This window comes from Janthinobacterium sp. YR213, from assembly GCF_900099875.1.
Lineage (GTDB): Bacteria > Pseudomonadota > Gammaproteobacteria > Burkholderiales > Burkholderiaceae_D > Janthinobacterium > Janthinobacterium lividum.
The window spans coordinates 57,672-114,662 of the sequence record NZ_FNDA01000008.1 but is presented as its reverse complement, the minus strand read 5'-3'; the positions used below and the strand labels follow the sequence as shown (position 1 = coordinate 114,662).

The window sequence follows — 56,991 nt, the reverse complement described above, 5'->3', positions numbered from 1 at the left end:
CTGTCGCCGAGGAACACCTCGCCCGCGTCGGCGCGGTCGGCGCCAAAGATCAGGCGCAGCAATTCCGTGCGGCCCGAGCCGATCAGGCCGGCGATGCCGAGGATTTCGCCGGCGCGCAAGTCAAACGAGGTCGGGTTGACGACCTTGCCGCGCGCCAGGCCGCGTACGCGCAGCAGCGGCGCGCCGATGGTGCGCCCGCTCAGGTCGACGGCATCGTCGGCCGAGCGGCCCACCATCAGGCTGACCAGGTCGGCGGCGGAGTGGCCCGCGATATCGTCGTCGCACACGAGCTGGCCGTCGCGCAGCACGGCGATGCGGTCGGCCACGCGCTTGAGTTCTTCCAGGCGGTGGGAAATATAGATGATGCACACGCCTTCGGCTTTCAGGCGTTCGATTTGCAGGAACAGCAATTCCACTTCGCGGTGCGTCAGCATGGCCGTCGGCTCGTCGAGCACCAGCAGGCGGCAGGCGCCGATCAGATTGCGCGCGATCTCGATCATCTGCTGGTGGCCGATGCCCAGTTCGCCGACCAAAGTCCACGGGTCGAGGCCGCCCAGGCCCACTTTCTCCATCTGTTCGCGCGCGTCGCGCTCCAGGCGCGTACGGTCGATGAAACCGAAACGCTGCGGCAGGTTTTTCAGGTACAGGTTTTCCGCGATCGACAGGGTGGGAATCAGATTGAGTTCCTGCATCACCATGCGGATGCCCAGCGCTTCGGCGGCGCCGCGCGAGGCGGGCTGGTAAGGCTTGCCGTCAAGCAGCATCGTGCCCGTGGTGGCTTGCTCCAGGCCGCAGATGATCTTCGACAGCGTGCTCTTGCCCGCGCCGTTCTCTCCCGTCAGCGCCAGCACCTGGCCAGGGGCGAAGCGCAGGCCCACGCCACCGAGGACGGGGCCGACATAGGACTTGCCAATGTTGTCGAGCGTTAACAAGGGGATGGCGGCTGGCGCCGGTGAAATGTCGGTGGGCATGATAAAACTCCGCGGTAGTGGCGGCGGGGCCGGCGCCGCCTACTCGGTGAGTACGCAGGCGCCGGCCCCGGCGGGATCAAACGATCAGGACTTGGCGCCCTTGGCGACCAGTTCGACCTTGGTTTCGATGACGCCACCAAGCTCGGCCTGTTTCTTCTTCTGCGCCAGGGCTTTCAGCACGGTCTCGATGCCGAACACGGCTTGCTGCGAACCGAACTGGTCGGCGGTAGCCAGCACGCGGCCATCGGCCAGCATCGGCTTGATGGCGTTGATGTTGTCGTAGCCGACGACGAGCACTTTGCCCGTCTTGCCGGCCGCCTTGATGGCGGAAATGGCGCCGATGGCCATGTTGTCGTTACCGCACAGCAAAGCCTTGATATTCGGATTGGCGTTCAGCATGGCGGCCGCCACCGTGTTGGCCGGGGCAATTTCCCACTGGCCCGACTGCACGCTGACGACCTTGGCGCCTGCCGCGTTCATGGCGTCCTGGAAGCCCAGGGTACGCTGCTGCGCGTTGTAGGTGGTGGACACGCCTTCGATGATGCCGACGGGGTCGCCCTTCTTGATCTGCTGGGCCAGGTAATCGCCGACCACCTTGGCGCCCTTGCGGTTGTCCGGGCCGACGAATGGCACGGAAATGCCCTTCTCTTTCAGGGCGCCCGCGTCGAGCTTGTTGTCGATATTGACGACGATGATGCCCGCGTCGATGGCTTTTTTCAGCACCGGCACCAGCGCCTTCGAGTCGGCCGGCGCGATCACCAGCGCATTGACGCGCGAAACGATCATTTGCTCGACCAGCTTGATCTGGCTCGACGTATCCGTTTCATCCTTGATGCCGTTCGACAGCAAGTCGTACTTGGCGGCATTGGCCTTCTGATGCGCCTTGGCGCCATTTTCCATGGTCAGGAAAAATTCATTGGCGAGCGACTTCATCACCAATGCCACCTTTGGTTTGGCTGGCGTCTGCGCCATCGCCGGCACGGCGGGCAAGGCACACACGAGGACAGCGGCGGCAATCATTTTCAGGCGAATACGGGATGTCATGAGCGTCTCCAGAGTTGTTGGTCAAGCACGTGTACTGCATGCTTTTTAGGAAATTCGTTGCGCGCAAACGTTTGCGCGAAGCGAATAGTGCCTCAATGCCCCATACCAGTGCAAGCAAAACTGTATGTGCGGTGCAGCAAAAAGGCAGCGCCCAGAGGGAAAGGGGCAGGCTGATGCGATCAGCCTGCCGAGGGGAAATGCGCGGATGTCAGGACTTTATTGCGGGACGGGCGCTGGCCCATTGCACGGCCAGCACGCTGGCCAGTACCAGCAGCAAGCCCAGCATCGACCAGCCCGTCATCGCCTGCCCCAGCACGGCCCAGCCCAGCACGACGGCCATCAGGGGACTGAGCAGTCCCAACGAGGAGACGGCCACGGGCGACAGGCGGGCGATGCCGCGGAACCACAGCGCATACGCCAGCAGGGCGCCGGCCAGGCACAGGTAAGCGTAGGCCAATACTTGCTGCAGCGACAAGGCCGGCAGCGGTGCGTCGGCCAGCCAGGCGACGGGCGCCAGCATCAGGCCGCCGAGCAGCAATTGCCAGCCCGTCAGCGCCAGCACGGGCAAGGCCGGCTTCCAGCGCCGCGTCAGATAGGTGCCGGCCGCCATGCACGCCGTGCCGCCCAGCGCGGCGGCGATGCCGACGGGTTCCCATACCGTGCGCGGCGACAACAATAAAACGCCCATGCCGGCCACGCCCAGCACGCTGGCAAGCAAGGCCAGGCGGGCCGGACGGCGCCCTTCCACACCCCAGGCCAGGCCCATCACCAGCAGCGGCTGGATGGCCCCCACCACGGCCGCCAGGCCGCCAGGCAAGCGGTAGGCGGCCACGAACAGCAGGGCCTGGAACACGCCGATATTCAGCGCGGACAGGAGCAGTACGCGGATCCAGTCGCGCCGCGCGGGCAGGCGCCGCATGACCAGCAGCAACAGCAAGCCGGCCGGCAGCACGCGGATCAGGGCCGCCGTGAAGGGCCGGTCCGGCGGCAGCAGTTCGGACGTGACGATGTACGTGGAACCCCAGATCAGGGGCGCCAGCGCCGTGAGCAGAATGTCGCCCCAGGCGGGACGGACGGAGGAAGAGGCCATACAACTATCTCGACATTAAGATAAAGCGAGTGTGGGCGCGAACTATCTTGATGTCAAGATAAATCATTCGCTGCGCCGCCGGATGACAAGCGTAAAAAAGCCCGGCATGGCCGGGCTCCGCGAAGGATACAAGGCGGCAAGCTGCACCGCCTGGATCAGGACTTAATCGCGCATGCGCCGCAGGGTCGTCACCCGCATGCCGCCCATGCTGATCTGCGCCGTGCTGCCATCGTCGCTGACGATGATGTCCATGGCCGCCTCGCCCCCGCCTTCCGGCGCGATCGTCACGGTATTGCCCTTGGTGGTGAAGGTGGCCTTGGTCGACGTTCCGTTATTGATCACGCTGTCACTTGTAAATTCCAGGACATTGCCCATCGTCGCCTGCCATTTCCCCACCGCCGGGTGGCCGCCAAAGCGGAACGCGCTCTTCAGCTTGTCCAGCATGCCCGCTCCCTGCCCGGCCGGTGCTGTGCCTATCACACCAGTCATGGCCGCCTGGCTCATCTGCGCTTCGTCGATGACTTGCCACTGCTTGTCGACCAGCGCCAGCGGCAACCGCACTTCCAGGTCGCCATCCGGCAAGCGTTGCAGGATCAGCGCGCGGTCCGCCGACTTGGCGAACCATGCCGCCTCATCGGTCAATGCCAGGGTGGCCTTGGCCATCGCCACTTGCTGTGCGCCCAGGTCGCGCACCTGATCGTAGCCGCTGACCTTGGCCACTTTCACGCCCTTGGCCACGCACAGCTTGTCGCCGCGCAAGGCCGCCTTGCCCGGTGCAGCCAGCGCGTAGACAAATTGCGATTGCGCAACCCAGCCACCGCTGCTTTGCTCCACGGGAGCGCTGTACAGTCCGCTACGCACGAGAATATCGAGCCATTGCCGGGTAGAAGTGTCGTACGAGGCCACGCGGATCTCTTCCTTCTGGTACGGCAAGTTGGTGAGGCACAGCAGCTTGTCGCGCACCGCCTCGTCGGCCGCCAGGTGGGTATCGATGGCGCGGCTGAAACTGCTGGCCGAGGCCGCCTCTGGCGCCAGCAGCCACGCCAGGGCGCCACCGGCCACGATGACCACCGCCAGCGCACCGCCGGCAAGGATGAGGTGGCGCCGCTGCACACCAGCCGGCCTGGCCGGCGTGGCGGGCGCCGGAGCGGCTGCTGCGGCGGCGTTCACGGCCTTGCCGCATTCATCGCAGAAGCGCGCGCCGGGGACATAGGCGGTGCCGCATTTGGTGCAGAAGTGAGCCATGGTATGCCTTACTTGAGTTTATGCGCGCATTCGCCGCAGAACACGTCATCGGACGCGACCGGTGCCTTGCAGCTTGGGCATTGCAGGCTATCAACAGGTGCGGCAGCCGGCGTGGCAGGTGCGGCTGGGGCAGTCGCCTGCTCGGCCAGGGCGCGCGCGCGTTCACGCGCTTCCTCGGCTTTTTTCTTGACCGTCGCCAGACCGTCGTTCAGGCTTGCTTCCGAGGCGCTGAAATCGACATTACGCGTGGCGTTCAGGTAAATGATGCACACGCCCTTGGTAAAGATCAGGCCAGGCACTACGGCCGCGGCCGCCAGCAGCAAGCCGCCGCCCAGGCCGGCTGCGATGATGTAGCCGGAACCGCCACTCAGACCCGAAGCCAGGGAATACATGTTCATCTGGCCGCCCAGGCCCAGGATGCCTGCGGACATGCCGCTGGTCAGCGACACGCCGGTACCGAGCACGCCAAAGATCAGCAGGGCCACAAACGAGGTGATCAGGAACAGCAGCACTTCCAGCAAGATCACGGACACCAGCTTGGTGCGCACGATCAGGTTCAGACGGGCAATGATCTGGAACACGCTGGCACCCGACCAGGCGGCAGGACCGGCCAGCGGCAACATCACGTAGAACAGCGCAAACACCAGCACGCCCAGCACGATGGCCGACAGCGGGAAGACAACCGTGTACAGCACGGGGCCGAGCACGGGGATCTTGCAGACAAACAAGATGATGGCGATGGCGATCATGGCCGCCAGCACGATCAGGAATTCAAGGAAGACGACCGCGATCAGGCGGTGGCTCGTGTACAGCGAAACGAGCACGGCATCCACCAGGCTCATGCCCGGCTGGCCTTGCGCATCGCGCATCAGCAGGATGCCCACGGCGTTGGAACCGTAGAACATCACGAGGAAGGCCATCAAGCCGCCGAAAAAGGCCAGCAGCGGACTGCTCATGCCGCCGGCAAGCGTCGCCAGCACGCCACCGACGAGCACGGCGCCGATGAAGGTCAGGGCCAGCAGGGCAATCGCGCGGAAGTTCTTGATGGCATCGGTCGCTTCGATCAGCGAGCCTACGGCGGAAGAAAAGGGAAGAGGTTGATGTGCTTCGGTGGAAGTGGTCATGTAAAGCCTAGTGGAAATGAATCGGGAATGGAGCGGCCTGCCGGGCCGCCCCGTGGTACCAAGGTGTTAGTAGGCGAGCGCCAGTTGCAGCTCGCTCGCGGGCGCCTGGCGCTGGACGATCTGCAGCTTGACGTCCTGGCCGCCGACGCGCTTGCTATTCAGGTACAGCGCCGTGCGCACCGGGTAAATGCCCTGCGGCACGCCTTCCGGCATGGGAATCGAGAAGCCGCCCTTGTAGGCGCCGCTGCCGTTATTGCTGCTGACGACCTTGCGCACAGTCTTGATCAGCTCGCCATTTGGCTTGTACAGGCTCAATTCCTCTTCCACCAGCGGGTTCGGATCGCGCGTGCCGGCCGCCACTTCGATATACGAATTGGTCTGCGCCTTCTGGCCCGGACGCACGGAAGATGGCGTAAAGCCCGTCTCGTATTTCACCAGGGTCGACTGCTCGGGCAGCTTGCCCTTGTTGGCCACCTTGTAGTCGGTCTGCACCTGCTGCGCCGTCTTGACTTGCTGGCTTTGATAATTCAAGGCCACGCAGGCAAGCGCGCCCAGGCTGGCGCCCAGCGCCGCGCCGCGCACGGTATTGTTGCCGCCGCCCAGCAAGCCGCCCACGACGGCGCCGATGCCGGCCAGCATGGCCGTATTGCATTCGCCGCTGGCCGCTTCCGTGCCTGCGTTGGTGGTATTGCCGGTGGCGCCAGGGCCGCCCGGCGCGGCGCAGCCGGCCAGCATCGAGGACACGACCAGCATCGCCACCATGGGCTTGGCCATTTGTTTCAAGTTTTTCACGTCATTCTCCAGGAGGATCAAAATAGTGGGGAGGCAAGCAGCGGCTTACTCGATCTGAATTTGCGACAGCGCCTTGTCCTGCGCTTCTTTCGCCTTGCGCTTGATATCGAGCGCGTAGCGGTTGCCCGTGTCCATGCGCAACACGGCATTCGCGTTGGCAATGGCACAGTCGTATTTACGCTGGCTCATGCAATGGCTCGCTTCCGACAGGCTCTCCGTGATGACGCTTTCCAGGCCGGTCGTCTGTTTGACAGGCGCCGGTGGCGGGGTCACCTTGACGGGCTTGGCTGGTTTTTCCACGACGGGTGCCGGTGCCGGCGCTGGCGCCGGAGCAGGTGCGGGAGCTGCCGCTGGCTCAGGCTCCGCAGCAGGTGTCGCGGCAAAATCGGCCGTCGTGGCGCCATCGAGCGCAGGGTCGCTGATGGCCAGCGGCTGCTCGGCGGCAGGCGCAGGGTCCTCCAGCGCGGGCAAGGCTGGAACGGGTTCGGATGCCGGTGCAGCCGGCTTGCCGGACAAGAAATAGTAAGCGCCCGCACCGCCCAGCAGCACCACCGCGGCGACGGCTGCGGCGACCAGTTTCATGCGGTTGCCGCCCGGTTGGCTGTCAACCGGCGTGTCGGGAACGCTGTCTGCCACGGGTGCGGGCGTGGCTTCTGGTTCCGGTGCAGGCACGGGATCGGCACGGCGCTTTTCCAGCACGGGCGGTGGCGGTGGCGGCGGCGCGACTGGCGCCGGGATGGAAACGGGAATCGGTTCCGGGACAGCTTCCGCGACCGCTTCTGCCACCGGCACGGGCTCAGGAACGAACACACGCACCGGTTCAGGAATCGGCTCAGGAATAACCTCAGGAATGGGCTCAATAATCGGCTCAAGAACCGGTGCCGGCGACGCCACTGGCGCCACGGCAAAGCTGAATGCGCACTTGGGGCAGAACTTGGCATCGGGCTTGCAGTCATGGCCGCATTGGCCACAGGCTTTGCCCGGCAGCGGGGCGGCGGCAGGAGCGGCGGCAAACGTCGTGCCGCAGGAAGAGCAGAATTTTGCGCCCGGCTTATTCTCGGCCTGGCAGGAAAGGCATTTCAATTGGCATCTCTTTTCATCTAAACACTGGGTGGCGCGTACGCTGGCGCTTGCCAGAATGGCAGCTTTGTTGCCGTACGGCTAAATATCCAACGAGTATATTTTCAAACACCGAGTTGCCACAAGGGAAAATTGCCTTTTGCTCTATTCATTTTTTAAATATTGGTAAAAATCCTGCTGCCAAGGCTTGCCGCCAAGCCATCCCGGGGCGCAGATAGCAAAAAACCCGGCAACGCAGTACGCGTTGCCGGGTTTTCAGTTGATGCCCGAGGGCACGAGGTCGTTTACTTGCGTCCGCCCCGTGCCGGCGCAGCATGGCCGCCCTTGGCTGGCGGCTTGCTGCCACGGCCCATCGGCACGGCGGCCGGCTTGGCCTTGGTCTTGATGGTCGACAAGATCGATGGACGCACTTTCGATTCGACGGCGCTCGCCTTCGGTGCGGCGGCCGTGCCGCCCAGGGCGATGCGGTTCTTGCCTGGCGTAACCTTGAACTTGTCCGGCGTGCCGGCGCCATGCGTCTGGCGGCTGCGTTCGCCTGCGGCCAGGCCGCCCGATTCCGACGACGTCCAGGCTGGGATCAAATGCTTGTCGCCATTGCCGATCAAGTCGCCACGGCCCATGTTGACCAGTGCTTCGCGCAGGATAGGCCAGTTGGCCGGGTCCTGGTAGCGCAGGAAGGCTTTATGCGTGCGGCGGATCTTGCCGCTGCGGGCCGTTTCCACCACTTCCGAGTCTGCCGTCACCTTGCGCAAAGGATTCTTGCGCGTGTGATACATGGTCGTCGCCATGGCCATCGGCGTGGGCATGAAGGTTTGCACCTGGTCCAGCTTGAAATTGTTTTTCTTCAGCCACAGGGCCAGGTTCAGCATGTCCGTGTCCGTCGTGCCCGGATGGGCGGCGATAAAGTAAGGGATCAAATACTGCTTCTTGCCCGCTTCCAGGGAGAAACGGTCGAACATTTCCTTGAACTCGTCATACGCGCCGATGCCGGGCTTCATCATCTTCGACAAGGTGCCCTCTTCCGTGTGCTCAGGGGCAATCTTCAGCAAACCGCCGACGTGGTGCGTCACCAGTTCCTTGACGTACTCGGGGGAACGCACGGCCAGGTCATAACGCAAGCCCGAGCTGATCAAGACTTTCTTGATGCCGGGAATGGCACGCGCCTTGCGGTACAGGGAAATGAGCTTGCTGTGGTCCGTGCCCAGGTTCACGCAGATGGACGGGTACACGCAGGACAGGCGGCGGCACGAAACTTCGATCTCTTTTTCCTTGCACGCCAGGCGATACATATTCGCCGTCGGACCGCCCATATCGGAAATGGTGCCCGTAAACCCTTTGGTTTTATCGCGGATATGCTCGATTTCGCGCAGGATCGACGGTTCCGAACGGCTCTGGATGATGCGGCCTTCATGTTCCGTGATCGAGCAGAAAGTACAGCCGCCGAAGCAACCGCGCATGATGTTGACGGAAAAGCGGATCATTTCCCAGGCGGGGATATGCGCCTTGCCATAGCTCGGGTGCGGCGCGCGCGCATAATTCATGTCGTACACGCCATCCATCTCGTCCATGGCCAGCGGCAGCGGCGGCGGGTTGAGCCACACGTCGCGTTCGCCGTGCGCCTGCACCATGGCGCGCGCATTGCCGGGATTCGATTCCAGGTGGAACACGCGCGACGCGTGCGCATACATGACGGGATCGTCCTTGACGACGTCGTAGGCAGGCAGGCGCACCACCGTCTTGTCATGCTTTTCCTTGGCCATGGCCAGGCGCTCTTCGCGGCTCATGATGCGGATCGGCTTGATGACTTCGGCCGATTTCGACGCATTTTCCGTGGCGCAGGCGGTCTTGTCTTCCTGCACCATCTCGTACGGGCTGTAGTGCGGATCGACCTTGCCGGGCACGTCGACGCGGGTGGAATTGTGCACGCCCCAGTCGTCGCCGGGCAGCCAGCCGGACGGCACCATGAAGGCCGTGCCGCGCAAGTCACGGATATCCTTGATCGATTCGCCGGCGGCCAGGCGGTGGGTCAGGTCGACCAGCGCCCGTTCGGCATTGCCGAAGATCAACAAATCAGCCTTGGAATCAGGCAAGACGGAACGGCGGACCTTGTCCGACCAGTAATCGTAATGGGCGATGCGGCGCAGCGATGCCTCGATGCTGCCGATGACCACGGGCACGTCGGGATACGCTTCGCGCGCGCGCTGGGCGTACACGGTGACGGCGCGGTCCGGGCGCTTGTTCGGTTCGGCATTCGCCGTGTAGGCGTCGTCGGAGCGGATCTTGCGGTCGGCCGTGTACTGGTTGACCATGGAATCCATGTTGCCGGCGGTAATGCCGTAGTACAGGCGCGGCTTGCCGAGGATGCGGAACGCGTCGGCCGACAGCCAGTCCGGCTGGCTGATGATGCCGACGCGGTAACCCTGCGCTTCGAGCAGACGGCCGACCAGGGCCATGCCGAAACTCGGATGGTCGATGTAGGCGTCGCCCGTGACGAGGATGACGTCGCACTGGTCCCAGCCCAGCGCGTCCATCTCGGCACGCGACATCGGCAGGAAAGGCGCCACGGCAGCGCGGGCAGACCGCTTGGGAACGGTCGCAAATAAATTGGTAGGGGAGCTCATAGGGTACGGATTGTACCGGAATTGGCCATTTCCAACCTGACGGCCTGCTTTTTACTGTTGGATTTCAGTACAAAAAACGTTTATTTTTCAATCACTTGGGAAATTCCCATCGAGAAATTGTGACTGAGGAGCAGTTTTTATCATGGCATCAACATCGTCTCGGCGCCTCTCAAAACCGTAGCGAGCAAGCTCAATGCCGGGTTGAGTAGCGGAGCCGTACGAAGGTACGGTGAGCAACGGATGCCCGGCAGTGGGCTGCGCAGTAGGTTTTCAGAGGTGCATCAGATACCCATATTGGCGAGAATCTCACCAAGTTCCCGCAGCGCCGGCTCCAGTTTCGGATGCTTGACGGCAAACTTGGCCGACAATTCCTGGCTGCGCTCGGCCAGTCCATAGGTGGTCGATTCTTCTTCCTGTTCCTGCGCGGCGCGCTTTTCCATCAGCAACTTGATGTCGACATCGAGTTTTTGCAGCAAACCATGCAGTTCTTCATCGACGGGGCCGCTGGTTTCCAGTGTCGAATGCAGTTGTTGCAGCGATTCCTTGAGTTTGCTATCCATGTTTTTTCCTGTCAGTCAGTAAATTGCGTGTCCAGGTACAGCTGTTCCACCTTGCTCCTGGCCCACGGGGTCTTGCGCAAAAACTTCAGGCTCGACTTGATGCTGGGATCGCTGATGAAGCAATTGATATCGATGTGCTTGGCCAAGCCATCCCAACCGTAGTGGGCCTGCAGACGCGTCACGATACCTTCCAGGGTAATGCCATTCAAATCTTGCTGACTCATATACTCTTTCGACTGCCTTCTTATTTACATCTTACTCAATTCTACGCCGCCGGCACGGAAAGCTTGCGTGCGCCATGTCAACGCAACGCAAGCTTCTGATGGGGACGCCTTACTTCGCGTTCAAGCCGCGGCGTTCCAGCAATGGTTCCACGGTGGCATCGCGGCCGCGGAAGTCGCGGAACAGTTGCAGCGCATCGACGCTGCCGCCGCGCGACAGCAATTTGCTGCGGAACCAGTCGCCATTCTTGCGCGTCAGGCCGCCGTTTTCCTTGAACCAGTTAACCGATTCCGCGTCCAGCTTTTCCGACCACAGGTAGGCGTAATACGCTGCCGAGTAGCCGCCCGAGAAGCTGTGCGAGAAGTAGCTGGTGCGGTAGCGCGGCGGCACGGGCGCGTAATCGACGCCTGCATCCTTCAGCGATGCCGCCTCAAAAGCCAGCACATCGGTCGGGATCTGGCTCGGCGCGAGCTGGTGCCAGCGCTGGTCCAGCAGGGCGGCCGACAGATATTCCGTGGTCATGAAACCCTGGTTGAATTTCTTCGCGGCCGTGACCTTGTCGAGCAATTCCTGCGGCATCGCCGCGCCGCTCTGGTAGTGCTTGGCATAGTTTTGCAGCACTTCCGGCCAGACGGCCCACATTTCATTGACTTGCGATGGATACTCGACGAAGTCGCTCGGCACGCTGGTGCCGGCAAAGCGCGGGTATTTCACGTTCGAAAACATGCCGTGCAGCGCATGGCCGAATTCGTGGAACATGGTCGTCACTTCATCGAACGTCAGCAAGGTCGGCTGGCCGGCGGGCGGTTTCGGAATGTTCAATTGGTTGGCCACCACCGGATGCGTGCCCATCAACGACGATTGCGACACGTATTCATTCATCCACGCGCCGCCATGCTTGTTGCCGCGCGCATAGAAGTCGGCGATGAACAGGGCCAGCGGCTTGCCGTTGGCGTCGAGCACGTCGTAGACGCGCACGTCCGGGTTGTACACCGGTAGATCAGTGCGCTGCTTGAAGCTGATGCCGTAGAGTTTATTGGCGGCAAAGAAGACGCCATTGTTCAGCACGCTGTTCAATTCCAGGTACGGTTTCAGCTCGTTTTCATCGAAATTGAAACGTTGCTTGCGCAGCTTGTCCGTGTAGATGGCCCAATCGGCGGCCGCCACCTGGAAGCCGCCCTTCTCGGCATCGACCACTTGCTGCAGGTCGGCCGCTTCGCGGCGCGCGTTGGCAACGGCCGGTTTCGCCAATTCCGACAGCAGGGTGTTGACGGCCGTGGTCGTCTTGGCCGTCTGGTCTTCCAGCGAGTAGGCGGCGTAATTGGCGTAACCGAGCAAGGTCGCCCGTTCGGCGCGCAATTTGGCCAGCTTCAGCACGATGGCGCGGTTGTCGAACTCGCCGCCCTGGCTGCCGCGGTTCAGCGACGCATCCATCAGGCGCTGGCGCGTCTTGCGATCCGTCAATACGGCCAGCGGCGGCTGGCCGCTGGTGTTGACGAGGGCGATGACGAACTTGCCCGTCAAGCCGCGCTCCTTGGCTGCCGAGGCGGCCGTATCGATATCGCTGTCCGTCATGCCGGCCAGTTCGGCGCGCGTGTCGACGACGATGCTCTTGGCATTCGTTTCCTTCAGCACGTTTTGCGCGAAGGCCGTTTCCAGACCCGCCTGCTCGGCGTTGTAGGCTTTCAATTTTTCCTTGTCCGCATCGGACAGCTTGGCGCCGGCGCGCACGAAATCCGTGTGGTAGCGTTCCAGCAAGCGCAGGGATTCGGCGTCGAGGCCCAGCTTGTCGCGCTTGGCGTACAGGGTGTCGATGCGGGTAAACAGTTTCGGATTCAGGGTGATCGCATCGGCGTGCGCGGCCAGCTTCGGCGACACGTCCACTTCCACCGCTTCCAGCACGCTGTTCGTGTTGGTCGAGGTCATGTTGCTGAAGATGCTTTGCACGCGGTGCAGCAGCTGCCCCGTGCGCTCGAGGGCCACGATGGTGTTTTCAAACGTGGGCGCCTGGCGGTTGCTGGCAATCGCATTGACTTCGGCCAGCTGGCGTTTCATGCCTTCGGCAAACGCCGGCGCATAGTGCGCATCCTTGATCAGGCCGAACTGCGGCATCTGGAATGGCAGCGGGCTCGCTTTGAGCAGGGGGTTCTGGGCGCTGACGGCAGCGGCGGGCGCGGATTTTGCGGTGGTGGCAGCCATGGCGGACGGAGCGGCGTGGGCCAGCATGACGCTGGCGGCGATGACGAGCAGTTGTGGACGGATCATGACATCTTTCAGGAAGCGCGGGGAAGAACCGCGATCGCGTCGCGGGCCAGTGGCAGATCATAGCAGCCTGTCACACAGGCGTCATCCAACATGGGCGATCCTGTGGTGCATCACGCCAAATGCGCGATTTACCACGGTTTACAATCAAAAACTCCAAATAAAAATGGCCGCCCGTTGCGGGGCGGCCATCGATGTTCAGTACCGGCCAGGCCGGTGAACGGGCATTACTTGGCGTTCAAGCCACGGCGTTCCAGCAGCGGTTCGATCTTCGCATCGCGGCCGCGGAAGTTGCGGTAGATGTCGAGCGCATCGGCGCTGCCGCCGCGCGACAGCAGTTTATTGCGGAACCAGTCGCCGTTCTTGCGCGTCAGGCCGCCGTTTTCCTTGAACCACTCGACCGTGTCGGCATCGAGCTTTTCCGACCACAGATACGCGTAGTAGCCGGCCGAATAGCCGCCCGCGAACGCGTGCGAGAAATACGTGGTGCGGTAGCGCGGCGGCGCCGGGGCGAAATCGACGCCGGCATCCGTCAAGGCGGCTTTTTCAAACGCCAGCACGTCGGTCGGGATCTGTGCCGGGGTCAGCTGGTGCCAGCGCTGGTCCAGCAGGGCCGATGCCAGGTATTCCGTGGTTTTATAGCCCTGGTTGAAATTGTCGGCCGCCGTCACTTTCGCCAGCAGTTCGACCGGGATAGCCGCGCCCGTCTGATAGTGCTTGGCATAGTTTTGCAGCACTTCCGGCCACAGCGCCCACATTTCATTGACTTGCGACGGGTATTCGACGAAGTCGCGCGGCACGCTGGTGCCGGCAAAGCGTGGGTATTTCACGTTCGAAAACATGCCGTGCAGCGCATGGCCGAATTCGTGGAACATGGTGTTGACTTCGTCAAACGTCATCAGGGTCGGCTGGCCCGCTTCCGGCTTTGGAATGTTGAGGTTATTCGCAATCACCGGCTTGCGGTTCAGCAAGCTCGACTGGCCCACGTAGGCATTCGCCCAGGCGCCGCCGCGCTTGTTGCTGCGTGCGTAAGGGTCGAGCGTAAAGATGGCCAGCTGCGTGCCGTCTTCATTGAAGACGTCGTACACCAGCATGTCGGTGTTGTAGACGGGCAAGTCGGTGCGCTGCTTGAAGGTCAAGCCATACAACTTGCCAGCAGCAAAGAACACGCCCTTGGTCAGCACGCTGTGCATTTCAAAGTACGGTTTCAACTGAGTCTCGTCGAAGTTGTAGCGTTCGGCGCGCACCTTGTCGCTATAGAAGGCCCAGTCGGCAGCGCCCACCTTGAAGCCGCCTTTGCCTGCATCGATGACCTTCTGGATATCGTCCGCTTCACGGCGCGCGTTGACGACGGCCGGCTTCGCCAGTTCGCCCAGCAGAGCGTTCACGGCGGTCGTGTCGTGCGCCGTCTGGTCTTCCAGCGAATACGCCGCGTAGTTCGGGTAGCCCATCAGCGCGGCACGTTCGGCGCGCAGTTTTGCCAGTTCCAGCACTTCCTGGGTATTGTCAAATTCACCGCCACGGCTGCCGCGCGCTTGCGAAGCGGCCATGATGCGTTCGCGCAAGGCGCGGTTGGTCAGCAGCGCCAGCGGCGCCTGGCCCGTCGTATTGACGAGGGCGATCACATACTTGCCATCCAGGCCGCGCTTCTTGGCCAGGCCGGCAGCCACCTCGATGGCGGCCGGCGACAGGCCGTCGAGTTCTTCGCGCGTATCGACGACGACGGCCGAGGCGTTCAATTCCTTCAGCACGTTCTGCGCGAACTTGGTCGACAGGGCAGCCAGTTGGCCGTTGTAGGCGCGCAGCTTTTCCTTGTCCGCCGCCGACAGCTTGGCGCCGGCGCGTACAAAATCGGTGTGGTAGCGTTCCAGCAGACGTTTCGATTCCGCATCCAGGCCCAGCTTGTCGCGCTTGGCGTACAGGGTATCGATGCGCTTGAACAATTTGTCGTTGAGCATGATCGCGTCGCTATGGGCCGCCATCTTCGGCGCCAGTTCGCGTTCCAGGCCCTGGATCGTCTCGTTCGTGTTCGAACCGGACATCACGGAAAACACGGTGCGCACGCGGCTCAGCAACTGGCCCGAGCGTTCCATGGCCACGATGGTGTTGTCGAAGGTAGCTGGCTTCTTGTTATTCGCAATCGCGTTGATTTCCGCCAGGTTGGCGGCCATGCCTGCCGTAAAGGCGGGCGCGTAGTCGGCGTCCTGCACCTTGTCGAACGGCGGATAGTTGAATGGCAGGCTGCTGGCCTGCGCAAACGGGTTCGAAGCGGGCAGCGATGCCGCCGCGGTGGCGGCAGTGGCAGGCGCTGTGGTGGCGGTGGCGGCAAAAGCGGCAGCGGCTGGCGCCAGCATCAGGCTGGCGGCGATGACGAGCATTGTTGGACGGGTCATGTCTACTTTCTAGGAGCGCAAGAGAGCCGCGATTGTGTCGCGGGCCAGCTTGAAATAATAACAGCCTGACACACTTGCGTCACCCGCAACGACTGACCTTAACGGGTCGGCGGGTAATGAATGGTTTTCATGCGTCCCGCTCCACGATGCCGATTTAGTAATGCGGCGGACGTTCGTTGACCAGCCCGCCATTTGCCTGCTGCGCCCCATCGCGCACATGTTCGCCCAGCTTGTGCAGCATCGCCTCAAGCTGGTCGATGCGCTTGCCCTGCTGGTACACCATCTGGTTCAGCGACTCGACCAGGTCTTCCTGCTGCGCCAGCTTGATTTCAATATCGACGAAACGTACTTCCATCTGTTCTGCATTGTCCATGGTGCTTCTGCTCATTTCTGACTGAAAGCGGCATTCTACCGCCGCAGCAGCGTGAGCCAGGACAAACCTCGTCCATTCGCCATCGGTCAGACGGCCATTGCTGCCTATTCTTTCGTTTGGCCCTCTCAAATCGCTTGACGAATGAGAACAAACGATTACAATGACTGCATCCACGTCACCCGAACCACCGCTGATCGACACGCGCAAGACGGCCGAATACCGGCGCTGGGAAGACTCGCTGCACGATGTTGCGGCCGCCGCCATCGACGCTTGCAGCACGGCAAAAAGGGCGACTGGCGGCCAGTGGGTGAAGGCGTGTGCGAGCTGCGCTTTTTACAGACGGGACCGGGCTGGCGCGTGTATTTTCATGAAACGAACGGGGGCACCCTGATCTTGCTGCTGTTGGGCGGCAACAAATCCAGCCAGCAGCGCGACATCAAGCAGGCGCAAGCGATCCTCCGGGAGCTGAAAGCCCGGCAGGCGGCCCTCAAAAAAGCGGCGGCAAGCCCCTCCACAGGAGCACGAAAGAAATGAACCACGACATCGACCACGACACCTTCGACCTCGACGACCTGGAAGCATTGGGACTGAGCAAATTTGACCCGACACAACACCTGACCAGCAGGGCCGCCGTGGCCGCCTACATGAGCGAAATCGTCGCCACCGGCAATGCCGAACTGTTCCAGTCCGCCATGAACGACGTGGTGCGCGCCTACGGCATGGGCAAGGTGGCGGCCAGGGCCGACATCACGCGCGAAGGCGCCTATAAAGCCTTGCGCGAAGGCAGCAAGCCGCGCTTTGAAACCATTTTAAAAATGCTCGATGCGCTGGGCATGCAACTGGCCATCGTGCCGAAGGCCACCCCGGACGGCGCCGTGGAAGCCTGAGCGCCGCTTACCCTTTCGGCGCGGCCAACAGCGCCTTCACGCGCGCCAAACGCTCCTTGGGCGAAATCACTTCCGCTTCCGTCGGCACGGCGTCGCCCACGTCGAGTTCCATTTCCTTGATGAAGCGCGACGGGTCGCAATGGACTTGCTCGCCAGCCCGCTTGCGCTTCTTGCACCACGTAATGTGCAAGGTGCGCTGGGCCCGCGTAATGCCCACATACATCAAACGCCGCTCTTCCTGGATGCGCGCGGCGATGGTTTCGGCCGGCGCGTCAGGGTCGCCCTTGTGCGGCAAGATCCCCTCTTCCACGCCCACCAGAAACACGTGCGGAAACTCGAGACCTTTCGACGCGTGCAGGGTCGACATGCGCACGGCATCCTGCTCCTCGTCCTTGCCCTCGAGCATGGTCATCAAGGCCACCATCTGCGTCAATTCCAGCACGTTCTTTTCTTCGCCATCGCGGTCCTTGCCGCCCCGGCCCCGTTCCTTGAGCCAGTTGACGAATTCCAGCACGTTCTGCCACTTGCTTTGCGCCTGGCGTTCCTCGAAGGCATCGTACAGATACGATTCGTAGTGGATTTCCTTCATCATGTCATCCAGCACTTCGGCCGCGTTGTCGCCGCTGCCGGCCGCGCCCGGACGGCTGGCGCGCGATTCGAGGTCGTTGATGAAGTTGCAGAAGTCGCGCAGCGGACCCAGCTGGCGGTCCGTCAGCTTGGCCTCGATGCCGCCCTTGAAGACGGCCTGGAACAGCGAGCACTGCCACTGCCCCGAGAACGCGCCCAGCACCTCCAGCGTCGACTGCCCCACGCCACGGCGCGGCGTCGTCACGGCGCGGATGAAAGCCGGATCGTCGTCCTCGTTGGCCAGCAGGCGCAGATAGCTGATGATGTCCTTGATCTCGGCCTTGTCGAAGAAGCTCTGGCCACCCGAAATCGTGTACGGAATGCGTTCCTTGCGCAAACACTGCTCGATGATGCGCGCCTGGTGGTTGCCCCGGTACAAAATGGCGTAATCGGAAAATTTGTTCTTGCGTTCAAAATGGTCGGCCGAGATCATGATGGCCACCTGCTCCGCCTCCTGCTCGTCCGTCTGCATGCCCAGCACCTTGATCGGCTCGCCCAGGCCGTGTTCGGACCACAGCGACTTTTCAAACAGTTTAGGATTGTTGCCGATCACGGCATTGGCTGCATTGAGCACGCGCATGGTGGAGCGGTAATTCTGCTCCAGCTTGATCACGCGCAAATCGGGGAAATCCGTCTCCAGGGTCTTCAGGTTTTCCACGGTGGCGCCGCGCCACGCGTAGATCGCCTGGTCGTCATCGCCCACGGCCGTAAACATCGGCTTCTTGCCGATGCCCGTCACCATCAGTTTCACCAGTTCGTACTGGCACGTGTTCGTATCCTGGTATTCATCGACGAGCAGATAGCGCAAACGGCGCTGCCACTTGTCGCGCACGGGGCCGTTGTTGCGGAACAGTTCCACCGGCAAGCGGATCAGATCGTCGAAATCGACGGCCTGGTAGGCGGACAGCGTTGCCACATAGCTGCGGTAGATGCGCGCCGCATTCGCCTCGTCCTCATCCTTGGCTTGTGCCAGCGCCATGTCCGGGTCGATCAGGCCATTTTTCCACAAGGACATGGCGTTCTGGATGCCGCGAATGACCTGTTTATCGGTGGTAATGGCGAGGTCTTGCACGAGGGAAAAACAGTCGTCGCTGTCCATGATGGAAAAGCGGTCCTTCAGCCCCACGCCATTGGCTTCCTGGCGCAGGATTTTCACGCCCAGCGAGTGGAAGGTCGACACCGTCAACTGCTTGGCCTGGCGCGGCTGTTTCAACAGCTTGGCGATGCGCTCCTGCATTTCCAGCGCCGCCTTGTTGGTGAAGGTCAAGGCGGCGATGGTGCGCGGGTCATAGCCCCGGTCTTCGATCAGATGGGCGATCTTTTGCGTGATCACGCGCGTCTTGCCCGAGCCGGCGCCCGCCAGCACCAGGCAAGGGCCGTCGAGGTAGGTAACCGCTTCGCTTTGGGGCGCATTCAGACCGAACTGTGGTGCTTTGGACATCAGGGTATTTCCGCAGGGAACAGCAGCCCATTGTAACAGCGTCGCGCAGGCTATTTGCATGGCGGGCCATGCCTGAAAAACAGGCAATGGCATTGATATATCGCCATCTGACGCCATCTTGACCCATGCAATGCGTGCGGCACGGCCACGCCTGGAGTACCATTCCGCCTATATCGCCCGTGTGCGCCCACTTACCGAATGGCAGTCCCATGAAATTTGAACACCTGATTGAAATCAACGATCCTTTGAACCCGCTGATCGACACCTTGACCCTGGAGCAAGTCTGGCGCGGCCTGGTCTTGCGCGCCGAGTCGCCGAAACTGTTCGTGCCGCACCTCGATGAATGCCAGATCAGCGAGCGCAGCGATACCGGCTTCGCGCGCAGCCTGCGCTATGGCGAGCTGGTCATCAACGACAGGGTGGTGCTGGTGCCGCAATTGCAGGTGCGCTACGAAGTGCCGGCGCAAAAGGATATCAGCGCGTCCTCGCTGGTGATGACCATCGAAATGCCCGACGAAGCGAGCATGTGGGTGCGCTTCCAGTACGACGACGGCCACGACGCGGCCACCGATGCGGCCAACGCCCTGTACGACGACTTCCGCCGTTCCGCCTACAAGGAGTCCGACATCGACACCGTGCGCATCATGCGCGAACTGGCAGTCGAAGGACGGCTCGATGCGGGCTTGCTGAACTAAGCGCCTGGGCTACATTCGCGCGCTGCGGCCCCACAGCTGATCAGGGCGAAACTGCAAACCCGCCTGCTCCGCACTGAGCACTTCGCGGATGGCGTGCAAGTCCACGCGCGTATCGCGCCGCAGCGGCACGTCCAGGCGCGCGCCGCGGGGGCCGATCAGCGACTGCACGTGCGGCGTGGCGGCATTCAAGCCCTTGCGCGTGACGACGCCGATTTCCCCATTGAGCAGTTTGACGAAGGTGCCGACCGGGTAGATGCCCAGCTCGCGCACCAGCAGGGACGCCAGCGGCGCATCCAGCGTGGCCTTGTCGGCCATCAGCATTTCGCGCAGGGCCACGTTCGGCAGCAAGGGCTGGCGGTAGCTACGCTTCGAAACGCGCGCGCAATAGCGGTCGGCCAGCATGATCAGGCGCGCGCCGATGCCGATCGCCTCGCCTTGCGTGCCCAGCGGATAGCCGCTGCCATCGATGTTTTCATGGTGCTGCAGCACGGCCTGCAGCCAGACGGCGTCCGTGACGCCCGCCGCGCGCAGCAGGTCGACACCGGCTTGCGGATGAGCCCGCAAATAAGCCCGCTCCTGCGCGTCCAGCGGTCCCGCCTTGTGCTGGAAATCCGCATGGCGTTCCAGCATGCCCACATTCATGCTCAGCGCGGCCAGCACCACGCTGCGGAGCACGCCATCATCGAGTTTCAGGGCGCGCGCCAGCAGGGCCGTGATGACGGCCGTGTCGACGCTGTGGCGCACGGCAAAGTCGCCCGCGCCCTGGTTGTGCAGGATGCAAGCCAGCGCCACGTCCGCATCCAGCGCAACAGCCTCTTCCACCAGCTGCGCCAGCGCCGCGAGGGATAGGTGGCTGCCCGCCTGCCCGGCGGCAATGGCCGGCAGGACGAGGGCCAGCCCTGCCGTGACAAGGTTCAGCATGCGCAGGGCCGACGGCGCTTCCGTGGCCGTGCGCGGCACGTCCGCACTGGTATCGGCGATGACGCCGTGCGCCAGCAGCAAGGCGATCTGGTTCTCGCTGCTGATGACATGGCCCAGCCTGGCCAGCAGGCTGCCCGTCTCGCCGTGCACGTCCCAGGGCAAGGCCACGCCCAGGGCGAGTTCTCCCGCGTAAATGCGCCGAATTTTCACATCGTCTCCGTGTCATCGCCAGCCGCTACCCTTTTTACCATTGCGGCATGGGCGGCATGTGCCAATTGAAATGTTTTTTGCTTTTAATCAATATTTCAATGTGGCAGCGATGATCGCGCAATCATGTGAGCTTGTCTACAAAATTATATAAATCATAAAGTTGCATTCAGGGCCCAGGTGTGCAATCGGCGCAGCCGGGCGCGTGTTCCGGGTCTTTTTCCAAGTACAGCGCCAGTTCGCGCAAGGCCGTGCGCACGCCTTCCTCGATGACGGGGTGGTAAAACGGCATGTCGAGCATGGCTGGCACCGTCAGCTGCGCCTGGCATGCCCAGGCCAGCAGATGGCCCAGGTGTTCCGCCCTTGGGCCGATCAGCTCGGCGCCAAGAAAGCGCTTGCTGCCAAATTCCGCATACACGCGCAGCAAGCCCTGGTTTTGCAGCATCACGCGGCTGCGGCCCTGGTTGCCGAATGACACGGCACCGACGGCGAAGCGGCCTGCATGGCTCACGCACAATTGCTGGTACGTCGCGCCCAGGGTGGCGATCTGCGGCTCCGTGAAGGCAATCGTCAACGGCGTGCGGCGCAAGCCTGGTTTGACGTCAGGAAAGCGCGCCGCGTTGTCGCCCGCGATGCGGCCCTCATCGGCCGCTTCGGGCAGCAGCGGCAGTGCATTGTCGGCATCCCCGGCAATGAAGATGGCGCTCTTGCCACACTGCATGGTATGCGGGTCATGCAGGGGAATGCCGTGGCGGTCGAGTTCGATTTGCGCCGTTTCCAGGCCGATCTTGCCCACGTTCGGCGCCCGGCCGATGGCGGCCAGCACATACTCGAACTGCTCGGTTTTTTCCACGCCGGCGGCATCGCTGCTGGTGAGCAGGATGCCGCTGCCGTCCGGCGCTTTTGCCATGTGCGCGACCTTGGTCATGAAGCGGATATCGAGTTCGCGCGCCAGCACGGCATCCGCCTCCCGCAGCACCAGCGGGTCCGTCAGCTGCGCGACTTTATTGCCACGCGCAAACAAGGTCACGCGCACGCCGAGACGCGCCAGCGCCTGGCCCAGTTCCAGGCCGATGACGCCGCTGCCGACCACGGCCACGGAGCCTGGCAAATCCGTCCACTCGAACACGGCGTCGCTGGTGATGACCCTGTCTCCCGCCGCCTGCCACTCGGGCGGCACGATGGGCGTGGAACCGGTGGCGATCACCACGCTGGTGGCCTCGACAAGCGTCTGCTCATCCACCTGCAATTTACCGGGGGAAATAAAACGCGCATGGCCGCGCAGTTTTTCTTCGTCTGGGATGGCGTTGACGCCGTCGAGCACGAAGCCGACAAAACGGTCGCGCTCGCTGCGCACCCTGGCCATCACTTGCCGGCCATCGATGCGCACGGGGCCCGGGTGCACGCCAAAAGCCGGCGCGGCAGCCACGGCATGGGCCGCCTCGGCCGCCGCGATCAGGAGTTTGCTGGGCATGCAGCCCACCCTCGCGCAGGTCGTGCCGTACGGTCCGCTTTCGATCATCAGCACGCGCTTGCCCTGCATGCGCGCCGCCTTGTGCGCCGTCATGCCGGCCGTGCCGCTGCCGATCACGGCCACATCCACTCGTATCGTCTTCATGGTGCTATCCATCCACTGAGGTTGCTCACAGCGTTCGATACTACCCGTTTGCCAAAAATAAGGTTTTACTTTGCAGCAATATATGCATTAGTATAACTAATCATTTTCAAAATTTATAAGCTGAGCTAATGGGATCACTCGATTATCGCGCGCTGGCCGTGCTGGACGCCGTTGCCAGCCATGGCAGTTTCGACAAGGCCGCCCTGGCGCTGGGCATCACCCAGTCGGCCGTCTCGCAGCGCATCAAGGCGCTGGAAGACGCCAGCGGGCGCCTGCTGATCATCCGTGGCCAGCCAGCCGTGCCGACGGGACTGGGCCAGCGCCTGATCGTGCATCACCGCAACGTCAAGCTGATGGAAGCGTCGCTCGACATCGACCTGGGCAACAGCGTCAGCATGCCGGAAATCGCCATCGCCATCGATGCCGACAGCCTGGCCACGTGGTTTCCCGACACCTTGTCCGCCCTGCTGGCGCCACCGCGCTGCCAGCTCGACGTGCGCCTGGCCGACAGCGACAGCGCCCTGCAGATGGTGCGCGACGGCTCCGTGTTCGGCTGCGTGGCAGCCGAGTCCGGCACAGCGATCGACGCGGCGGCCGCCACCAGCGTCACGCCGCTGGGCACCTTGCGCTATGTCTGCGTGGCAACACCAGTATTTGCAGGCCACTGGTTCGGCGATGGTTTTATTGCCGAGGCGGTGCAACTGGCGCCCGCCGTGGTGGGCCAGCACGGCTTGCTGGCGCGTTTTCTTGCTGAACAATTGAGCATGCGTGAACCGTTTCCGCACCACACCTTACCCGTGGAAGCGACGCGCCGCGGCTGCGTCCAGGATGGACTCGCCTACGGCTTGATGCCGCAGCGCCTGGCCGCGCAGGCGCTGGCAACAGACCGTCTCGTGGATCTGATGCCGGGCAGCACCCTGGACGTACCGCTGAGCTGGCATGCGTGGACCCTGGACACGCCGTTTACCAAGCTGCTGTCCGAGCAGATCGTCAAGTCGGCGCGCGACTATCTGAACTAATTCAGTGAATTAATTAAATATCCAGCGGGTCCACTTCCAGCGACCATTTCACGCGCGTCTTCATGGCGCGCAATTCCGCCAGCCATTCTTTTAAAAACGCTTGCAGCGCGGGCCGCGAGGGGGATTCCAGCAGCAGCTGGGCGCGGTCGACGTTGTACACGCGCGTCATGCTCATGGGAATCGGATCGTTGATGGTCACCTGCGGGTGTTCCATGCATTCCTTGGCCGCCTGCAGGAACTCGATGGCCGTGGCCAGTTCGGGCGCCTCGGCACGCAGCAGGGCCTGGAACAGATACGGCGGCAGCGCCGCCTGGGCCCGCTCTTCCAGCAAGGTCGTGGCGAAGTGGTCGTAATCGTGGTTGACGACGGCGTCGTACAGGGGATGGCGCGCATAGCGCGTCTGGATCAGCACCTCGGACACGCTGCCCCCTTCCGTCTGCGCGGCGCGCCCGGCCCGGCCCGCCACCTGCATCAGCTGGGCGAACAGCCGTTCGCTGGCCCGGTAATCCTGGGAAAACAGGGCCGTGTCCGGGTTCAAAATGCCGACCAGGGTCAGCTTTTTGAAATCGTGGCCCTTGGCCACCATCTGCGTGCCGATCAGGATATCCACTTCGCCCCGGTGCACGGTGTCGAACGCTTCCTGGGCGCTGCCCTTCTTGCGCGTGGAGTCGGCGTCGATGCGCAAGATCCGCGCCTCGGGAAACAATTGCTGCAAGCCCTCTTCCACCCGCTGCGTGCCGCGTCCCAGCGGCTGCAGGTCGACGTTGCCGCAGGTGGGGCAATGGCGGGGAATGCGCAATTCCAGGCTGCAATGGTGGCAGCGCAGCCGGTGTTCGGGCTTGTGCAGCACCATGAACGAGGTGCAGCGCGTGCAATTGCTGATCCAGCCGCACGATTCGCAGCAGATCACGGGCGAATAGCCGCGCCGGTTCAAGAACAGCAGCGACTGTTCCCCGCGCTCCATGCGCAGTTTCAAGGCGGCTACCAGATGCGAAGTCAGGCCGTCTTTCGGCTTGTCGCGCTCCATGTCCAAAATCTTGACACGCGGCAACACCGCATTCTTGACGGCCCGTTCGCGCAATTCCAGCTTGCGGTAGCGCCCCGTCTGTGCATGGTGCCAGCTTTCCAGCGACGGCGTGGCCGAACCGAGCACGATGGGGATCTGCAATTGCCAGGCGCGCCACACGGCCAGGTCGCGCGCCGAATAGCGCAAGCCTTCCTGTTGCTTGTACGACGGGTCGTGTTCCTCGTCGATGACGATCAGTTTGAGTTTCGGCAAGGACGCCAGGATGGCCAATCGCGTGCCGAGCACGATGCGCGCCTGGCCCTGGTGCGCGGCCAGCCAGTGCAGCATGCGCTCGCCTTCGGACAGGCTGCTGTGCAGGGTGGCCAACATGACGCCGGGAAAGCGCGCGCGGATATTGCCTTCCAGCTGGGGCGTGAGGTTAATTTCCGGCACCAAAATCAGGATTTGCGCATCATCCTCGCGCGCCAGCACCTGGGCGCACGCCTGCAGATACACTTCCGTCTTGCCGCTGCCCGTCACGCCGTACAGCAGGGTTGGCTTGAAACCCTGGGCGCCGCCGATGGCGTCCGCCGCTTCCTGCTGCGCCGGGTTGAGCGCCGGCATGTTCAACGGCGTGCCGTCATGCGCGTCGGCCAGCTTGCCCAGCTTCTTGATGGCGCGGTCGAGCGCCACGGTGGTCAGCACGCGCAAATTCTTCGGCAAACCCGGCAGCGCCACTTCACCGAGCGGACGCTGGTAGTAATCGGCAGCAAAGGCGGCCAGCGCCAGCCATTGTTCCGACAGGGGCGCCAGCTGGCTGCGCACGGCCAGCACGTCCTTCAATTTCGCGGCGGGCACGTCGGTACTGTCGGATACGCCGACAATCAGCCCCATCACTTCGCGCCGGCCGAACGGCACCAGCGCCAGCTGCCCCACTTGCGGCAGTGCCACGACAGCGTCCGCACCGGCATCCACCGCCGCGTTCCAGCGGTAGTCGAACAGGGCGTTCAAGGGCGTGTCGAGCGCGATTTTCAGGATGCACGACGTCAAAATGCACTGCGACATGGAAGTAGGGCCTATCTCAATAAAAAAGCGCGCCGCAGGGGAAATGGCGCGCGGGATGTCCGGCATCAAGCCAGCGGGCCATGATACTTGTTTCACCTATCAAACGCCTAACGGCGGACAGGACAGGGTGCCATCGTGCCTGAAGAAAATTCTGTGGATAACTTTGTGGACAAAGCAAAATTAACTTTCAGAAAAATGTGGACAGAAAATTTCGATCGCCGTCAAGAGCGGCACGCAAGAAAAATTAACCATTTAAAATCAATGGCTTAAAAATTGATGCCCGGGAGGCTACAAATCCACAGGACATTTCCGCCGCTGTGCATAACTGAACCATTTGTAATTTATTTATACAGAAATCAGCACCACTTTGAGGCACCCGATCGGGAAAACCGGGGGCGGCCTGCGGCAAAGTTGACAATTGCCGGGCAAGCGTTCGTTTTTACCTGCCGGGTGGCGAAACATTGTTCAATTATCATGCGCTGCAACATACACTTCACGTGAAACCTGAACATCGACGCTAAGTATCGGTTAACAAATTACTTTTCAATTTTATCCACAGAATCTGTTGATAACTTTGTGGACAATGAAGGAATAAGGCCGGCGAACGAAAGAATAACCTTATCAATAGCAACAAAGTCCGCCGAACAAGGCATTTTTTATTTCTTAATAATCAAGCACTTGCAGAGCATCCCCGGGCATGGCTTTTCGACTGCCTCTTATTTCCGCAGCAAAAAAAATTGTGCATAAGTCGGTATTTCTTGCTAGGGCGCAGCAAAGAAAAAGGCAGGCTTCCGCTGGAAAGCCTGCCTTTTCTGTCCCTGCGCCAGGGGAGGCGCCGAAATTACTGGCCGCTGCGCATGGCGCGGCTCATGCTGTGCACGGCTTCCACCATCGCTTCCACGGATTCCGGTGGCGTGAACTGGGAAATGCCATGGCCCAGGTTGAATACATGGCCCGTGCCGGCCGATGGCGCGCCGAAGGCGTTGAGCACTTTCGCCACTTCGGCGCGGATCTGCTCGGGACTGGCGAACAGGATGGCCGGGTCGAGATTGCCCTGCAAGCCCACTTTATGGCCGACCAGCTGGCGCGCGCGCGTCAGGTTGACGGTCCAGTCCAGGCCCACGGCATCGGCGCCGATGTCGGCGATCTGCTCGATCCATTGGCCACCGCCCTTGGTAAACACGATGGCGGGAATCTTGACGCCATCCTTGTCGCGTTTCAGCTGCGCCACCACTTGCTGCATGTAGGCCAGCGAGAATTCCTGGTAGGCGCCGTCAGCCAGCGCACCGCCCCAGGAGTCGAAAATCATCACGGCTTGCGCGCCGGCATCAATTTGCGCGTTCAGGTACTGCGCCACGGAGGTGGCGTTAATCGCCAGGATGTGGTGCATCAGGTCCGGGCGGTTGTACAGCATCTTCTTGATGGTATGGAACTCTTTCGAGCCGCCGCCTTCCACCATGTAGCAGGCCAGGGTCCACGGGCTGCCGGAAAAACCGATCAGCGGCACGCGGCCGTTGAGTTCCGTGCGGATCTGCGTGACGGCCTTGAAGACGTAGTCGAGCGATGCCAGGTCCGGCACTTGCAAGGCCTTCACATCCTGTTCCGTGCGCAGCGGGCGCTCGAACTTCGGGCCTTCGCCATCGGCGAAATACAGGCCCAGACCCATCGCGTCGGGCACCGTCAGGATGTCGGAAAACAAAATCGCCGCGTCGAGCGGGAAACGCTCCAGGGGCTGCAAGGTGACTTCCGTCGCGTAATCGGGATTCTTTGCCAGGCCCAGGAAGGAGCCGGCCCGCTCGCGCGTGGCGCGGTATTCGGGCAAGTAGCGGCCCGCCTGGCGCATCAGCCAGACAGGGGTATGCTCGGTCGGCTGGCGCAGCAAGGCGCGCAGGAAAGTATCATTCTGGAGCGGAGCAAATTGTGGCATGGAAGGCAATCAATAGCTTGGAGAAGCGGTATTATCGCATCCAATCGCCGCCATTTCATTGATTCCGGTGCCGCTTTGCAGCATTTGCCACGCACAGCGATGACTTTCGTTGTGCCTGCCCTTCCATTATGATGATGCACGCCGCCGCGCGCCCTGACCCTGCCTGGCGGCCCTTGATCCCCTCACTATACGGAGCCCGCATGACCTCGACCGCATCCAGCACCCCTTATGGCATCTGGCCATCGCCGATCAGCGCGGCCATCGTCGCCGCCGGCGCCTCGCCGCTGACGCAGCTGGCCCTGGGCGGTGCGGATGGCAGCGACGTGTTCTGGCTGGCCGGACGCGCCAGCGAGGCGGGCCGCAACACCCTGCTGCGCCAGCGCGGCGCGCGTGTCGATGAACTGACGCCGGCGCCCTTCAATGTGCGCACCCGCGTGCATGAATACGGCGGCGGCGCGTATGCCGTTGCGGGCGATAGCGTGTATTTCTCGCATTTCGCCGATAATTGCCTGTACCGCGTGGACGGCGACGGCACCCCGGAAGCATTCACCACGGGCGGCAGCACGCGCCATGCGGATTTTGTGGTCGATGCGGACCGTTCCCGCCTGATCGCCGTGCGCGAGCAGCATCCGGCGGAAGGCCACGCGCATCCGGAAAACTGCCTGGTGGCCGTCGGCTTCGACGGGCGCGAAACGGTGCTGGCGCGCGGCCACGACTTTTATGCGGCGCCGCGTTTGTCGCCGGACGGCAGCCAGCTGGCCTGGATCAGCTGGGATCACCCGCGCCTGCCATGGCAAGGCACGGAACTGTGGCTGGCAGATGTGCATGCGGACGGCAGCCTCGGTTCGCCGCGCCTGATCGCCGGCGGCGCGCGCGAATCGATCTGCCAGCCAGAATGGTCGCCCAGCGGCTTGCTGCACTTCGTCTCCGACAGCAGCGGCTGGTGGAATCTGTACCGCCTGCACGGCGCCGACATCGAGGCACTGTGCCCGATGGAAGCGGAATTTGCCACGCCACACTGGACCTTCGGCGGCAGCATGTACGGCTTTCTCTCCGACGACGAGATCGTCTGCACGTATATCCAGGCCGGTATCAGCTACCTGGCGCAATTGAACGTGGCGGCGGCCAAGCTGGAGCCGATTTCCCACCCATACCAGGAAATCCGCGAACTGCGCGTGGGGCCCGGCTTCGTCGCACTGCTGGGCGGCAGCCCCACCATCGCGCTGGAACTGGCGCGCATCGATTTGTCTAACCATGAGCTGGAAGTGCTGGCGCAATCGATCACGGCCCTGCCCGCGCTCGACTATCTCTCCGTGCCGCGCAGCTTGAGTTTTACCAGCAGCAATGGCCGCACGGCGCACGCCTTCTTTTATGCGCCCGCCAATGGCGACGTGCAGGCGCCGGCAGGAACATTACCGCCCGTCATCGTCATCAGCCACGGCGGCCCCACCAGCATGGCCAGCAATACCTTGAAACTGGCAACGCAGTACTGGACCAGCCGCGGTATCGGCGTGCTCGACGTCAACTATGGCGGCAGCAGCGGCTTCGGCCGCGAATACCGCGACGCGCTGCGCGGGCAATGGGGCATCGTCGACGTGGAAGACTGCATCGCCGGCGCGCGCTACCTGGCGGCCAACGGCCTGGCCGACCCGGAACGCCTGATCATCCGCGGCGGCAGCGCGGGCGGCCTGACCACCCTGTCCGCCCTGACGTTCCACGACGTCTTCAAGGCGGGCGCCAGCTACTATGGCGTGTCCGACCTGAAGGGCCTGGACGACGATTCGCACAAATTCGAATCGCGCTACACCGACTACCTGATCGCTTCGCAACCGCAGGCCGAGGCGCTGTACCGCGAGCGCTCGCCCATCCACCACACGGATAAATTGTCGCGCCCGATGATCTTCTTCCAGGGCCTCGATGACAAGGTCGTGCCGCCGCAGCAGTCGCAGCTGATGGTCGACGCCTTGCAGGCGCGCGGCGTACCCGTCGCGTATGTACCGCTGGAAGGCGAGGGGCACGGCTTCCGCAAGGCGGAAAACATCGTGCGCACCCTGGAGGCGGAACTGTATTTCTACCAGCGCGTGTTCGGCCTGCCCGTGGCGGCCGGCGAGCCGCCCGTGCAGATCGCCAACTTATCCGCATGAGCGAGCAGAATGGTGACCAACACCTGCTGGACGAGTTCGCCGCACTGGAGCAGCATGAACAGATGATCCTGGCCTTGCTGGCGATCACGGGCGAACCGGTGGGCAAGCATGCCGTGTATGAACACTTGCAGCGCGCCAATGTCGTCGAGCCGGACGGCACGCCGTTTTCCCTGCTGGTGGTAACCAACATGCTGCAGCGGCTGACGCGCCTGGCGCTGGCGTCCGAGATCGTCGGGCGGGGCTTTGCCTGTGAAGCCAGGCTGCGCTGGCCCGCCATGCGCGCGGCCATCGAGCACCTGGTGTTTCGCGACCTGTGCCAGGCCATCGAGCTGATCAACCCCGTGCGGCGCAACTGGGATGGCTATGTGGAATTGCGCAGCTACCGCCAGGGCGTGGCGCGCCTGCGCATCGCCCTGCTGCGCAATGACGAGGTGCGCCACGTGGCCGCCATCCTGGCCGCCTGCATGGCGTGCTATGAAGCGCAGCAGCTGCATCCGCTGATCGAGATTTTCGGCCGGCCATTCGAACCGGAAATGTTGTCTTTCGTCATGCCGCAACTGCAGGATGACATCCTCGCCGTGCTGCTGGGCAATGCCCCGCGCGAACCGGCCACGGCGCACGCCATCCGCGCGTATGCGCGCGCCCACCATGCGCGCCAGGCGGCCGCCGGCGACCATATCGGCGCCGCCCTGCCATTGGCCCTGGCCGAAGACGCCCTGCTGTGCGGCGAACTCGACGCGGCCGCGCGCTACCTGGCGGGCCAGCAGGGACCGCAGGCGCTGTTTGTCGACAGCAGCATCTCCCTGTTGCGCGGCGAACATGCGCACGCCGTGGCGGGCTTCGAGACAGCCTTGAAAGGACTGCGCAAGGAGGCGGGCAAGCGCAAGCTGTGCTTTACGGGCATCGGCGGCCACCTGTACGTGCTGGCCTTGCTGCGCGGTAACGACGCCAAGCTGCTGAAGAGCGCGGAAACCTACCTCGATATCGCCCTGCATGCGCAGCCGAACCACGACAGCATCGTCTACCAGCAACTGAACACCTTGCGCCTGGTGCGCGGCGGCGTGCAGCTGGCGGAAAGCATCCCCACGCGCAGCTGGGAAACGGGCTTGCAGGCGCAGCTGTTCCAGGGCTTGCTGTACTACTGGCTGGCGCTACCGCAATTGAGCGAGCGCAAGGACCAGCTACGGTCACTGGTGCAGCAGGCGGACGCGGCCGGCTACGATCTGATCGCGGCGCAGGCGGCCGGCTTGCTGGGCTTGATGGGTGAACCGCAGCAGGAGCGTTATGCGACGGCCAAGCGGGCACAACACGGCTTGACGGACATGGCGCCGTGGTTCGAGCGCCAGGAAGCGTGGCAGCGCCAGCTGAGCGCGCTGATCAACCTGCAGCAGAACGCGCCCGCCGAAGCGCTGGGCGGCGTCTCGCGCCTCGTGTGGCTGGTGGCATTCGACCCGCGCTTCGGCCTCACGGCCGTGGAAGTGCGCGAGCAGAAGCGCGACGCGCGCGGCGGCTGGAGCAAGGGCCGCGCCACGGGTCTCAAACGCCTGGCCGAAGAGGCGGGCGACATCGATTTTCTCACGCCGCAAGACGCGCGCGCGGCGGGCAGCATCGCGCCGTTCAAACAGTATTATTCGTCGGCGCCCCGCTATGAAATCGAGCTCGACAAGGCCGCCGTCTTGCTGGTGGGCCACCCGCTCGTGTTCTGGCTCGACCATCCCGACACGCGCGTGGAACTGATCGCCGGCGCGCCGGAGCTCCTGATCAAGTCGCACGAAGGGCAGCTGTGGCTGGGCATGCAACCGCCGCTGCCCGACAACGGCAGCAATGTGGTGGTGCAGCGCGAAACGCCGACGCGCTTGCGCGTGGTGCACATCCTCGACGAGCACCGGCGCATCGGCGCCATCGTCGGCCTGGGCCTGTCCGTGCCCCTGCATGCGGAAAAACAGGTGATGCAGGCGATCGGCGCCATTTCGTCCATGGTCACCGTGCAATCGGACATCGGCGGCGGCGCCGGCGATGCGGAAGCGATCACGGCCGACCACCGCCTGCACGTGCACCTGCTGCCCTATCAGCAGGGCCTGAAAATGCAGATCCTCGTGCGTCCGCTGCTCGACAACGGCGCCTATTACGCGCCGGGCAGCGGCGCCGAAAGCGTGTTTGCCGACGTGGCGGGCCGGGCAGTGCAAGCGCGGCGCGACCTGAATGCGGAACGCGAGGCGCAGCGCCAGCTGATCGGAAAATGCCTGGTGCTGGAAGAGGCGGAGGAAGAGCATGGCGAGTGGCTGCTGGGCCAGCCTGCGCTGGGCCTGCAACTGCTGGTGGAATTGCAGGCGCTGGAGCCAGACGGAATGGTGCTGGCGTGGCCCGAAGGCGAAACCATGCGCGTGTCGAAACGCATCGACAGCGGCCAGATGCGCCTGAATATCAAGAGCGAAAAAGACTGGTTTGCCGCCAGCGGCGAAGTGCAGATCGACGAAGACAAGGTGATGGACTTGCGCGCCCTGCTCGACTTGATGCAGAACAACAAAAGCCGCTTCGTGGCCCTAGGCGACAACCAGTTCCTCGCTCTGAGCGACGAACTGCACCGCCGCCTGTCCGAGCTGGCCGCATATGGCGAGGCGCATGCCGATGGCGTACACATCCACCCGCTGGCCGCCTTCGCGCTGGAAGAGCTGGCCAACGACGCGGGCGGCGTCAAAGCCGACAAACTGTGGCGCGAACACTTGCTGCGCCTGCGCGCCCTCGACGACTATCAACCGCAGTTGCCCAGCACCTTGCAGGCGGACTTGCGCGATTACCAGCTGGCCGGTTTTAACTGGCTGGCGCGGCTGGCGCACTGGGGCGTGGGCGCCTGCCTGGCCGACGATATGGGACTCGGCAAGACCTTGCAGGCCCTGGCCCTGATCCTGGCGCGCGCGCCGAACGGCCCCACCCTCGTCGTCGCCCCCACGTCCGTGTGCATGAACTGGATCAGCGAAGCGCAGCGCTTCGCGCCCACCTTGAACATCAAACTGTTCGGCAGCGGCGACCGCGCCGACATGCTCGATACCTTGCAGCCGTTCGACGTGGTGGTGGCCAGCTATGGCTTGCTGCAGCAGGAAGCGGCCCTGTTTGCCGGCGTACGCTGGCATACGATCGTGCTCGACGAAGCGCAAGCCATCAAGAATGGCGCCACCAAGCGCTCGCAAGCCGTGATGGCCCTGCAGGGCGACTTCCGCATGGTGGCCAGCGGCACGCCGCTGGAAAACCACCTGGGCGAATTGTGGAACCTGTTCCGCTTCATCAACCCCGGTTTGCTGGGTACCCTCGACCAGTTTAATTTGCGCTTTGCCGGTCCCATTGAGAAGGATCAGGACAAGCGGGCGGCGGCCGGTGCGCGCTTGCGCTTGCGCCGCCTGATCGCGCCATTCATCTTGCGCCGCACGAAGACGCAAGTGCTGTCGGAATTGCCATCGCGCACGGAAATTGTGCTGGAAGTGGAATTGTCGCCGCAGGAAACAGCGCTGTACGAATCCTTGCGCCGCGAAGCGCTGGAAAAGCTGGCCATGGTGGAAGGGCCGGCATCGAAGAAAGCCATCCAGATCCTGGCGGAAATCATGAAACTGCGCCGCGCCTGCTGCAATCCGCAACTGGTGGCGCCCGAGCTGGGTCTGGCCAGCAGCAAGCTGGCGGCGTTCGCCCAATTGCTGTCGGGCTTGCTGGAAAACCGCCACAAGGTGCTCGTCTTCAGCCAGTTCGTCGACCATTTGACCCTGATCCGCCAGCACCTGGAGCAGCATGGCGTGCGCTACCAGTATCTCGATGGCAGCACGCCCATGCAGGAGCGCAAGCGCCGCGTGGACGCCTTCCAGGCGGGTGAGGGCGACGTTTTCCTCATCAGCCTGAAGGCGGGCGGCATGGGCATCAATTTGACGGCGGCCGATTACGTGATCCACATGGACCCGTGGTGGAACCCGGCCGTGGAAGACCAAGCCTCGGACCGCGCCCACCGCATGGGGCAATTGCGCCCCGTCACCATTTACCGCCTGGTGGCGAAACACACGATCGAGGAAGGCATCGTCGAATTGCACCAACACAAGCGCGACCTGGCCGACAGCTTGCTGGAAGGCAGCGATGCGGCCGCGCGCATGTCGGCCAATGACATGCTGGGCATGCTGCAGGAGGGCTTGAAGCAATGAGAGTGAAAAAATGAGCGGCGCCACCGCGTTCCATGCGATGATCGTTTTTCCCTGTTGCCCTCCCATGCCATGACCGACTATATCGCCACCAGCGCCGGCCAGCGCGCCACCTTTTTATGCGGCAAATCCTGGACCGCCTACGTCAGCACCTTCCTGATTGCCGTGCTGCTATTCTTTGCCGCCCTGCCGCTGGCCTTCAAGTACAACACGCGCGCCGCCTTCGTGGTGCTGATCGGCTCGGCCCTGATCGTCGGCTACCGCCTGCTGACCATCCGCAGCTACCAGCTGTACTACGATGAAGCGGGCGTATGGCTGGCCTCCGGCATCTTGCCTTGGAAAAAGAAACTCGCTGGCGTGAAATGGCGCGACATGGATGAAGCCGTCTATGAAACGAACTTCTGGAGCTGGCTGTTCCAGTCCTATACGGTAAGAGTCAGCCAGCGCTACACGCAGGAAACGGAAATCCACGCCACCGGCATGGCGCGCGGCAAGGATGCCGTGGCGGCCCTGAATGCGCGCCATCAGGAGATGCTGCGCGGCAGCGCTATCGTCGTCTAGCGCCGCGCGCGCCCGGCGCAAAAAACTGCGCAGCGGCGGCAATTAATGCTAATCTTTGGGCCGCCCAGGCAAGCAAGGCCAACCTTTCAATAGTTGTTTGTTACTTATATTATCAGTTTATTATTTTCTGATGAGAGCAAACAGCAAAATATTCAAGAGATAAACTATGCTGATAAAAAATAAAGTTGCGCTCGCCGCATTGATGATGGCCTTTACCCTGGCACCGGCCAGCGCCGCCAAGAAGCCGCAGAAGCAAGGCAAGGCAACGAGCAGCAGCAAGAAAAAAACCGTCGCCAAGAAAGCGGCCGTCGTCAGCGCCGCCACGGCAGCCACGGTAGCGGCCGTGGCCAGCGAGAACAGCAGCGACCGTTCCATGAATAACCTGAGCGGCCAGTTCCTCACGGCCCTGTGGCGCCTGGACCCGGAAAGCGCGATTTCCGTCGGCAAGTACGATGGCGCCGCCAACCTGAGCATTCCCGACGCGGCCAGCCGCCAGAAGCAGCTGGCCTTCATCGAAGAATGGCTGGGCAAGTTCGGCAAGCTGAATGCCGGCAAAATGTCGGACAAGCAACGTACCGACCTGGCCTTGCTGACGAATAAACTGCAAGCGGACCGCTGGTACCTGACCACCTTCCGCGAATTCGAATGGAATCCCGCCCAGTACAACGTGGCCGGCTCCATCGACTTTATCCTGAACACGGAATACGCGGCCCAGCCGCAGCGCCTGCGCACCTTGCTCAAGCGCATCGCCAGCGTGCCGCAATACTATGCGGCCGCGCGCGCCAGCATCGTCAATCCCACGCGCGAACACACGCAGCTGGCCATCGCCCAGAGCGCCGGCGTGCTCAGCGTGCTCGATGACCTGAACAAGACGGCACAGGGCTCCATCCTGACGCCGGCGGAAAAACAGCTGTACAACGCGCGCATCGCCGCGGCCCGCACGGCCGTACAAGGCTACGCGGCCTGGCTGACGGAACAGGATGCCGCGCTGGCGCAGAACGGCAACGCGCGCTCCTTCCGCATCGGCAAGGAGCTGTATGAACAGAAATTCGCCTACGATATCCAGGCCAGCGTGAGCGCCGAGCAGATGTACCAGAAAGCCCTGGCCGCACGCGAAAAGCTGCTCGAGCACATGGATAGCCTGTCCGACGAGCTGTGGGTGAAAACCATGGGCAATACGGCCAAGCCGGCGGACCGCACGGCAAAGATCGGCATGGTGATCGACAAGCTGTCCAGCAACCACGTGGCGGCCGCTGATTTCGTGCCGGAAATCCGCCGCCAGATCCCGCAATTGCAGGAATGGGTGACCAGCCACAACCTGCTGACGATGGATCCGAAAAAGCCCCTGGTCGTGCGTGAAACCCCTGCCTACCAGCGCGGCGTGGCTGGCGCCAGCATCGAGGCGCCCGGCCCGTACCGTCCGCAAGACCGCACCTATTACAACGTGACGCCGCTCGATGGCGAAACACCGGAGCAGGCGGAAAGCAGCTTGCGCGAATACAACCACTGGATCTTGCAGATCCTGAATATCCACGAAGCCATCCCCGGCCACTACACGCAGCTCGTGTACGCCAACAAGTCGCCGTCGCTGGTCAAGTCCATCTTCGGCAACGGCGCCATGATCGAAGGCTGGGCCGTGTATGGCGAACGCATGATGCTCGAATCGGGCTATGGCAATAACGCGCCGGAAATGTGGCTGATGTATTCGAAGTGGAACTTGCGCAGCGTCACCAATACCATCCTCGACTACAGCGTGCACGTGCTGGGCATGACGGAAGCGCAAGCGCTCGACCTGCTGACGCGCCAGGCCTTCCAAACCAAGCGTGAAGCAACAGAGAAATGGCGCCGCGTGCAGCTGAGCTCAGTACAACTGACCAGCTATTTCAGCGGCTACAGCGAAATCATGGACTTGCGCGAACAGCGCAAGCAAGCGCTGGGCAACAAATTCGTACTGAAGGATTTCCATGAGCAATTCCTCAGCTACGGCAGCGCGCCCGTGAAAGTCATCAAGGAACTGATGAATTAACTGGCACTCGCCATCAGCTTGCAAAGGGCGCCGCGGCGCCCTTTTTGCATGGGTTTGCGCTATCGCAAACCACCGGCTGCCCTGTCCATTAAGCTGACGGGAAGGCAGGCGCCACCGTACTCCTCACTGGCAATTGCCGATTTTCCTGCTAGGCTGGATATCAGGAGCGTCCATGCATATGCCCATCCAGTTCGACACCCTCGATTACGCCAAACGCCTCGCCTCGGCTGGCGTGCCCACGCAACAGGCGGAAGCGCATGCGACGGCGCTGGGTGAAGTACTGGGTTCGGTCGTGGTCGTGCATGGCGAGCTGGCGGCGCTGGAGCACAATCTGCTGGGCGAAATCAAGCTGGTGGCGCAAAAGGTCGACACCCAAGCGGGCGCCCTGGAGTTGAAGATCGGTGCGCTGGAACTCAGACTCGATACGCGGATCGATGCGCTGGAGCGCAAATTCAATACCAGGTTAGACGCATTGGAACAAAAATTCGATACCAAATTAGAGGCATTGGAGCAAAAACTCGATGCCCGCCTGGAACGCCTGGACTTGCGCCATGGCGCCGACATGAAACACGTGTACTGGATGATGAGCACCCTGATCCTGCTCAACCTGGGCATCCTCAGCAAACTAATGCTGCAGTAAGCACCCACCAACTTTCTTGGCGATAAAAAAGCCGCGGCTCCCGAGGGAGGCCAGCGGCTCGTATCGGCACGCGTTGCGGGCCGTCTAGGACGCTTCTTCCGGCGCCTGGGTTGCCTTGACGAAGATGGGCGCCACCAGCAAGCCCAGCTCGAACAGCAGGCACATCGGGATGGCCAGCGAGAACTGGCTGACGACGTCCGGCGGCGTGACGATGGCGGCAATCACGAAGGCGCCAACGATGATGTAGGGACGCACTTCCTTGAGTTTCGCAATGGACACAAGCCCCATGCGCACGAGGATCACCACCACCACGGGCACTTCGAAGGTGGCGCCAAAGGCCAGGCACATCGACATGACGAAATCGAGATAGTTTTCGATATCGGGAGTCACCGCGATCGACGATGGCGAAAAGTCGCTGATGAAGTGGAAGACGCGGCCAAACACGAAGAAATAGCAGAAAGCCACGCCAGCGATGAACAGCAGCGACGACGAGATGACCAGCGGCGCGATCAGGCGCTTTTCATGCGTATACAGACCGGGGGCGATGAAGGCCCACATCTGGTACAGCACCCAGGGCAAGGCGACGATGAAGGCGATCACCAGCGTCACTTTCATCGGCACGAGGAACGGCGAAATGACGCCGGTGGCGATCATTTTCGAGCCGGCCGGCAGCGAGGCGATCATCGGCTCCGCAATAAAATCGTAGATTTGCGAGGGGCCGGGCCAGTAGAACAGCACGGCGCAGACGACGGCGATGCCGATCGAGGCCTTGACCAGGCGGTTGCGCAGCTCGACCAGATGCGAGATAAAAGTTTCTTCCACCGGAGATTTGCTACTCATGAGTAAAAGGAGGAGGAACTGGCGCGCGGACGGAAGCGCGCCACGCGGGCGGCCGCCGACTGCACGTGCAGCTTGCCGCCATGGCGCTGCTTGTACCAGCCAGGGATGGCGGAATTGCGCACCAGCTTCTTGCGGCGGAATTCGCGCGCCTTGCGGGCCAGGTCATCGTTGGTGGCGCGCAGCATGGCTTCATGGGCATCGTGATGCCCCTCATACGAGCTGGAATCGCCGCGCCAGGCGTTTTCCACCTCGGCCAGGTTGCCGGAGATCGAGTTTTCCACGCCATGCATGGATTTCTCCACGCTTTGCTTGACGGAATGGGCCGCATCCTGCACTTCCTTCTGCAGGTTTTTCAGCTCTTCCATCTCAATTTCGCGCGACACTTCGGATTTCACCTGGTTCAGATAGCGTTGCGCGCGGCCATACAGGGTACCGGCCATGCGCGCCACTCTCGGCAACTTTTCAGGGCCGATGACTATCAACGCAACCACGCCGATGATGGCGATTTTAGAGAGACCGAGATCGATCATAAGCGGACAAGGGCTGTTACCGGACGAGGCAAGCGCCCCGCCACGCTATCAGAACTTGCTTTTCTCTTTCGTCTCGACGTCGATGGTGCTTTTGTCGGCCACTTGCGATGGCGCAGCAGGAGGGGTATTGGCTGCCGGAGCGTCATCTTCGCCCTTGACGCCATCCTTGAAGCCTTTGACGGCCTTGCCGATATCACCGCCGATATTGCCCAGTTTCTTGGTGCCGAAGACCAGCATCACAATGACCAGAACGATCACCCAGTGCCAAATACTCAATGAACCCATCACATTCTCCTTGCGGGACGGTGCCCGAATAGCGTCAACCAATGCCGGTAGTATACACGTGAACCCGGCGCACGGCGAAATCAGTGCTGGCCGCGCCAGGGACGGGGGCCGCCGTACACGTGCATGTGCAGGTGATACACCTCTTGCCCGCCGTTCGGGCCGCTGTTGATCATGGTCTTGAAGCCGCCGGCAGGCGTGCCATCGGCGTCATAGCTGACGGCGCAGCCGAACTCGGCGGCGAGTTTCGGCGCCAGGCGCAGCAGCTTGCCCAGCATTTCCGTGTGGCTATCGTCACAATCGGACAGGCTGGCCACGTGGCGCTTCGGGATCAACAGCAGATGCACGGGGGCGGCCGGGTTGATGTCCTTGAAGGCCAGCAAGTCGTCGTCTTCATACACGATGGTCGAGGGAATTTGTTTTGCAGCAATCTTGCAGAAAATACAGTTATCCACGCACGCTCCAATCAGGTCAGTGTTTGTCTGTTTCGCCGGCGTCGCGCAGCTCATCCTTGCGCGCCGCCTTTTCTTCCAGGCCGGACAGGCCTTCGCGGCGCGCCAGCTCGTCGAGCACCTGCTGCGGCGTCAGGTCGAACTGCGCCAGCATCACCAGCGAGTGGAACCACAGGTCGGCGCATTCGTACAGGACCTTCGACGAGTCGTTGTCGCGGCGCGCATCCTTGGCGGCCATCACGGTTTCCGTCGCCTCTTCGCCGATTTTTTTCAGGATGGCGTCATCGCCCTTGGCAAACAGGCGCGCGACATACGACGTGGCGGGGTCGCCGCCATTGGCCAGCTTGCGCGATTCGATCACGGCGGCCAGGCGTTTTAACGTTTCACTCATTTGCTCTTGCTTTCCGCGTAAATCGTCTCGGGGTCTTTCAGGACGGGGTCGGTGACTTGCCATTCGCCCGTTTTTTCGTCGCCTTCGAATTTCTGGAAGAAGCATGAATGGCGGCCCGTATGGCAGGCGATGCCGCCCGCTTGCTCGATTTTCAGCAAGACCACGTCTTCGTCGCAATCGAGGCGGATTTCCAGCACCTTTTGCGTGTGGCCCGATTCTTCGCCCTTGTGCCACAGTTTCTTGCGCGAACGGCTCCAGTACACGGCTTCGCCCAGTTCCACCGTGCGCGCCAGCGCGTCGCGGTTCATCCAGGCGAACATCAGCACGTCATTGCTGCCCGCTTCCTGCGCGATCACGGGCACCAGGCCGTGCTCGTCCCATTTGACCTTTTTCAGCCACTTGGCATTGCTTGCTACGATGGTTCCGTTTTGCATGTTCTTCTATCCTGCCTGTATTTACTGCTGATCGTTACGCCAGGCGCATGGGAATGCCCTGCTGCGCCATGAAACGCTTGGCTTCCTGTACCGTGTGCTGGCCATAGTGGAAGATGCTGGCGGCCAGCACGGCGTCCGCGCGGCCCACCTTGATGCCATCGACCAGATCCTGCAAGCCGCCCACGCCGCCCGAGGCGATGACGGGAATGCTGACGGCGTCGGACACGCCGCGCGTCAGGCCCAGGTCGAAGCCGACCTTGGTGCCATCGCGGTCCATGCTGGTGAGCAAGATTTCGCCGGCGCCCAGGCTTTCCATTTTACGCGCCCACTCGAACGCGTCCAGGCCCGTGGCAGTGCGCCCGCCATGGGTAAACACTTCCCACTTGCCGGGCGACACCTGCTTGGCGTCGATGGCGACGACGATGCATTGCGAGCCGTGCTTTTGCGAGGCTTCGTACACCAGTTGGGGATTCGTCACGGCCGACGTGTTGATGCTGACCTTGTCGGCGCCCGCGTTGAGCAGCCGGCGCACGTCTTCCACCACGCGCACGCCGCCGCCCACGGTCAGCGGAATGAACACTTGCGACGCCACGGCTTCGATGATGTCGAAGATCAGGCCGCGGTTGTCGCTGGACGCGGTAATGTCGAGGAAAGTGATTTCATCGGCGCCCTGCTCGTCATAACGGCGGGCAATTTCCACCGGGTCGCCGGCGTCGCGCAATTCCGTGAAATTGACGCCTTTGACAACGCGGCCATTCGTCACGTCGAGGCAGGGGATGATACGTTTTGCAAGCATGATGGTATCCAGATTGTCGCCAGGTCAGGGCATGCACGCGCACGCCCCGGCCAGGCAGGCTTAAACGGCGGCGTCGGTCAGTTCGTCGGCGCGTTCCTGCGCCTGCGCCAGGTCGATCGTGCCTTCATAGATGGAACGGCCGCAGATCACGCCTTCGATGCCTTCGGCCTGGACCGCGCACAGCGCTTCCACGTCGCCGATATTGTGCAGGCCGCCCGAGGCGATGACGGGGATCTTGACGGCTTGCGCCAGCTTGACGGTGGCCTCGATATTGATGCCGCCCATCATGCCGTCGCGGCCGATGTCCGTATAGATGATCGATTCGACGCCGTAGGCTTCGAATTTTTTCGCCAGATCGATCACTTCGTGGCCCGACATCTTGCTCCAGCCATCCGTTGCCACTTTGCCATCCTTGGCATCGAGACCGACGATGATGTGGCCCGGGAAGGCGCTGCAGGCGTCGTGCAGGAAACCGGGGCTTTTCACGGCCGCCGTGCCGATGATGATGTAGGTGATGCCGGCGTCGAGGTAGCGCTCAATGGTGTCGAGGTCGCGGATGCCGCCGCCCAGCTGCACGGGGATTTCCTCGATGTCGTTTTCCACGGCGAAATCCTGCACGGCTTTCAGGATGGCCTTGACGGCGCCTTCGTTCTTCGGCTTGCCGGCAAAGGCGCCGTTCAAGTCGACCAGGTGCAGCCGGCGCGCGCCTTGCATCAGCCAATGGCGGGCCATGTCGGCCGGGTCTTCGGAAAATACGGTGGCGAGTTCCATATCGCCTTGTTTCAGGCGTACGCAGTGACCGTCTTTCAGGTCGATGGCGGGAATTAGCAGCATGGTCAGTGTGGTATCAGAGTGAGTGAAAAGCGAAGCCGGTAGGCCACGAAGGTGCATCAATAGGGTACGTCAGGGTTGCCAGTGAACAAAGTTCTTGTACAGCTGCAAGCCAGCGGCAGCACTTTTTTCAGGGTGAAACTGTGTCGCGAAAATATTATCACGAGCGACGGCACAAGCGAACGGCGCACCATAGACAGTCTCGCCCACCGTGTGCGCCGCCTCTTGAGGTTGAGCAAAATAGCTGTGCACGAAGTAAAAATACGCGTTGTCGGCAATGCCATCCCACATGACATGGGACGCCGTCTGCCGCACTTGGTTCCAGCCCATTTGCGGCACCTTGAAGCGCGAGCCATCTTCCTGCACCTGGCCGTCGAGCTGAAAGCGCACGACTTTGCCTGGCAACAAGCCCAGACCGGCCGCATTGCCTTCTTCACTGCCGTCGAACAACATTTGCTCGCCGATGCATACGCCCAGCACGGGCTTGCTGTCGGCAGCGCGCAGCAGCGCTTCGAGCACGCCCGATTCGCGCAGGCTGCGCATGCAGTCAGGCATGGCGCCCTGGCCCGGCAAGACGATGCGGTCGGCGCTGTCGATGTCTTCCACCGCACCGGAAATGCGTACGTCGGCTTCCGGCGCCACGGCGCGCAGCGCTTGCGCTACCGAGCGCAAATTGCCCATGCCGTAATCCACCACCACAATTTTATTCATGTTTGATCCCGGAATCTACAATATAGCGAGAGCGGCGCTTACAGGCTGCCCTTGGTCGATGGAATGATGCCGGCCGCGCGCTCGTCGAGCTCGGCAGCCATGCGCAGCGCGCGGCCAAAGGCCTTGAACACGGTTTCGCATTGATGGTGGGCATTCGTGCCGCGCAGGTTGTCGATATGCAATGTCACGCCGGCATGGTTGACGAAGCCGCGGAAAAATTCCAGGGTCAGATCGACGTCGAAGCCGGCGATCATGGCGCGCGTAAACGGGATGTGGTATTCGATGCCCGGGCGGCCCGAGAAATCGAGCACCACGCGCGACAGCGCCTCGTCCAGCGGCACATACGCGTGGCCGTAGCGGCGGATGCCCTTCTTGTCGCCGATGGCCTTGGCCACGGCCATGCCCAGGGTGATGCCCACGTCTTCCACCGTATGGTGGTTATCGATATGCACGTCGCCCGTCGCTTCGATATCCAGGTCGATCAAGCCGTGGCGGGCGATCTGGTCCAGCATATGGTCGAGGAAGGGCACGCCCGTATTGAGCTTTTGCTGGCCCGTGCCGTCCAGGTTGAGGGCGACGCGAACTTGCGTCTCATTGGTGTTGCGCGTGATTTCTGCGGTGCGGTTCATGGGAGGCTCTGGCGATAGGCTAAACGAGGGATGCCTTGAAGGCATCGTAAAAAAGGGAATTTTCTTCCGGGGTGCTGACGCTGATGCGCAGGCAATTGGCCAGCGCAACATGCATTTTACTCATATTTTTAATTAAAACCCTGCGGGCAAGCAGTTTTGCGCAAACATCGTCGGAATCAGCCACACGAATCAGAAGAAAATTTGCCTTCGAGGGAAACACGGTCACGCCGGGCAGTTCCGCCAGGCGCAGCGCCAGGTCGTCGCGCGCGCTGTTGAGCAGGGCCGCCTGGGCATTGAGCACGTCGAGATGATCGAGCGCGAATTCGGCCGCCGCCTGCGTCAGCACATTCACGTTATACGGCGGGCGCACTTTTTCAAATTGCGCCAGCAGGGCCGGCGCGGCCGACATGTAGCCGAGGCGGATGCCGGCCAGGCCCAGTTTCGACACGGTGCGCATCACCACCAGGTTTTCGAACTCGGGCAGGCGGCCCATGAAGCTATGCTGCGCGAACGGCTCATACGCTTCGTCGACGACGGCGATGCCCGTGTCGCCCAGGGCCGCCAGGATGCGTTCGATATCGGCAGCGGCAAACAGGTTGCCCGTCGGGTTGTTCGGATAGGCGAGGAAGACCAGCGCCGGGCGGTGCTCTTCGATCGCCGCCAGCATGGCCGGCATGTCCAGGCTGAAGTCGGCCTGCAAGGGCACGCCGACGAAATCCATGCCGGCGAACTGCGCCGAGCGCGCATACATGACGAAAGCGGGCACGGGCGCCAGCAGCACGGCGCGCTTGCCCGGCTCCTGGTGGGCGCATGCCATGGCCAGGATGGAAATGAGTTCATCGGAGCCGTTGCCCAGCATGACGTCAAAGCCGGCGGGCACGCCCAGCTTGGCGCAGATGGCCGCCTGCAGGCTGGCGTACGATGGTGGATAGCGGTTCAGCGCCACGCCGGCCAGGCGCGCGCCCAGCTCCTCGCGCAGATGCTGCGGCAGCGGATACGGGTTTTCCATCGCATCGAGTTTGATGTAACCGCTGGCATCGGCTACCTGGTAGCTTTTGACGGCCCGCACATCGGAGCGCACGGTGTTGCTGATTAACTGATCGAGGAAAGACATGCTGCAAACACTCCTGATGGAATTAAATGGAGACTAAATGACGACGTCTTCCGGCACGGCGGCGCTGCGCGCCTTGCGGGCCGGCGCTTTTTTCACGGCGGGCGGTTTCTTCACGGCCGCCGGTTTTTTGGCCGCTGCCGGTTTCTTCGCTGCCGCCTTGGCGGGCTTGGTCGCGGCCGGCGCGGCCAGTTCCTGCGTCAATGCCGCCAGCCGCTGTTCGATGATGGCGCAGTAGTCGGGGTTCAGTTCAAAGCCGACGAAATCGCGCCCGCAGCGCTTCGCCGCCAGGGCCGTGGTGCCGCTGCCCATGAACAGGTCGAGCACCACGCCGCCGGGTGGGCACGACGCCTTGAGCATGCGCTCGATGATCTCGAGCGGCTTTTGCGTCGGGTGGTCGGCCCGTTCCGGGTGTTCCTTGTGCAGGCGCGACACGCTCCACAAGTCTTTCGGGTTGTAGCCCACTTCCAGCCATTTGGCGCCGATGAAGATCGAGCGCGAACGGGCTTTCTTGGTGGCCGCGTCGTAGGCGATGCGCACCGCGTCAAGGTCGAAGTAGTAATCCTTGCGCTTGACGAAGAAGCCGATGGTGTCGTGCACCGATGAAAAGCTGCGCACGCTGCCGCCCATGGACGGCACGCGGCGGTCCCAGATGATTTCATTCATCATCGCCATGCGCTGTTTCAGCATGACGAAGATCTCTGGCGAATAGCGCCAGGTGAGGAAGATATACAGGCTGCCGTTGGCTTTCAGCTTGGGCAGCGCCGCATCGATCCATTCCTCCGTCCAGCGCAGGTAATCGGCCACCGACTGCTGGTCCGAGGCATTGCCGTAATCCTTGCCCAGGTTGTACGGCGGATCCGTCAGGATCAGGTCCACCGAGCCATCGGGAATGCGCGCCAGCCCTGCCAGCGCATCTTCGCAATAGACCCGGTTGACCCAGTCCGGCTGCTCCGCCATATTCGTCATGGCTGCGGCTTCAGACGCAGTTCGGCGCTGCGTGCGTGCGCTTGCAAGCCTTCGCCATACGCCAGCGTGGCGGCGACACGGCCCAGGGTTTGCGCGCCCGCTTCACTGACGTGAATGATGGACGAGCGCTTCTGGAAATCGTACACGCCCAGCGGCGACGAAAAGCGCGCCGTGCGCGAAGTCGGCAGCACGTGATTGGGACCGCAGCAATAGTCGCCCAGCGATTCGGACGAGAAGCGGCCCAGGAACATGGCGCCCGCATGGCGGATCTGCTCGGCCCACTGCTGCGGGTTTTCCGCCGAGATTTCCAGGTGTTCCGCGGCGATGCTGTTGGCGATCTCGCACGCTTCCTCCATGCTGCGCACCTTGATCAGCGCCCCCCTGTTCTGCAGCGAGGTGCTGATGGTGGCCTGGCGCGGCATCGTCGGCAGCAGCTTGGCGATGCTCTCTTCGACTTGGGCGATGTAGTCGGCGTCAGGGCACAGCAGAATCGCCTGCGCCAGTTCGTCGTGCTCGGCCTGCGAAAACAGATCCATCGCGACCCAGTCCGGGTCCGTCGTGCCGTCGCACAGCACCAGGATTTCCGATGGCCCGGCGATCATGTCGATGCCGACGATGCCGAACACGCGGCGCTTGGCGGCGGCCACATAGGCATTGCCGGGGCCGACGATTTTATCCACGGCGGCAATCGTCTGCGTGCCGTAGGCCAGCGCGCCAACGGCCTGCGCGCCGCCGATGGTGATCACGCGCGTCACGCCGGCAATCGCCGCGGCGGCCAGCACCATCTGGTTTTTCACGCCGTCCGGCGTCGGCACCACCATGATGATCTCGCCCACGCCCGCCACGTGCGCGGGAATGGCGTTCATCAGCACGGACGACGGGTAGGCGGCCTTGCCGCCCGGGACGTAAATGCCGACCCGGTCCAGCGGCGTGATCTTCTGGCCCAGCACCGTGCCATCGGGCTCGGTATAAGTAAAACCGCGCAATTCCTCGCGCTGGCGTTCGTGGAAGGCGCGGATGCGCTGCGCGGCGATCTGCAGCGCCTCGCGCTGCGCCGACGGCAAGCCGTTCAGGGCCGCCTGCAATTCGGCTTGCGAAATATCAAAGGCCGCCATTTCCGCAGCGCCGCCATGCGGGATGCGGTCGAAACGGTTGGTGTATTCCAGTACGGCGGCATCGCCGCGCGTTTTCACATCGGCCAGGATTTTCGCGACCGACATTTCAATCGCTGCATCGGTGCCCGCCTCGAACGCCAGCAGCGTGTCGAGCGATTGTTGGAAACCATCCTGGCTTGAATCGAGCTTGCGTATCTGTATCGGCATAATCGGCTTTCTGCTACTGAATGTGTCTAGGCTTGCGAGGCGCGTTCAAACGCCTCGATAATCGGCTGCAAGCGCTCGCGCTTGAGCTTGAGCGCAGCCTGGTTGACCACCAGGCGCGACGAGATTTCCATGATGTGCTCAACCTCGACGAGGTTATTCGCGCGCAAGGTGCTGCCCGTGCTGACCAGGTCGACGATGGCATCGGACAAGCCGACCAAAGGCGCCAGCTCCATCGAGCCATACAGCTTGATCAGGTCGACGTGCACGCCCTTGGCGGCGAAGTGCTCGCGCGCCGTGTGCACGAACTTGGTGGCCACGCGCAGGCGCGCGCCCTGGTGCACGGCTTTTTCGTAATCAAAACCGGCCTGCACCGCCACCGACATGCGGCAGGCGGCGATATTCAGGTCGATCGGCTGGTACAGGCCTTCGCCGCCGTGTTCGAGCAGGACATCCTTGCCCGCCACGCCGAAATCGGCCGCGCCGTACTGCACGTAGGTCGGCACGTCGCTGGCGCGCACGATGATGACGCGCACGTTCGGATCGTTGGTGGCCAAAATCAGCTTGCGCGAGGTCTCCGGGTTTTCCAGCACCCGGATGCCGGCCGCTTCCAGCAGCGGCATGGTGTCCTCAAAAATGCGGCCTTTCGAGAGCGCCAGTATCAGCTGCGAATTGTCGCCCGTGTTCGATCCGTTCATGCTCGTTCCTTGTTATTTGATGCGTACGATGTTCGCGCCGACGGCGGAGAGCTTCACTTCCATGCGGTCGTAGCCGCGGTCGAGGTGATAGATGCGGTCGATCAGCGTTTCGCCGTCGGCGGCCAGGGCCGCGATCACCAGCGACGCCGAGGCGCGCAGGTCGGTCGCCATCACGGGCGCGCCACGCAGCTGCTTGACGCCGGCGATGATGGCCGTGTTGCCCTCGATGGTGATATCAGCGCCCAGGCGGTTCATTTCCTGCACGTGCATGAAGCGGTTCTCGAAAATCGTCTCGGTGACGCGGCTGGCGCCGTTGGCGATCGTGTTCACGGCCATGAACTGCGCCTGCATGTCGGTCGGGAAGCCCGGGTATTCCGTCGTGCGGAAGCTGACGGGGTTCGGACGGGCCGACATCTCGGCGCGGATCCAGTCGGCGCCGAAGGTCATCGTCAGGCCCATGGCGCGCAGCTTGTCGAGCGCCGCGTCGAGGATATCGGTGCGCACATTGCGCAGGGTGATGTCGCCGCCGGTGGCCGCCACGGCGCACAGGAAGGTACCCGTTTCGATACGGTCGGCGATCACCGCGTGGGAAGCGCCGTGCAAGGCGTCCACGCCCTGGATCACCAGGCGGCTGGTGCCGATGCCGTCGATCTTCGCGCCCATGGCCACCAGCAGGTGCGCCAGGTCGGTCACTTCCGGTTCGCAGGCGGCGTTTTCCAGGATGGTCTCGCCTTCGGCCAGGGTCGCGGCCATCAGCAGGTTCTCGGTGCCGGTGACGGTGATCATGTCGGTGACGATGCGCGCGCCTTTCAGCTTGGCGCACTTGGCGTAGATGTAGCCCGCCTCGATGCGGATCTCGGCGCCCAGCGCTTCCAGGCCCTTGATGTGCTGGTCGACGGGGCGCGAACCGATGGCGCAGCCGCCCGGCAGCGAGACCTTGGCTTCGCCGAAGCGCGCCAGCATGGGGCCCAGCACGAGGATCGAGGCGCGCATGGTTTTCACCAGTTCATACGGCGCTTCCAGGGTGTCGATGGCGCTGCCGTTGAGGACCACGCGGTCGCCATCCTGCTGCACTTTCAGGCCCGTCTGGCCCAGCAGTTTCAACATGGTGGCCACGTCGTGCAAATGCGGCACGTTGGTCAGGTCCAGGTCGCCCGCGGTCAGCAGACCGGCGCACAGGATGGGCAGGGCGGCGTTTTTCGCGCCGGAGATGGCGATGTCGCCGTTCAGGCGGTTGCCGCCGTTGATGAGGAGCTTGTCCATGTGCTTATCCTTGGAATTCTTCAGGTGTCAGGGTTTTCATCGACAGCGCGTGGATTTCTTCGCGCATGCGGTCGCCCAGCGCCGCGTAGACGATCTGGTGGCGCTGGATCAAACGCTTGCCGGCAAACGCGGGCGAGACGATCACGGCCTGGAAGTGCTGGCCATCGCCCTCCACTTCGAGGTGCGTGCATTCGAGGCCGGCCGACAGATAGCCGTGGATCAGTTCTGGAGTGGTGGTCACGATAAGTCCTTGATATTGAATAATGTAGTGATGGGGTGTGCCGCAATTAGTGGCGTAATCGGTAACCGCTTTTCAGCAGGCGGATCGACGCCAGCGCCAGGATCACGAGGAAGCCGGCGACGATGGACAGGCTGAGCCACGGGCTGACGTCGGACACGCCGAAGAAGCCGTAACGGAAGCCGTCGATCATGTAGAAGAAGGGGTTCAGGTGCGACACCGTCTGCCAGAATGGCGGCAGCGAATGGATCGAATAGAACACGCCCGACAAGAAGGTGGCCGGCATGATCAGGAAGTTCTGGAAGGCGGCCAGCTGATCGAATTTCTCGGCCCAGATGCCGGCGATCAGGCCCATGGTGCCCAGCATCGCGGCGCCAAGAAACGCGAAGACGACGATCCACAGCGGCGCGACATACGACAGGTCGGCGAACCAGCAAGTGATGGCAAACACACCAAAGCCCACAGCCAGGCCGCGCGCGACGGAAGCGAGTACATACGCCGAGAAGATTTCCCAGTGCGACAGGGGCGTCAGCAGCACGAACACCAGATTGCCCGTGATCTTCGACTGGATCAGCGAGGACGAGGAATTGGCAAACGCGTTTTGCAGCACGCTCATCATCACCAGGCCGGGAATCAAAAAGGCCGTGTAGCTGACGCCGGGGCTCGGCTCCACGCGGCCATCGAGCACATGGCCGAATACCAGCAGGTACAGCATCGACGTGAGCACGGGCGCGGCCACGGTTTGCGTCGCCACTTTCCAGAAGCGCAGCGTCTCTTTGTAGACGAGGGTGCGAAATCCTGTCGAAATCATACGGTACCTTTATCCATGATCTGCAAGAAGATATCTTCCAGGTCGGCTTGTTGCAATTGCATTTCATCGATCTCGGTGCCCGCTTCGCGCAGGCGGGCGAGGATTTTTTCGACTTCGCTGTATTCGTTGACGCGCAGGCTGAACTTGTTCGGCGCCTGCTGTTCTTCCGGGTGCAGCACCAGGTGCTGCAGGTCGGCCGGCAAGGCGCCGTGTTTCAGGTGCACCTGCAGCTGCGAGCCGGCGATGCGGCGGATCAGGGCCGACATGGTGTCGAGCGCCACCACCTTGCCGGTCTTCAGCATGGCCACGCGCTGGCACATGGCTTGCGCCTCTTCCAGGTAGTGGGTGGTCAGGACAACCGTGTGGCCGCCTTCGCGGTTCAGGCGCGAGATGAACTTCCACAGGGTCTGGCGCAGTTCCACGTCGACGCCGGCAGTCGGCTCATCGAGCACGATCACGGGCGGCTTGTGCACCAGCGCCTGGGCCACCAGCACGCGGCGCTTCATGCCGCCGGACAGGGCGCGCATATTCGTGTCGGCCTTGCCGGTGAGGTCGAGGTTTTCCATGACCTCGTCGATCCACTTGTCGTTGTTCGGCAGGCCGAAGTAACCGGACTGCAAACGCAGGGTTTCGCGCACGGTGAAGAACGGGTCGAACACCAGTTCCTGCGGCACCACGCCCAGGTTGCGGCGCGCATTGCGGAAGTCCGTGACGACGTCGTGGCCGTGGATCTTGACGGTGCCCGCGTCGGGGCGTATCAGGCCGGCGATGATGGAAATGAGGGTCGTCTTGCCGGCGCCATTCGGGCCGAGCAGGCCGAAAAATTCGCCTTCCTCGATGGCCAGCGACACGCCGCCCAGCGCCTTGAGCGATTTATAGCTCTTTTCTACATTCGTTATTTGAATTGCGGTCATGTGCTTGTTTCAAGTGTAATGCGTCTGGTGTGATGCGCCAGTTGCCGGAGACATCCAGGCCGGCAGGCCGGTGCAGGGCGCCGCCTTCAGGCGAGGACGGCGCAACAGTCAATTATAGTTGGAAAATTCGTGGAACACTTGGAGATCAATCCGGCGGCGCTGCTGGCCTGCCGGCTTGAAAGCTACTGCTGATGCGGGGAGTGGGACAGGATCAATGATGATGCAGGTCGGACGGGCTGCGTTCGGCGTGGCCGCCGGCGCTGGCGCAATCGTCGGCGCTCAGGGTGCTCGAGACGAGCGAGCAGACGCCATACAGCTTGGTGAGGTTTTTCAGGTTGTTCGGCAGGTTTTTCAGCTCCAGCACGCCGCCGGCATCCTGCGCGGCGCGTTGCCACGTCAGCATGACGGAGACGGCTGCCGAATCGACGGCCTTGACGTTGCGCAAGTCAAACTTCGTCTGCCCCGAGCGGATGGCGTCCAGACCCTGCTCCAATGCCGAAGTGGCATTGTGCACGGTCAGGGAAGTCAGGGACTGCAAGGTGTCGAGAGAGTCTGGCATGGCGTCGGGCTGCGCTGGTCTGGAGCTGGGTCAGGAGCTATATGATAGCCGATTATTTGGCTTTGGCAGCGGGACGGCTGGCCAGGGCCTTGTTTTTCGCGGCCAGGGTCTTGATCAGGCCATCGATGCCGCCTTTGCTGATCTCGCTGGCAAAGCTGCTTTTGTACGTTTCCACCAGCCACGCGCCAAGCACGTTGATGTCATAGATCTTCCAGCCGGACGGGGTTTTCGCCACGCGGTAGTTCAGGGGCACGGGTTCGCCGCGCGCCACGTTCACCTGCGAGCGCACTTCCACTTCCGTATCGCTAGGATCGGCGCGCAGCGGCTTGAATTCCACAGTCTCGTTCTTGATCTGCGACAGGGCGCCCGAATACGTGTAGATCAGCAGGGTGCGGAATTCCGCGGCCAGCTGCTTTTGCTGGTCGGGCGTGGCATCGCGCCAGTGCCGGCCGGCGGCCAGGGCCGTCATGCGCTGGAAATCCACGTACGGCAAGATCTTGCTTTCCACCAATTCCGTGACCCGCTTGATATCGCCAGCCTGGATGGCCTTGTCCGACTTGGCCGTGTCGATCACGTCCTGGCTGATGCGTTTGACCAATACGTCCGGCGCTTCCACGGCGGGGGCGGCCTGGGCGGCGGTGGCAAAGGCGATGGTGGCCATCGCCAGCAGTTGTTTCATCAATTTCATGGTTTACCTTTCATGGTGTTGCTATGCACCGGCTGGCGTTGATCGCAGCCGTGGTGTTCCTGTACCGGAGTTTACTCCTGCGGCTTGGCCTCGGATGCAACGGTATTGCTACCAGATGTTACGAGGTCCGCAGGTGCCAGCTGGGCGGCAACCTTGGCGGGCGGCGCTTCTACCGGGGCCGCCTGGGGTTTCGCATCGTACTCCGGCTCGTAATCGCTGGTGTCGTTTTTTGGCACTTTGCGGTCGCGGCGGTCCGTATCGCCATCGAAAACCTTGCTTTCGCGCGCCTGCAGGAAGCCGTCGCGGATGAATTCATAACGGTCCAGCGCGGCCGCTTCCATCAGGTTGGTCGCGTCGAGCAGCGCGGCGCGCTTGTCGACCACGCGCGTCACCGTGCCGATATTGCGCACATTGACCGGATCCTTGTAGCGCCATGGGTCGCCCGCGATATCGAGCGGCAGGGCCGCCGTGTCGCGCACGGTCGATGGGCCCAGCAGCGGCAGCATCACGTACGGACCAGACTGGACGCCATACCAGCCCAGGGTCTGGCCAAAGTCTTCGCTGTGTTTCGGAATGCCCGCCTGCGAGGCGATATCAATCAGGCCAAGGATACCGAAAGTCGAGTTCATGCTGACGCGCACGACGTCTTGCAAGCCCGCTTCACCCTTGCCTTGCAATAAGTTGTTTACGGCGCTCCACACGTCGGACAAGTTGCCGAAGAAGTTGCCCACGCCCGTTTGCACGAACGATGGCGTGACTTTCTTGTAAGCCGTGGCGACCGGTTTCAGGGCCACCTGGTCAACGGTGTCGTTGAACTTGAACATGGCGCGGTTATACCCTTCCAGCGGGTCGCGCGGGTTGGTGCCGGTGGCGCAAGCGCTCACGCTGGCGGCGATGGCCATGGCCAGGCCGATACGTACCAGGCTGCCTTGGGATTGCTTGGTCGACTCGCTCATTTGCTGTCCTTTCCTTCCGCTGCCTTGCTGTAGATGAACTGATTGATCAGGTCTTCCAGCACTGTGGCCGATTGAGTACGGGCGATCTTGTCGCCCTCTGCCAGGTTCGCCAAATCGCCGCCTGCTTCCAGGCCGATATATTGCTCACCCAGCAAACCGGCCGTCAAAATCTTGGCCGAGCTGTCTTTCGGAAATTTGTAGCCATCTTCGATGTCGAGTTTCACCAGCGCCTGGTAGGTCTTGTCGTCAAAGACGATTTCCGAGACCCGGCCCACAACCACGCCGGCACCCTTGACGGGCGCCTGCGGCTTGAGGCCGCCAATATTGTCGAACTTGGCGCTAATGGTATACGTCTTGCTGAAAGACAGCGAGCTCATATTGCCGGCCTTGAGCGCCAGAAACATCAATGCCGCCACACCCAGCAAGACGAACAAGCCGACCCAGACATCCAAAGATTTACGTTGCATAAACAATCCTAAATAATTTTTACTTGCTGCCGCCTGCGCAACATCTTGCCCAGGCCCGCTGTTTGTCGCTGATCGGCAATTACTTGCTAAACATCAACGCCGTCATCATGAAATCGAGCCACCACACCATCAACGATGAAATGACCACCGTGCGCGTGGTGGCGCCAGACACGTCTTCCGGCGTCGGCTGTGCCTGGTAACCCTGGAACAGCGCGATGAAGGTCACGGCAATACCGAACACCAGGCTCTTGATGGTGCCATTGCCCACTTCCTTCCAGACATCCACGCCGCCTTGCATCTGCGACCAGAACGAGCCTTCATCGACGCCGATCAGCACCACGCCGACCAGATAGCTGCCGATGATGCCGACGGCCGTAAAGATGGCGCCCAGGATCGGCATGGCGATCACGCCGGCCCAGAAACGGGGCGCCAGCACGCGCTGGATCGGGTTTACGGCCATCATTTCCATGGCCGACAATTGCTCGCCCGCCTTCATCAGGCCGATTTCCGCCGTCAGCGACGTGCCGGCGCGGCCCGCGAACAGCAGCGCCGTGACGACCGGGCCCAGTTCGCGCGTCAGGGACAGCGCCACCAGCAAGCCCAGCGACTGTTCGGCGCCGTACGTGGTCAAGGTGTAATACCCTTGCAAGCCCAGCACCATGCCGACAAACAGGCCGGAGACGGCGGTAATCACCAGAGAGCGGTTACCGATAAAAAACAGTTGCTCAATCACCAGACGCGGACGGCGCCACAGTCCGCCCGACGAGGCGATGATGATAAAAAACGAACGCACGGCAAAGCCGAGGTCTTGTACCGAATTGCGCAACCATGCACCGATCGCCGCCAGGAAACGCGCGATCATCGGCCGCCCCCCGTCTGCAGACCCAGGTCGTCGGCCAGCGACTTGCCCGGATAATGGAACGGTACGGGGCCATCGGCCTCGGCATTGACGAACTGCTTGACGTACGGATGCGTCGACACGGCCATCTCGGCGGGCGTGCCGTGCGCCACGATCTTGCCCGATGACAGAAAATAGACATAATCAGCGATGGCGAAACACTCCTTCACATCGTGCGATACCAGGATAGACGTGGAGCCCAGCGCATCGTTCAGATTGCGGATCAAATTCGCCGTCACGCCCATGGAAATCGGATCCAGGCCGGCGAACGGCTCGTCATACATGATCAGTTCGGGGTCGAGCGCGATGGCGCGCGCCAGCGCGACGCGGCGGCCCATGCCGCCCGAGATCTCGGCCGGCTTCAATTGCGCCGCATTGCGCAGTCCCACGGCGTGCAGCTTCATCAGCACCAGGGTGCGGATCAGCTCTTCATTCAAGTCCGTGTGTTCGCGCAGGGGAAACGCCACGTTCTCGAACGCCGTCAAGTCCGTAAACAGGGCGCCGTGCTGGAACAGCATGCCCATCTTGCGGCGCAGCTGGTATAACTCGTCGGTCCCCAGCGTATGCACGATCTGCCCGTCGACATTCACGGAACCGGAACTGGGACGCAGCTGCCCGCCGATCAGGCGCAATACGGTCGTCTTGCCACTGCCGGAGCCACCCATGACGGCCACAACTTTTCCACGTGGGAAATCCATTTGAAGGCCCGATAAAATCGAACGTTCTCCATAGGCAAAGTGTAAATCACGGATCTCAACAAGATTTGGCACGACGAAGCTCACTATTTTAATGGCGTATTGTAGTGCAGAAACGCCAACCTCTGCTGAGACACCCCTTGGGACAGCCCCGTAAAGGGGAAGAATACAACACTAATGAATCGAAAGTCAGATATTGTAGTGGAAATTCGGCCGCCACATCGCGTCCCTGCCCGATGGCATGCATGGCTGTTGACTTGACAAGTAAAAAGAACAAAGGCCACGTCGCGATCCGCGCCGTGGCCCTGGCAAAAAACGAACAATTGCTCGTTTTTTTAGCGCGGCAGCAGGGATGCGCCCATCAGGAACTCATCGACGGCGCGCGCGCACTGGCGCCCTTCGCGGATGGCCCAGACCACCAGCGACTGGCCACGGCGCATGTCGCCTGCCGCAAACACCTTGGCCACCGACGTCTGGTAGCAGCCGGCGCCATCCGTTGTCGCCTTGACATTGCCGCGCGCATCCGTATCGACGCCGAACGCTTCCAGCACTTGTTGCACGGGGGAAACAAATCCCATGGCCAGGAAGACCAGGTCCGCCTTCATCTCGAATTCCGAGTTCGGCACTTCGCTCATCTTGCCGTCTTTCCATTCGACGCGGCAGGCGATCAGCTTTTCCACCTTGCCGCCCTTGCCTTCGAAACGCTTGGTGGCCACGGCCCAGTCGCGCTCGCAGCCTTCCTCGTGCGAGGACGAGGTGCGCAGCTTGGTCGGCCAGTAAGGCCAGACCAGCGGCTTGTTTTCCTGTTCCGGCGGCTGCGGCATCAGTTCGAACTGGGCCACCGAGGCGGCGCCATGGCGGTTCGAGGTGCCGACGCAGTCGGAACCCGTGTCGCCGCCGCCGATCACCACCACGTGCTTGCCCGTCGCCTTGATCTGGTCCTTGAGCTTGTCGCCCGCGTTGACCTTGTTTTGCAGCGGCAGGAAATCCATGGCGAAATGCACGCCTTTCAGCTCGCGGCCCGGCACGGGCAGGTCGCGCGGCTGCTCGGCGCCGCCGGCCATGATGACGGCGTCGAATTCTTTTTCCAGGTCTTCCGGGAAAATGGTTTCCTTGGCCCAGTTGTTGACATGGGCCGGGAAATCCTTGCCGACCAGCACGCTGGTGCGGAAGACCACGCCTTCGGCTTCCATCTGTTTCACGCGCAGGTCGATGTGCGATTTTTCCATCTTGAAGTCAGGGATGCCGTAACGCAGCAAGCCACCGACCCGGTCGCTCTTCTCGAACACGGTGACGGCATGGCCGGCGCGCGCCAGCTGCTGCGCCGCCGCCAGGCCCGCAGGGCCGGACCCGACGATGGCCACTTTCTTGCCGGTGCTGAATCCCGCCGGCTGCGGCGTGACCCAGCCGTGTTCCCAGCCCATGTCGATGATTTTATGTTCGATCGACTTGATGCCGACCGGATCTTCATGGATGCCCAGGGTACAGGCCGATTCGCACGGCGCCGGGCAGATGCGGCCCGTAAATTCCGGGAAGTTATTCGTCGAATGCAAGATGTCAAGCGCTTCGCGGTAGGCGCCGCGGTACACCAGGTCATTCCAATCGGGAATGATGTTATTCACGGGGCAACCCGTGGTGCAGAAGGGAATGCCGCAATCCATGCAGCGCGCGCCTTGCACGGTCGCTTGCGCGTCCGACAGGTGCAGCACGAATTCCTTGTAGTTCTTCAGACGCGCGGCAGGCTCCAGATAGTGTTCGTCCTGGCGCTTGAATTCCATGAAGCCGGTAATTTTACCCACGATGTTTCCTTTGTATTTGCTGGCTGGGAGCGGCTTGGCCGCTCCCTGTCATTGCTCTATGCGATTGATCTTGGCTGGCTCAGGCGGCGACGGCTTGGACTTCCATGGCGGCATCGGCAGCCATTTCAATCAGCGCGCGCTTGTATTCGTTCGGGAAGACTTTCACGAACTTGCCGCGCGCCGCAGCCCAGTCGTCCAGCAGGACACGGGCGCGGGTGCTGCCCGTGTGCTTGAAGTGACGCTCGATCAGGCGCTTGAGGATGACCTCGTCGGCTTCCGGCACGCCGTCGCGGTGCTGCGTATGCCAGGCATCGCGATCGAGGTGCTGTTCCGCTGCGGACACGACCTTGTCCAGGCTGACCATGGCCGTGTTGCACTTGCTGGCAAAGTCGCCGGCCGGGTCATACACATAGGCGATGCCGCCCGACATGCCGGCCGCGAAGTTGCGCCCCGTGTTGCCCAGGACCACCACCGTGCCGCCCGTCATGTATTCGCAGCCATGGTCGCCCAGGCCCTCGACCACCGTGGTGGCGCCCGAGTTGCGCACGGCAAAGCGTTCGCCCGCCACGCCATTGAAGAAAGCTTCGCCGGCGATGGCGCCGTACAGCACCGTGTTGCCGATGATGATGTTATCCACGGCCCAGCCACGGAATTCCGTATTCGGCCGCACGATGATGCGCCCGCCCGACAGGCCCTTGCCCACGTAATCGTTGCCCTCGCCCACCAGGTCGATGGTGATGCCGTGCGCCAGGAAGGCGCAGGCCGACTGGCCCGCCGTGCCTTGCAGCTGGATGTGGATGGTGTCGTCCGGCAAGCCGGCATGGCCGTATTTCTTCGCCACTTCGCCGGACAGCATGGTACCCACCGTGCGGTTCAGGTTGCGCACGGGCGAGATGAAGGAGACGCGCTCGCCCTTCTCCAGCGCCGCGCGCGCTTGCGCGATCAGCTTGTGGTCCAGCGCCTTTTCCAGCGCA

At 62.4% G+C, this 56,991-nt stretch carries 54 protein-coding genes (2 of these 54 running past the window's edge); 10 read left to right on the top strand and 44 right to left on the bottom strand.

What is annotated here, in order from left to right:
* The 7 genes from BLT98_RS26970 to BLT98_RS26940 form a co-directional block, all read right to left on the bottom strand.
* Positions 1 to 971, bottom strand: partial view of a sugar ABC transporter ATP-binding protein gene (locus tag BLT98_RS26970; protein ID WP_092613231.1) — the 5' portion only. 580 nt of this gene lie to the left of the window's left edge; the window shows 971 of its 1,551 coding nt (coding positions 1-971); it begins with the start codon at positions 969 to 971; the stop codon falls past the left edge of the window.
* 84 nt (positions 972 to 1,055) lie between these two features.
* On the bottom strand, positions 1,056 to 1,991 hold the full coding sequence (locus BLT98_RS26965) for a sugar ABC transporter substrate-binding protein (protein WP_225317250.1): 936 nt from the start codon (positions 1,989 to 1,991) through the stop codon (positions 1,056 to 1,058).
* Between the two features lie 232 nt (positions 1,992 to 2,223).
* Positions 2,224 to 3,105 carry an EamA family transporter gene (locus BLT98_RS26960; protein WP_092613228.1) on the bottom strand — a complete coding sequence of 294 codons (882 nt, stop codon included), beginning with the start codon at positions 3,103 to 3,105 and terminating at the stop codon, positions 2,224 to 2,226.
* Between the two features lie 162 nt (positions 3,106 to 3,267).
* Positions 3,268 to 4,350 (bottom strand): zinc ribbon domain-containing protein, encoded by a 1,083-nt coding sequence (locus BLT98_RS26955; RefSeq protein WP_092613224.1) that lies wholly within the window; start codon positions 4,348 to 4,350, stop codon positions 3,268 to 3,270.
* 8 nt (positions 4,351 to 4,358) lie between these two features.
* Positions 4,359 to 5,474: a zinc ribbon domain-containing protein gene (locus BLT98_RS26950; RefSeq protein ID WP_092613221.1), complete on the bottom strand. Its 1,116-nt coding sequence runs from the start codon at positions 5,472 to 5,474 to the stop codon at positions 4,359 to 4,361.
* 66 nt (positions 5,475 to 5,540) lie between these two features.
* The gene (locus tag BLT98_RS26945; protein ID WP_139179386.1) at positions 5,541 to 6,266 is read right to left on the bottom strand and encodes a hypothetical protein; all 726 of its coding nucleotides are present in this window, start codon (positions 6,264 to 6,266) and stop codon (positions 5,541 to 5,543) included.
* 45 nt (positions 6,267 to 6,311) lie between these two features.
* Positions 6,312 to 7,076: a hypothetical protein gene (locus BLT98_RS26940; RefSeq protein WP_139179385.1), complete on the bottom strand. Its 765-nt coding sequence runs from the start codon at positions 7,074 to 7,076 to the stop codon at positions 6,312 to 6,314.
* 40 nt (positions 7,077 to 7,116) lie between these two features.
* Here BLT98_RS26940 and BLT98_RS29620 point away from each other — a divergent pair, with 40 nt between their 5' ends.
* On the top strand, positions 7,117 to 7,431 hold the full coding sequence (locus BLT98_RS29620; protein WP_034780900.1) for a hypothetical protein: 315 nt from the start codon (positions 7,117 to 7,119) through the stop codon (positions 7,429 to 7,431).
* 199 nt (positions 7,432 to 7,630) lie between these two features.
* Here the strand turns inward: BLT98_RS29620 and BLT98_RS26935 are convergent, their stop codons facing one another.
* The 6 genes from BLT98_RS26935 to BLT98_RS26910 all read right to left on the bottom strand — a co-directional run bounded on the left by BLT98_RS26935 (position 7,631) and on the right by BLT98_RS26910 (position 15,777).
* Entirely contained in the window at positions 7,631 to 9,892 is a 2,262-nt protein-coding gene (locus BLT98_RS26935; RefSeq protein ID WP_211615120.1) for a YgiQ family radical SAM protein, read from the bottom strand.
* A gap of 356 nt (positions 9,893 to 10,248) precedes the next feature.
* The gene (locus tag BLT98_RS26930) at positions 10,249 to 10,527 is read right to left on the bottom strand and encodes a DUF4404 family protein (protein ID WP_034753883.1); all 279 of its coding nucleotides are present in this window, start codon (positions 10,525 to 10,527) and stop codon (positions 10,249 to 10,251) included.
* An 11-nt stretch (positions 10,528 to 10,538) separates the two neighbouring features.
* Positions 10,539 to 10,751: a VF530 family protein gene (locus tag BLT98_RS26925; RefSeq protein ID WP_034780902.1), complete on the bottom strand. Its 213-nt coding sequence runs from the start codon at positions 10,749 to 10,751 to the stop codon at positions 10,539 to 10,541.
* Positions 10,752 to 10,860: 109 nt separating this feature from the next.
* The gene (locus BLT98_RS26920) at positions 10,861 to 13,014 is read right to left on the bottom strand and encodes a M3 family metallopeptidase (RefSeq protein WP_092613209.1); all 2,154 of its coding nucleotides are present in this window, start codon (positions 13,012 to 13,014) and stop codon (positions 10,861 to 10,863) included.
* A gap of 224 nt (positions 13,015 to 13,238) precedes the next feature.
* Positions 13,239 to 15,404: a M3 family metallopeptidase gene (locus BLT98_RS26915; protein WP_244517735.1), complete on the bottom strand. Its 2,166-nt coding sequence runs from the start codon at positions 15,402 to 15,404 to the stop codon at positions 13,239 to 13,241.
* Positions 15,405 to 15,558: 154 nt separating this feature from the next.
* Complete coding sequence (locus BLT98_RS26910) at positions 15,559 to 15,777, bottom strand: SlyX family protein (protein WP_034753936.1); 219 nt, start codon at positions 15,775 to 15,777, stop codon at positions 15,559 to 15,561.
* A 141-nt stretch (positions 15,778 to 15,918) separates the two neighbouring features.
* Here BLT98_RS26910 and BLT98_RS26905 point away from each other — a divergent pair, with 141 nt between their 5' ends.
* Complete coding sequence (locus tag BLT98_RS26905) at positions 15,919 to 16,311, top strand: type II toxin-antitoxin system RelE/ParE family toxin (protein WP_092613203.1); 393 nt, start codon at positions 15,919 to 15,921, stop codon at positions 16,309 to 16,311.
* Positions 16,308 to 16,664, top strand: a complete 357-nt coding sequence (locus tag BLT98_RS26900; RefSeq protein WP_092613200.1) for an addiction module antidote protein — start codon at positions 16,308 to 16,310, stop codon at positions 16,662 to 16,664. Before BLT98_RS26905 ends, BLT98_RS26900 begins: the two co-directional genes overlap by 4 nt.
* A 7-nt stretch (positions 16,665 to 16,671) precedes the next feature.
* On the opposite strand, the gene BLT98_RS26895 is transcribed toward BLT98_RS26900, so the two are convergent.
* The gene (locus BLT98_RS26895; RefSeq protein WP_092613197.1) at positions 16,672 to 18,732 is read right to left on the bottom strand and encodes a UvrD-helicase domain-containing protein; all 2,061 of its coding nucleotides are present in this window, start codon (positions 18,730 to 18,732) and stop codon (positions 16,672 to 16,674) included.
* Between the two features lie 209 nt (positions 18,733 to 18,941).
* Between BLT98_RS26895 and BLT98_RS26890 the strand changes: the two genes are divergently transcribed.
* Positions 18,942 to 19,427 carry an SRPBCC family protein gene (locus BLT98_RS26890; protein WP_034780908.1) on the top strand — a complete coding sequence of 162 codons (486 nt, stop codon included), beginning with the start codon at positions 18,942 to 18,944 and terminating at the stop codon, positions 19,425 to 19,427.
* A 9-nt stretch (positions 19,428 to 19,436) separates the two neighbouring features.
* Here BLT98_RS26890 and BLT98_RS26885 read toward each other — a convergent pair whose 3' ends face one another.
* Positions 19,437 to 20,558, bottom strand: coding sequence for an HD-GYP domain-containing protein (locus BLT98_RS26885; RefSeq protein WP_244517733.1), 1,122 nt, complete (start codon positions 20,556 to 20,558; stop codon positions 19,437 to 19,439).
* 166 nt (positions 20,559 to 20,724) lie between these two features.
* Positions 20,725 to 22,173, bottom strand: a complete 1,449-nt coding sequence (locus tag BLT98_RS26880) for a dihydrolipoyl dehydrogenase (RefSeq protein ID WP_092613194.1) — start codon at positions 22,171 to 22,173, stop codon at positions 20,725 to 20,727.
* Between the two features lie 128 nt (positions 22,174 to 22,301).
* Here BLT98_RS26880 and BLT98_RS26875 point away from each other — a divergent pair, with 128 nt between their 5' ends.
* Positions 22,302 to 23,192 carry an ArgP/LysG family DNA-binding transcriptional regulator gene (locus BLT98_RS26875; protein ID WP_034780913.1) on the top strand — a complete coding sequence of 297 codons (891 nt, stop codon included), beginning with the start codon at positions 22,302 to 22,304 and terminating at the stop codon, positions 23,190 to 23,192.
* A 13-nt stretch (positions 23,193 to 23,205) separates the two neighbouring features.
* On the opposite strand, the gene BLT98_RS26870 is transcribed toward BLT98_RS26875, so the two are convergent.
* Together BLT98_RS26870 and hemE are read right to left on the bottom strand one after the other, a co-directional pair.
* Positions 23,206 to 25,263, bottom strand: coding sequence for a primosomal protein N' (locus BLT98_RS26870; RefSeq protein ID WP_092613191.1), 2,058 nt, complete (start codon positions 25,261 to 25,263; stop codon positions 23,206 to 23,208).
* Positions 25,264 to 26,104: 841 nt separating this feature from the next.
* Positions 26,105 to 27,190 (bottom strand): uroporphyrinogen decarboxylase, encoded by a 1,086-nt coding sequence (gene hemE, locus BLT98_RS26865; RefSeq protein WP_034780918.1) that lies wholly within the window; start codon positions 27,188 to 27,190, stop codon positions 26,105 to 26,107.
* A gap of 200 nt (positions 27,191 to 27,390) precedes the next feature.
* Between hemE and BLT98_RS26860 the strand changes: the two genes are divergently transcribed.
* The 5 genes from BLT98_RS26860 to BLT98_RS26840 all read left to right on the top strand — a co-directional run bounded on the left by BLT98_RS26860 (position 27,391) and on the right by BLT98_RS26840 (position 36,736).
* Entirely contained in the window at positions 27,391 to 29,334 is a 1,944-nt protein-coding gene (locus BLT98_RS26860) for a dipeptidyl-peptidase 5 (protein ID WP_092613188.1), read from the top strand.
* On the top strand, positions 29,331 to 33,512 hold the full coding sequence (locus BLT98_RS26855) for a DEAD/DEAH box helicase (protein ID WP_092613185.1): 4,182 nt from the start codon (positions 29,331 to 29,333) through the stop codon (positions 33,510 to 33,512). The genes BLT98_RS26860 and BLT98_RS26855 overlap by 4 nt, the downstream gene beginning before the upstream one ends.
* 69 nt (positions 33,513 to 33,581) lie before the next feature.
* Positions 33,582 to 34,070, top strand: a complete 489-nt coding sequence (locus BLT98_RS26850) for a hypothetical protein (protein WP_034780924.1) — start codon at positions 33,582 to 33,584, stop codon at positions 34,068 to 34,070.
* A 169-nt stretch (positions 34,071 to 34,239) separates the two neighbouring features.
* A complete protein-coding gene (locus BLT98_RS26845) occupies positions 34,240 to 36,096 on the top strand; it encodes a DUF885 domain-containing protein (RefSeq protein ID WP_092613383.1) in 1,857 nt (618 codons plus the stop codon).
* 172 nt (positions 36,097 to 36,268) lie between these two features.
* Complete coding sequence (locus BLT98_RS26840) at positions 36,269 to 36,736, top strand: hypothetical protein (RefSeq protein WP_092613182.1); 468 nt, start codon at positions 36,269 to 36,271, stop codon at positions 36,734 to 36,736.
* A gap of 84 nt (positions 36,737 to 36,820) precedes the next feature.
* Here the strand turns inward: BLT98_RS26840 and tatC are convergent, their stop codons facing one another.
* The 26 genes from tatC to BLT98_RS26710 all read right to left on the bottom strand — a co-directional run.
* Positions 36,821 to 37,576 carry a twin-arginine translocase subunit TatC gene (gene tatC, locus BLT98_RS26835; RefSeq protein ID WP_034780926.1) on the bottom strand — a complete coding sequence of 252 codons (756 nt, stop codon included), beginning with the start codon at positions 37,574 to 37,576 and terminating at the stop codon, positions 36,821 to 36,823.
* The gene (gene tatB / locus BLT98_RS26830; RefSeq protein ID WP_034780928.1) at positions 37,573 to 38,106 is read right to left on the bottom strand and encodes a Sec-independent protein translocase protein TatB; all 534 of its coding nucleotides are present in this window, start codon (positions 38,104 to 38,106) and stop codon (positions 37,573 to 37,575) included. Before tatB ends, tatC begins: the two co-directional genes overlap by 4 nt.
* Positions 38,107 to 38,154: 48 nt before the next feature.
* Positions 38,155 to 38,391, bottom strand: coding sequence for a Sec-independent protein translocase subunit TatA (tatA, locus tag BLT98_RS26825; RefSeq protein ID WP_034780931.1), 237 nt, complete (start codon positions 38,389 to 38,391; stop codon positions 38,155 to 38,157).
* 80 nt (positions 38,392 to 38,471) lie between these two features.
* Complete coding sequence (locus BLT98_RS26820; protein WP_092613178.1) at positions 38,472 to 38,843, bottom strand: histidine triad nucleotide-binding protein; 372 nt, start codon at positions 38,841 to 38,843, stop codon at positions 38,472 to 38,474.
* A gap of 16 nt (positions 38,844 to 38,859) precedes the next feature.
* Positions 38,860 to 39,231, bottom strand: a complete 372-nt coding sequence (locus BLT98_RS26815; RefSeq protein ID WP_070257793.1) for a phosphoribosyl-ATP diphosphatase — start codon at positions 39,229 to 39,231, stop codon at positions 38,860 to 38,862.
* Positions 39,228 to 39,665: a phosphoribosyl-AMP cyclohydrolase gene (hisI, locus tag BLT98_RS26810; protein WP_034753847.1), complete on the bottom strand. Its 438-nt coding sequence runs from the start codon at positions 39,663 to 39,665 to the stop codon at positions 39,228 to 39,230. Before hisI ends, BLT98_RS26815 begins: the two co-directional genes overlap by 4 nt.
* Positions 39,666 to 39,699: 34 nt before the next feature.
* The gene (hisF, locus tag BLT98_RS26805) at positions 39,700 to 40,461 is read right to left on the bottom strand and encodes an imidazole glycerol phosphate synthase subunit HisF (protein WP_034753845.1); all 762 of its coding nucleotides are present in this window, start codon (positions 40,459 to 40,461) and stop codon (positions 39,700 to 39,702) included.
* Between the two features lie 60 nt (positions 40,462 to 40,521).
* Positions 40,522 to 41,295 carry a 1-(5-phosphoribosyl)-5-[(5-phosphoribosylamino)methylideneamino]imidazole-4-carboxamide isomerase gene (gene hisA, locus BLT98_RS26800; RefSeq protein ID WP_034780937.1) on the bottom strand — a complete coding sequence of 258 codons (774 nt, stop codon included), beginning with the start codon at positions 41,293 to 41,295 and terminating at the stop codon, positions 40,522 to 40,524.
* Between the two features lie 69 nt (positions 41,296 to 41,364).
* Positions 41,365 to 42,003, bottom strand: coding sequence for an imidazole glycerol phosphate synthase subunit HisH (hisH, locus tag BLT98_RS26795; protein WP_071653704.1), 639 nt, complete (start codon positions 42,001 to 42,003; stop codon positions 41,365 to 41,367).
* Between the two features lie 38 nt (positions 42,004 to 42,041).
* Positions 42,042 to 42,632: an imidazoleglycerol-phosphate dehydratase HisB gene (hisB, locus tag BLT98_RS26790; protein ID WP_010402123.1), complete on the bottom strand. Its 591-nt coding sequence runs from the start codon at positions 42,630 to 42,632 to the stop codon at positions 42,042 to 42,044.
* Between the two features lie 19 nt (positions 42,633 to 42,651).
* Positions 42,652 to 43,746: a histidinol-phosphate transaminase gene (hisC, locus tag BLT98_RS26785; RefSeq protein ID WP_034780940.1), complete on the bottom strand. Its 1,095-nt coding sequence runs from the start codon at positions 43,744 to 43,746 to the stop codon at positions 42,652 to 42,654.
* 33 nt (positions 43,747 to 43,779) lie between these two features.
* The gene (locus tag BLT98_RS26780) at positions 43,780 to 44,703 is read right to left on the bottom strand and encodes a DNA-methyltransferase (protein ID WP_034781027.1); all 924 of its coding nucleotides are present in this window, start codon (positions 44,701 to 44,703) and stop codon (positions 43,780 to 43,782) included.
* Positions 44,704 to 44,708: 5 nt separating this feature from the next.
* On the bottom strand, positions 44,709 to 46,034 hold the full coding sequence (gene hisD / locus BLT98_RS26775; RefSeq protein WP_092613175.1) for a histidinol dehydrogenase: 1,326 nt from the start codon (positions 46,032 to 46,034) through the stop codon (positions 44,709 to 44,711).
* A gap of 26 nt (positions 46,035 to 46,060) precedes the next feature.
* Positions 46,061 to 46,729, bottom strand: a complete 669-nt coding sequence (gene hisG, locus BLT98_RS26770) for an ATP phosphoribosyltransferase (protein WP_034780945.1) — start codon at positions 46,727 to 46,729, stop codon at positions 46,061 to 46,063.
* 12 nt (positions 46,730 to 46,741) lie between these two features.
* On the bottom strand, positions 46,742 to 47,992 hold the full coding sequence (gene murA, locus BLT98_RS26765) for a UDP-N-acetylglucosamine 1-carboxyvinyltransferase (RefSeq protein WP_070257789.1): 1,251 nt from the start codon (positions 47,990 to 47,992) through the stop codon (positions 46,742 to 46,744).
* Positions 47,993 to 47,996: 4 nt separating this feature from the next.
* Entirely contained in the window at positions 47,997 to 48,233 is a 237-nt protein-coding gene (locus BLT98_RS26760; protein ID WP_034753824.1) for a BolA family protein, read from the bottom strand.
* A gap of 46 nt (positions 48,234 to 48,279) precedes the next feature.
* Positions 48,280 to 49,041: an ABC transporter permease gene (locus BLT98_RS26755; protein WP_034780947.1), complete on the bottom strand. Its 762-nt coding sequence runs from the start codon at positions 49,039 to 49,041 to the stop codon at positions 48,280 to 48,282.
* Entirely contained in the window at positions 49,038 to 49,955 is a 918-nt protein-coding gene (locus BLT98_RS26750) for an ABC transporter ATP-binding protein (protein ID WP_034780948.1), read from the bottom strand. The genes BLT98_RS26755 and BLT98_RS26750 overlap by 4 nt, the downstream gene beginning before the upstream one ends.
* Before the next feature lie 211 nt (positions 49,956 to 50,166).
* A complete protein-coding gene (locus tag BLT98_RS26745; protein ID WP_034780949.1) occupies positions 50,167 to 50,514 on the bottom strand; it encodes an STAS domain-containing protein in 348 nt (115 codons plus the stop codon).
* A 52-nt stretch (positions 50,515 to 50,566) separates the two neighbouring features.
* Positions 50,567 to 51,202, bottom strand: coding sequence for an MlaC/ttg2D family ABC transporter substrate-binding protein (locus BLT98_RS26740; RefSeq protein WP_034780950.1), 636 nt, complete (start codon positions 51,200 to 51,202; stop codon positions 50,567 to 50,569).
* A gap of 71 nt (positions 51,203 to 51,273) precedes the next feature.
* Complete coding sequence (locus tag BLT98_RS26735) at positions 51,274 to 52,158, bottom strand: MlaA family lipoprotein (protein WP_092613172.1); 885 nt, start codon at positions 52,156 to 52,158, stop codon at positions 51,274 to 51,276.
* The gene (gene mlaD / locus BLT98_RS26730) at positions 52,155 to 52,625 is read right to left on the bottom strand and encodes an outer membrane lipid asymmetry maintenance protein MlaD (protein ID WP_034753810.1); all 471 of its coding nucleotides are present in this window, start codon (positions 52,623 to 52,625) and stop codon (positions 52,155 to 52,157) included. Before mlaD ends, BLT98_RS26735 begins: the two co-directional genes overlap by 4 nt.
* A 79-nt stretch (positions 52,626 to 52,704) precedes the next feature.
* Complete coding sequence (gene mlaE, locus BLT98_RS26725; protein ID WP_034780952.1) at positions 52,705 to 53,487, bottom strand: lipid asymmetry maintenance ABC transporter permease subunit MlaE; 783 nt, start codon at positions 53,485 to 53,487, stop codon at positions 52,705 to 52,707.
* A complete protein-coding gene (locus BLT98_RS26720; RefSeq protein WP_034781028.1) occupies positions 53,484 to 54,293 on the bottom strand; it encodes an ABC transporter ATP-binding protein in 810 nt (269 codons plus the stop codon). The genes mlaE and BLT98_RS26720 overlap by 4 nt, the downstream gene beginning before the upstream one ends.
* 260 nt (positions 54,294 to 54,553) lie before the next feature.
* A complete protein-coding gene (locus BLT98_RS26715; protein ID WP_070257787.1) occupies positions 54,554 to 56,017 on the bottom strand; it encodes a glutamate synthase subunit beta in 1,464 nt (487 codons plus the stop codon).
* Positions 56,018 to 56,096: 79 nt separating this feature from the next.
* Positions 56,097 to 56,991, bottom strand: partial view of a glutamate synthase-related protein gene (locus tag BLT98_RS26710; protein ID WP_034780954.1) — the final stretch only. Its footprint extends 3,806 nt past the window's final position; the window shows 895 of its 4,701 coding nt (coding positions 3,807-4,701); the start codon falls outside the window, past its right edge; it ends in the stop codon at positions 56,097 to 56,099.

Bases quoted from the DNA above. Each gene is read 5' to 3' on its own strand.
- murA (WP_070257789.1), bottom strand. From the start codon at position 47,992: ATGGACAAGCTCCTCATCAACGGCGGCAACCGCCTGAACGGCGACATC.
- hisH (WP_071653704.1), bottom strand. From the start codon at position 42,003: ATGAATAAAATTGTGGTGGTGGATTACGGCATGGGCAATTTGCGCTCG.
- mlaD (WP_034753810.1), bottom strand. From the start codon at position 52,625: ATGCAACGTAAATCTTTGGATGTCTGGGTCGGCTTGTTCGTCTTGCTG.
- BLT98_RS26920 (WP_092613209.1), bottom strand. From the start codon at position 13,014: ATGATCCGTCCACAACTGCTCGTCATCGCCGCCAGCGTCATGCTGGCC.
- hisI (WP_034753847.1), bottom strand. From the start codon at position 39,665: ATGCAAAACGGAACCATCGTAGCAAGCAATGCCAAGTGGCTGAAAAAG.
- BLT98_RS26745 (WP_034780949.1), bottom strand. From the start codon at position 50,514: ATGCCAGACTCTCTCGACACCTTGCAGTCCCTGACTTCCCTGACCGTG.
- BLT98_RS26870 (WP_092613191.1), bottom strand. From the start codon at position 25,263: ATGTCGCAGTGCATTTTGACGTCGTGCATCCTGAAAATCGCGCTCGAC.
- BLT98_RS26735 (WP_092613172.1), bottom strand. From the start codon at position 52,158: ATGAGCGAGTCGACCAAGCAATCCCAAGGCAGCCTGGTACGTATCGGC.
- hisG (WP_034780945.1), bottom strand. From the start codon at position 46,729: ATGAACGGATCGAACACGGGCGACAATTCGCAGCTGATACTGGCGCTC.
- tatC (WP_034780926.1), bottom strand. From the start codon at position 37,576: ATGAGTAGCAAATCTCCGGTGGAAGAAACTTTTATCTCGCATCTGGTC.
- BLT98_RS26915 (WP_244517735.1), bottom strand. From the start codon at position 15,404: ATGACCCGTCCAACAATGCTCGTCATCGCCGCCAGCCTGATGCTGGCG.
- BLT98_RS26780 (WP_034781027.1), bottom strand. From the start codon at position 44,703: ATGGCGGAGCAGCCGGACTGGGTCAACCGGGTCTATTGCGAAGATGCG.
- BLT98_RS26965 (WP_225317250.1), bottom strand. From the start codon at position 1,991: ATGATTGCCGCCGCTGTCCTCGTGTGTGCCTTGCCCGCCGTGCCGGCG.
- mlaE (WP_034780952.1), bottom strand. From the start codon at position 53,487: ATGATCGCGCGTTTCCTGGCGGCGATCGGTGCATGGTTGCGCAATTCG.
- hisB (WP_010402123.1), bottom strand. From the start codon at position 42,632: ATGAACCGCACCGCAGAAATCACGCGCAACACCAATGAGACGCAAGTT.
- hisC (WP_034780940.1), bottom strand. From the start codon at position 43,746: ATGTCTTTCCTCGATCAGTTAATCAGCAACACCGTGCGCTCCGATGTG.
- BLT98_RS26905 (WP_092613203.1), top strand. From the start codon at position 15,919: ATGAGAACAAACGATTACAATGACTGCATCCACGTCACCCGAACCACC.
- BLT98_RS26880 (WP_092613194.1), bottom strand. From the start codon at position 22,173: ATGAAGACGATACGAGTGGATGTGGCCGTGATCGGCAGCGGCACGGCC.
- BLT98_RS26815 (WP_070257793.1), bottom strand. From the start codon at position 39,231: ATGAGTGAAACGTTAAAACGCCTGGCCGCCGTGATCGAATCGCGCAAG.
- BLT98_RS26910 (WP_034753936.1), bottom strand. From the start codon at position 15,777: ATGGACAATGCAGAACAGATGGAAGTACGTTTCGTCGATATTGAAATC.
- hisA (WP_034780937.1), bottom strand. From the start codon at position 41,295: ATGCTGCTAATTCCCGCCATCGACCTGAAAGACGGTCACTGCGTACGC.
- BLT98_RS26875 (WP_034780913.1), top strand. From the start codon at position 22,302: ATGGGATCACTCGATTATCGCGCGCTGGCCGTGCTGGACGCCGTTGCC.
- hisF (WP_034753845.1), bottom strand. From the start codon at position 40,461: ATGCTTGCAAAACGTATCATCCCCTGCCTCGACGTGACGAATGGCCGC.
- BLT98_RS26900 (WP_092613200.1), top strand. From the start codon at position 16,308: ATGAACCACGACATCGACCACGACACCTTCGACCTCGACGACCTGGAA.
- BLT98_RS26740 (WP_034780950.1), bottom strand. From the start codon at position 51,202: ATGAAATTGATGAAACAACTGCTGGCGATGGCCACCATCGCCTTTGCC.
- BLT98_RS26895 (WP_092613197.1), bottom strand. From the start codon at position 18,732: ATGTCCAAAGCACCACAGTTCGGTCTGAATGCGCCCCAAAGCGAAGCG.
- BLT98_RS26955 (WP_092613224.1), bottom strand. From the start codon at position 4,350: ATGGCTCACTTCTGCACCAAATGCGGCACCGCCTATGTCCCCGGCGCG.
- BLT98_RS26750 (WP_034780948.1), bottom strand. From the start codon at position 49,955: ATGACCGCAATTCAAATAACGAATGTAGAAAAGAGCTATAAATCGCTC.
- BLT98_RS26860 (WP_092613188.1), top strand. From the start codon at position 27,391: ATGACCTCGACCGCATCCAGCACCCCTTATGGCATCTGGCCATCGCCG.
- BLT98_RS29620 (WP_034780900.1), top strand. From the start codon at position 7,117: ATGGGCTCAATAATCGGCTCAAGAACCGGTGCCGGCGACGCCACTGGC.
- BLT98_RS26855 (WP_092613185.1), top strand. From the start codon at position 29,331: ATGAGCGAGCAGAATGGTGACCAACACCTGCTGGACGAGTTCGCCGCA.
- BLT98_RS26840 (WP_092613182.1), top strand. From the start codon at position 36,269: ATGCATATGCCCATCCAGTTCGACACCCTCGATTACGCCAAACGCCTC.
- tatB (WP_034780928.1), bottom strand. From the start codon at position 38,106: ATGATCGATCTCGGTCTCTCTAAAATCGCCATCATCGGCGTGGTTGCG.
- hemE (WP_034780918.1), bottom strand. From the start codon at position 27,190: ATGCCACAATTTGCTCCGCTCCAGAATGATACTTTCCTGCGCGCCTTG.
- BLT98_RS26935 (WP_211615120.1), bottom strand. From the start codon at position 9,892: ATGTCGCGTGCCGAGATGGACGCGCTGGGCTGGGACCAGTGCGACGTC.
- BLT98_RS26950 (WP_092613221.1), bottom strand. From the start codon at position 5,474: ATGACCACTTCCACCGAAGCACATCAACCTCTTCCCTTTTCTTCCGCC.
- BLT98_RS26960 (WP_092613228.1), bottom strand. From the start codon at position 3,105: ATGGCCTCTTCCTCCGTCCGTCCCGCCTGGGGCGACATTCTGCTCACG.
- BLT98_RS26925 (WP_034780902.1), bottom strand. From the start codon at position 10,751: ATGAGTCAGCAAGATTTGAATGGCATTACCCTGGAAGGTATCGTGACG.
- BLT98_RS26930 (WP_034753883.1), bottom strand. From the start codon at position 10,527: ATGGATAGCAAACTCAAGGAATCGCTGCAACAACTGCATTCGACACTG.
- BLT98_RS26850 (WP_034780924.1), top strand. From the start codon at position 33,582: ATGACCGACTATATCGCCACCAGCGCCGGCCAGCGCGCCACCTTTTTA.
- BLT98_RS26755 (WP_034780947.1), bottom strand. From the start codon at position 49,041: ATGATTTCGACAGGATTTCGCACCCTCGTCTACAAAGAGACGCTGCGC.
- BLT98_RS26890 (WP_034780908.1), top strand. From the start codon at position 18,942: ATGAAATTTGAACACCTGATTGAAATCAACGATCCTTTGAACCCGCTG.
- tatA (WP_034780931.1), bottom strand. From the start codon at position 38,391: ATGGGTTCATTGAGTATTTGGCACTGGGTGATCGTTCTGGTCATTGTG.
- hisD (WP_092613175.1), bottom strand. From the start codon at position 46,034: ATGCCGATACAGATACGCAAGCTCGATTCAAGCCAGGATGGTTTCCAA.